Raw genomic sequence first — 53,899 nt, forward strand, 5'->3', positions numbered from 1 at the left:
CGCCCTGCGCCGCCTCCCCGTCGACGCCCTCAAGCTGGACCGCGGGCTGGTGGAGGGCGTCGTGGAGTCCGCGCGGCTGCACAAGATCACCAGTGCCCCGGTGCGGCGCGGGCCGGCCACCGCGCTGGCTGCCGAGCGGGCGCGGCAGGCGCGGATGGCGGTGGTGGGGCCGGTGACCGAGCGGTGGGCGCCCGAGCAGGCGGGGCCCGTGCACGAGAACTGGCAGCTGGCCGCGCCCATCGGGCCCGCCACCGACCTGTGGGCACTCGGCGCGCTGCTGTTCCGGGCCGTACAGGGGCACGCGCCCTATCCGGAGGAGTCGACGGCCGAGCTGGTGCAGCTGGTGTGCGCCGAGCCGCCCGCGTTCGCCGAGGAGTGCGGGCCGCTGCGGCCGGTCGTGGAGTCGCTGCTGCGTCAGGACCCCACCGAGCGGCTCGACTTCGAGGAGCTGAGCGGCTGGCTGCGCTCACTGGTCCGGTCGGCGCCGGAGCCCGAGGCGGGCGCGAACGTCGTGGCGGCGCCACCGGTCGACGCGAGCCGGCTGCCCATCGTGCGCCGCCGGGGCGAGCTGGTGCGCAGGCGGCGCGCCAAGCTGCCCGCGACCAGTGCGCACGGCCGGCACAAGCGGGCCCGGGAAGAGGCGCGTTCACCGCGCAGCCTGGGCCGCACCCTGATTCTGCTGATCCTGCTCGCGCTGGCCGCGGCGGTCGCGTACGCCATGTTCTTCATGCCGAAGGCCGGTTCGAGGGACACCGACGGCGCGGACCGGACGGGAGCCACCACGGGCGCCGGGCAGGCGCCCGGGCAGTCCCCCGAGGCGAGCAGTGAGCCCCGGCCGGACCAGACCTCGCCGCACCCGTCGGGCAGTCCCTCGAAGTCGGCGGGTTCCGCTGAGACGCAGACCACCGGCCCCGAGGTCGCCGACGGGTTCACGCTGCGCAACGACCCGGCGGGCTTCCGGGTGGCCGTGGCCGACGGCTGGAACCGCGTCCCGGGCAACGGGCACGGTCAGGTGCTGTACACACACGGCGACTTCGAGCTCATCCTCGTACCGGGCCGTGACTCGGCGGCGGCGAACGGCAGCGACCCGATGGTGTACCAGCGGGAGAAGGAGCGCGAACTCCAGCCGTACCGCGACTCCAGCTGGGCCACCGCCACCGGCCTGAAGACGATTCAGGTGGGCGGACGGACGATGGCCGAGGGACAGTTCACCTGGACCGGCGGCGACGGGCGGGAGCTGTTCGTGCGCAACCTGGCGCTGCTGGTCGGCGGGAAGTACCACGTGGTGCAGGTGCGCGGCCCGGAGGCCGAACGGGACGAGGTGACACGGCTGTACGAGCAGGCGTCGGCGACATATCAGGCCACCGGCTGACGATTCACCCCCGCGGCAGGTGACGTACGCGAAGGAGGGCCGGACGGTTTACTCCAGCCCCCGGAAGCGACAACCGTCACAGTGCGGTCTCCTTGGCGCGCCCCAGGTTCCCTCGGCGCGGGCCGCTCCTTAATCTGACTCAGTCAAGAGCATTGCGGGGCAACGTGAATCAGATGCAGGGCCTGCTCCTCGCGGGGCGCTATCGGCTCGCCGACGCGATCGGCAGCGGCGGCATGGGCCGGGTGTGGCGTGCGCACGATGAGGTGCTGCACCGGGCCGTCGCCATCAAGGAGTTGACGGCCGCGCTGTACGTGTCGGAGTCCGACCGGCCGCGGCTGCTGGCCCGTACCCGTGCGGAGGCCCGCGCGGCGGCCCGGATCAACCACTCCGCCGTGGTCACCGTGCACGACGTGCTGGAGCACGACGGCCGGCCGTGGATCGTGATGGAACTGGTCGAGGGCCACTCGCTGGCCGACGCGGTCAAGGAGCAGGGGCGCCTGGACCCGGCGGAGGCCGCGCGGATCGGCCTGTGGGTGCTGCGCGCGCTGCGCGCCGCCCACGCGGCCGGTGTGCTGCACCGCGACGTGAAGCCCGGCAACGTGCTCATAGGCCACGACGGACGCGTGCTCCTCACCGACTTCGGTATCGCGCAGATCGAGGGCGACTCCACGATCACCCGCACGGGAGAGGTCGTCGGTTCGGTCGACTACCTCGCCCCCGAGCGGGTCCGCGGCCACGACCCGGGCCCGTCCTCGGACCTGTGGGCGCTCGGCGCGACGCTGTACACGGCGGTGGAGGGCAGGTCACCGTTCCGCCGCACCTCGCCGCTGTCGACCATGCAGGCGGTGGTCGAGGAAGAGGCGCAGGATCCGTCGTACGCCGGTCCGCTCGCGCCCGTCATCGCGGCGCTGCTGCACAAGGACCCCGCCGAACGGCCGGACGTCTCCGCGGCCGAGCACCTCCTCGCCCAGGCCGCGGAGGGACGCCGACCGGACGAGGCACAGGCGTACGTACCGACGCAGTACGGCGGTCCCCCGCACGAACGCGACTCCCGCACCGGGCTGACCGGCCCGCCCACGGGGCCGGCCGCGGCCACGCCCTACCCCTCCGCGACGTCGACGCCGTACCCGTCGGCGGCCTCCGCTTCGTACCCGGCGGGGGGACCCACGTCGTACACCCCGGTCGCCGGCGGGCCCTACGGGCCGCTCACCGGGCCGACGAGCGTCGGTCACCCGCCCCCGCCCGGACGCCGGCGGTGGCGCACCCGCGCCCTCGTGGTCGTTCTCGCCGCGCTCGTCGGCGGGGCCACCGTGGTCGGACTGCAGGCGTGGGACGCGGAGCGCGGGAAGGACACCGCCGGCGGGCCGACACCGGGCCAGAGCCAGAGCACCATCCCGAGTCCCAGCCGCAGCGGCGGCGCCAGCCCGGACGCGACGGGCGGAAACACGGCGAGCCCCGACGGCACCGTGCCCGTGGACTGGGTCAAGGTGGACGACCCCGACGGCTTCAGCCTCTATCTGCCCGCGGGCTGGACCCGAACGGTCGCCAGTACCGCAGGCGGCATCAACCAGATCGACTACTCGCCCGACGGCGGGAAGCACTTCGTCCGCATCGCCGTCGACCCCTCACCCGACTTCGCCGACGGCTACTCGCACCAACTGGACCTGGAGGAACAGGTGCAGCGGCTGCTCGACTACCGGCGGGTGACGCTGGAGAAGAACCTCTACCGGGACCGCGACGGCTCCCGGTGGGAGTACACGTGGACCGCGCTGGCCAAGGACACTCCCTTCCCGGGGCCGCGCCGGGCGGTCGAGGAGACGTACGTGGCACGGGACGGCGTCGAGTACGCGATCTACATGTCCTCACCCGCGGCGGACTGGGAGACCACGAGCCGGCGGTTCACGGCGGTGCTCCAGGGCTGGCAGCCGCGCAGCTCCTGACGGCGGACCCCGGTCCGTCCTCGCACTTGGCCGGTCGCCGACCCGGAAGGGGTTCGTCCGGTGCGGCATGATGAGGCGCATGGGGACCGAGGGGGACAGCGCCCGCGTCATCGCCGGGCGTTACCGGCTGGAGAAGCGGCTCGGGCGCGGCGGCATGGGCGTGGTGTGGCGGGCCACCGACCAACTGCTGGGCAGGCAGGTGGCGGTGAAGGAGATCCCCCTCGACGACACGCTGTCCGAGGAGGAGGCCCGGCGGCAGCGGGACCGCACCCTCCGTGAGGCGAGGGCGGTCGCCCAGTTGCGCCACCCGCACATCATCGTGGTCCACGACGTCGTCGAGCACGACGAACGCCCGTACATCGTGATGGATCTGATCGGGGGCGGCTCGCTCGCCGACCGTATCTCCGCGCGCGGCCCGGTCGGCGTCGCCGAGGCCGCCCGTATCGGTATCGGCCTGCTGAGCGCGCTGCGCACGGCGCACGCGGCGGGTGTCCTGCACCGGGACATCAAGCCCGCGAACGTGCTGCTGGAGGCAGACACCGACCGGGTCGTGCTCACCGACTTCGGTATCGCCCAGGTCGCGGGGGCCACCACGCTCACCGAGACCGGGTCGTTCGTCGGCTCGCCGGAGTACACCGCGCCCGAGCGGATGTCCGGTGCGAGGACGGGACCGGAGTCCGACCTGTGGTCGCTGGGCGCGCTGCTGTGCACGGTGCTGAGCGGTGAATCGCCGTTCCGGCGCGACTCGTTGGGCGGCATCCTGCACGCGGTGGTCTTCGACGAGATCCGTCCGCCCGTGCAGGCCGGCCCGCTGCTGCCCGTCGTGCGGGGGCTGCTGGAGCGCGATCCCGAACGGCGGCTGGACGCGGCTCAGGCGGAGCGGATGCTGCGGGACTTCCGGGACACGGGCCGGACGCCGGTGCCGCCGCCCGGGTACACGCCGACGCGGCCGGACCTGCCCCGGCAGGAACCGGCACCGGCCGCCGCCGAGCCGGCGCCGCCCCGTCGGACGTACTCCACCCGGGGTGTGCTGGTGAGCGCACTGCTGGTCGCCGCGATGGCGGGCGCGGGGGTGTCCGCGGCGGCGCTGCTGGTGAACCGGGGCGGGGACGGTGGGGGCGGTACGCCGGTGAGTTCGGGGCCGGGGTCGTCGGTGACGTCGGCGAGCCCGTCGGCGAGCCCGTCGACGAGCCGGTCGGCGCGGCCGTCCGGGTCGGCGTCCCGGCCGTCCCCCGGGGCCTCGCCCGCGACGGATTCCAGCGGGTCGGCCGGTGCCGGGGCGCCCGCCGGCTCGCCCGCGCCCTCGGGCTACCGCACCGCCGAGGACCCGGCCGGCTTCACTCTCGCCGTGCCCGACGGCTTCACCCGCGAGCCGCAGGGGCAGCGCGTGTTCTACCTGTCGCCGGGGGAGACCTTCCGCCTCGGCATCAAGGTCGCCGCCCCCGGACCGGGCGGCCCGGCCGGGGTGATGCGGCGCGCTGCGGCCGACGGCCCCTCGTCCAACCCCGGTTACCACGACGGCCGGGTCACCAGGACCACGCACCGCGCCCACCCGGCCGCCCTCTGGGAGTTCACCTGGAACGGCTTCAGCGCGGCGGAGGGCCCCCGGCACACCTACGACCTGTGCTGGGAGGAGGGCGGCCGGCTCTACGACGTGTGGGTGTCGGCCCCGGTCGGCAAGGTGCGGGAGGCGAAGGAGTACTTCGACGTGGCCGTGGACACCTTCACCCGCGGACGATGACCGCGACAGGACCCGAAGCAGGCGCGCCGGACCGCGTCACCGCCCCCGGTCCGCGGCCAGCTCCCGGTACCTCCCCGGCGTCATCCCGAACTCGCGGCTGAACGCGTGCGAGAGGGCGTACGGGCTGCCGTACCCCGTCTCCCGGGCCACCGTCGCCAGCGGGGCGTCCGAGTCGCGCAGCCGGGTGGCCGACAGGGTCAGGCGCCACCAGGTCAGATAGGCCATGGGCGGGCGGCCGACCAGGGAGGTGAAGCGCCGGGCGAGCGTCGCACGGGAGACCCCCGCCTCGGCGGCCAGCCGGTCGACGGTCCAGGGCGCCGCCGGCTCGGTGTGCAGGGCCCGCAGCGCGGCCGTCGTCACCGGGTCGCTGAGCACCGCGGGCCAGGCGCCCGTCCGCGCCCGCGCCAGCCACGCGCGGACCATGTAGACGAGCAGCAGGTCGAGCAGGCTCGGCAGGGCCAGACACGAGCCGGGCCGCCGCTGGTCCAGCTCACGCGCCAACAGGTCCACGGCGGAGCGGAGTTCGGGGTGTGCGCCGATCCGGTTGGGCAGGTGGACGACCTGCGGCAGCTCCGCCATCAGGGGGTGCACGCGGCTGCGGTCGAGCCGGTACTTGCCGCAGAGCAGTTCCACCTCCGGGCCCTCCCCGTCCGGGAGCGCGCCGGGGTCGGTCAGCGCCTCGAACGGCACGGCCCGGCCGGCCCGCGCCGCGTCCACGGGCCGGTCGGCGAGGACGTGCCCCGCTCCGTGCGGCAGCAGGACGACGTCCCCCGCGCCGAGCGCGACCGGCTCGCCGCCGCCGTCCGGCAGCAGGGAGCAGCCGCCGGACAGCACGACGTGGAAACCGGCGCCCTCGTACGGTGCGAGCCTGGTGCACCAGCTCCCGCGGACCGTCAGCCGGTTCGAGGAGGGGCGCCCGGTGCGTACGGCGGAGATCGCGTCACTGACCACGTCCATGGCACCAGCGTAAACGCACTGCGGATCCAGGATGAGACGCTCGCGTATTCGGAAGAGTCGATCAGTCATCGAAACGCTCGTCCGGGGCTCCTAGGCTCGTGGTCATGGCTGATGAGACCGTACAGAGCTTCGTGATCGGGGACGTCGAGGTCGTCCGGGTCGTCGAATGGCAGGTGCCGTTCCTGCCCGCGCGTGACGTCGTCCCCGGCTGCGGCCCCGAAGTGTGGACGGACCACCGGGACCGGCTCGCCCCCGACCACTGGGAGCCCGAGAGCGACCGGGCCGTGGTGGCGCTCCAGACCTGGGTGCTGCGCAGCGCCGGCCGAACCGTCCTGGTCGACACCGGCGTGGGCGACGGGCGGGAACGGCCCGGCAACCCCCTGTTCCACCGGCAGCGGGGCGACCTCCCCGGCCGCCTCGCCCGGGCCGGGGTGCGCCCACAGGACGTCGACGTCGTCGTCAACACCCACATCCACGGCGACCACGTCGGCTGGAACACCCATGACGTCGACGGAGCCTGGCTGCCCCTCTTCCCGAACGCCCGCTACCTGCTCCCGGCCGCCGACGACGCCCACTTCGGCCCCGAGGGCGGATACGGCGGTGGCGTGCGCCTCGACGACCGGCTGATCTACGAGGACAGCATCGCCCCCGTGCACCGCGCCGGACAGGCCGACCGCTGGGGCGGGGAGCACCGGATCGACGAGCACCTGACCCTGGAGTCCGCCCCCGGGCACACCCCCGGCTCCTCGCTGCTGCGCGTCGCCTCGCGCGGTGAACGGGCCGCGTTCGTCGGGGATCTGCTGCACAGCCCGGTGCAGATCCTGCGCCCCGACTGCAGCAGCTGCTTCTGCCTCGACCCGGGGCAGGCCGCCGCCACCCGCCGGCGGGTCCTGGAACGCGCCGCCGACCAGGGGGAGCTGGTGGTCCCGGCGCACTTCGGGGGCACGGGCGTGATGGAGGTCCGGCGCGAGGACGGCGCGTTCGCGCCGGTGCCGTGGCGGGGCTGACCCCCGCCGGCCGCCCCGCCCGCAAAGGAACCGCGAGACGCGGATCGCGGACCTCGCGCTGCCGCACAACCCGCTGATCAGCGAGTTCGTTGCCAGTGACCACTGGCGCCATGTGTGCGGCCGGTGAATCACCATTACCGACGGGTACCCAAAGTCTCCGCCCCGGCATACCCTGCGGCTCATGACGGACGCGCAGGCCCCGGCCAAGACCGGCACCAATCCTCTCGCCCCCGCTCCGGAGGGCGCCCGCACCGCCGCCGACGTGGTGACGCCCGAGCTGGTCGCCCAGCTGACCAAGGGGGTCGTCGGTTCGGGCCGGACCGCCAACCACACGCCGTTCACCGGCGAGAAGCTGGCCGACCTGCCCGAGTCCACGCCCGAGGACGTGCGGAAGGCCTACGCGTCGGCCCGCGCGGCCCAGCAGGTGTGGGAGCGGACCCCGGTACGGCAGCGCGCCGCCGTCCTCCTGCGCTTTCACGACCTGGTGCTCGAACGGCAGGCCGAGGTGCTCGACCTGATCCAGCTGGAGACCGGCAAGGCGCGGCTGCACGCCCACGAGGAGGTCCAGGCCGTCGCCGTCGCGGCCCGCCACTACGGCCGCCGGGCCCCCGCCTACCTCCGGCCGAAGCGGCACGCCGGCGCCGTACCGACCCTGACCAAGGTCACCGAGCTGCGCCACCCGCGCGGGGTGGTCGGCCAGATCGCGCCCTGGAACTACCCCCTGGAGCTGTCGGTCGGCGACGCGCTCCCGGCGTTCGTGGCGGGCAACGCGGTCGTCATGAAGCCGGACACCGAGACCTGCCTGACCGCCCTGTGGGCGCGTGACCTGCTGATCGAGGCGGGACTGCCCGCAGACGTCTTCCAGGTCGTCCTCGGTGAGGGCCCCGTGGTCGGCCCCGAGGTCGTCCGGCACGCCGACTACGTCTCGTTCACCGGCTCCACCCGCACCGGCCGCGAAGTCGCCCAGGGCGCCGCCGCCCGCCTGATCGGGGTCTCCCTCGAGCTGGGCGGCAAGAACGCCATGGTGGTGCTGGAGGACGCCGACATCGAGAAGGCGGCCGCGGGCGCGGTCCGTGCCTGCTTCTCCTCCGCCGGCCAACTGTGCATATCCATCGAGCGGTTGTACGTCCACGAGTCGATCGCGGACGCCTTCCTGGAGCGCTTCGCCGCCCGCACGAAGGCCATGCGGCTGGGCACCTCCCTCGCCTACGGCGCCGACATGGGCTCGCTGGTGGGCGAACGCCAGCTGGAGACGGTCACCCGGCACGTCGACGAGGCCGTCGCCAAGGGCGCCAGGCTCGTCGCCGGCGGGGTCGCCCGCCCGGACATCGGCCCCTACTTCTTCGAACCGACCATCCTCGACGGTGTCGAGGCCCCCATGTCGGTCTGCTCCGAGGAGACCTTCGGCCCGGTCGTGTCGGTCTACCGCTTCGCGACCGAGGACGAGGCCGTCGAGCTCGCCAACTCCACGCCGTACGGCCTGAACTCGTCGGTCTGGACGAAGGACGGCCGGCGCGGCCGCGCGGTCGCCTCCCGGCTGCGCACGGGCACGGTGAACGTCAACGAGGGCTACGCGCCCGCGTACGGCAGCGTCCAGTCGCCGATGGGCGGTATGAAGGACTCCGGTCTCGGCCGCCGGCACGGCTCCGAGGGCATCCTCAAGTACACCGAGGCCCAGACGGTCGCCCAGCAGCGGCTGCTGCCGATGGCCCCCTCCCTCGGCATGGACGACGAGAAGTACGCCGAGTTCATGAGCCGGAGCCTGCGGCTCATGAAGGCGTTCCGGTTCCGCTAGGCGTTTCCCCCAGGGCGCGGGGAACCGCGCGACCGACCACGACCACCCGCACGGACACTCAACGAGGAGCCCACGTGCCCCAGGACGCCTACGACTACGACGTCATCGTCGTCGGATCCGGCTTCGGCGGCTCGGTGACCGCCCTGCGCCTCACGGAGAAGGGTTACACCGTCGGCGTCCTGGAGGCCGGCCGCCGCTTCACCCGCGAGTCCCTGCCGAAGAACTCCTGGGACCTCAAGAACTACCTGTGGGCCCCGCGCCTCCACATGTACGGCCTCCAGCGCATCCACCTGCTGGGCAACGTCATGGTCCTGGCCGGCGCGGGTGTTGGCGGCGGTTCCCTCAACTACGCCAACACCCTCTACGTGCCGCCGAAACCGTTCTTCGAGGACCCGCAGTGGCGGGACATCACCGACTGGCAGGCGGAGCTGGAGCCGTACTACGACCAGGCGCGGCGCATGCTCGGCGTGCGGCTGAACCCGACGATGACCCCGTCCGACGTGCACCTCAAGGCGGCCGCCCAGCGGATGGGTGTCGGCGACACCTTCCACATGGCGCCGGTCGGGGTGTTCTTCGGCGACGGCGAGGACGCCGACGACAAGGTCCGGGCGGCGCCCGGCGAGCAGGTCGCGGACCCCTACTTCGGCGGCGCGGGCCCCGGCCGCAGGGCCTGCATCGAGTGCGGCGAGTGCATGACCGGCTGCCGGCACGGCGCGAAGAACACCCTCAACGAGAACTACCTGTACCTCGCCGAGCAGGCCGGCGCGGTCGTGCACCCGCTGACCACCGCCGTGTCCGTGACCGACGACTCGCAGGGCGGCTACGCCGTCGCCACCCTCCCCACCGACAACCGCCGCAAGGGTCAGGGCCGGACCTTCAGGGCCCGCCGGGTCGTCCTCGCCGCCGGCACCTACGGCACCCAGACCCTGCTGCACCGCATGAAGGCGGGCGGACAGCTGCCCCACCTCTCGGACCGGCTCGGCGAGCTGACCCGCACCAACTCCGAGGCGCTGGTGGGCGCGCAGACCAGCGACCGGCGCTACCGCAGGGCCACCGGCGAACCGCGGGCCGACTTCACCCGCGGGGTCGCCATCACCTCCTCGATCCACCCCGACGCCAACACCCACATCGAGCCGGTCCGTTACGGCAAGGGCTTCAACTCGATGGGCGGCCTGTCGATCCTCCAGGTCCCGTACGCGGAGGGCGCCTCGAGGGCCGCGGCCTGGCTGCGCAACGCGGCCCGGCACCCGGTCCTCGTGCTGCGTTCCCTCTCCAACCGCCGCTGGTCCGAGCGGACCATCATCGGCCTGGTGATGCAGTCCCTGGACAACTCGCTGACCACGCACCTCAAGGCGGACGGCGTGGGCAAGGGCCTGCTGACGGCCAGGCAGGGCCACGGCTCACCGAACCCCAAGCAGATCAGGGCGGCCTCGGAGGGAGCGGCCGCCCTCGCCGCCGAGATCAACGGCTTCGCCGGCTCGAACGTGGGGGAGCTGATGGGCACCCCGCTCACCGCCCACTTCCTCGGCGGCTGCCCGATCGGCTCCTCCCGCGAGACCGGGGTGATCGACCCGTACCACCGTCTGTACGGCCACCCCGGCATCTCGGTCGTCGACGGCGCCGCGGTCTCGGCCAACCTGGGAGTCAACCCGTCCCTGACGATCACCGCGCAGGCCGAGCGGGCGATGTCGTACTGGCCGAACAAGGGCGAGAGCGACCCGCGGCCGGCGCAGTCGGCGGCCTACGAGCGTCTCCAGCCGGTCGAGCCGAAGGCGCCGGCCGTCCCCGCGGAGGCGTTCGGCGCGCTGCGGCTGCCGTTCCTCGGCATGCCGGCGCTACCGCCGAAGAAGTAGCGCCGGGCAGGACGAAGGACCTGCACCCCCCTCCGAGCGCAGGTCCTTCTCCGAGGGGCGTGGCCCTTGGTTCACAGGGTTTGATCCGTGACGGGTGTGAATGGTTGCGTTCGCACCCAGGAAAAGTTCTGGACGTCTCGCGGCGCGCGGGCACCGGGCGGGAGACGGGCATGCGAAAGGCCCCGCGGGGCGGAGCCGCGGGGCCTTTCGCTCATCAGCACCGACGTCAGGGCGGCGCCGGTGCCTGGCGGGCGGCGCGGGGGGGTGCGCCGCTCCCGGGACGCGGGTGGCCGGCCGGGCCTCCCGCGGGTCTGTGTGGTGTCCGCCGGGCGGCCCCGGGCGTCCCCGGAGCCGACCGTTCACTTGGGTGACCGGGCTGCTGTCCCCTGCCGTCCGGTCACTTGTCCGGGACGAGGTCCCACGACGTCCGGCACGACCCGTACGTCTCATCGCCCCGGTGAGCCACGCGTGGTTCTTTCGGGCCCGCCCCTGGCTGGCACGGACACCGGGACCAACGAGGGGTTCCGGGCCGCGGTCACGCGCCGTACGGGTGAGAGCGGGCCCGAACTCAGACGCGACCCCGGCACAGCTCCAGGAGCGTCATGGCGAGGGACGTGCCGGGCCGGCCCAGCGCCTCCCGGTAGTGGCCGAGGACCTCCATCTCCCGGGAGAGGTTCACGCGCCGGCCGCCGGAGGCGATGCGGGCGTCCTGGATGACGGCGGACACGGCCATCCGTTCCTGGACGAGGCCGATGATCCGGTCGTCGAGGGCGTCGATGCGCGCCCGGGCGTCACCGATCACCTCGGCGGCCTCGGTGGTACGGGCGCCGGTCACGTCGGTCGCGGTCATGGGGGCTCCTTGGAGAGGGCGGTCGGCCGCCCCGGAACGGCAGGACCCGGGAAAACGACAGGCGCCCCGGGCCTTGTCGGCCCGGGGCGCCTGGGAAGTCGCTTGTCAGTGGCTCAAGCAGCACGACCATGGCATCCGGCGGGCCGGTTGCCATAGCTAAAGAGGAAGGTCGGGTGCGTGAGCATGGGGCCCAGTATGCACGGGAGGCAGTCCCTGTCCAACCCGGTCGGGCACGGTGGTCGGCCCGTCCGGCGCTCGAGGACGAGGCCGACAGGCGAAGCGGGGCCCGGGGGCGCAGCCCCCGAGGACGGGACGGGAAGGGGCGGCGGGGGCGAAACCAGGCAGGCGGGCACCCCCACCCCGACCCCCGTTAGAATCGACCACAGACACCGTTGCTCACCGCCGGAAGGCAAACCGTGCCAGAAGCGTCCCCCGCCGCCCCCGACACCGTCCTGGTCGTCGACTTCGGCGCGCAGTACGCCCAGCTCATCGCCCGTCGTGTCCGCGAGGCCCGGGTCTACAGCGAGATCGTGCCGAGCACCACGCCGGTCCAGGAGATGCTCGCCAGGAACCCGGCGGCGATCATCCTGTCGGGCGGCCCCTCGTCGGTCTACGCGGAGGGCGCCCCCCGCCTCGACCGCGAGCTCTTCGAGTCCGGCGTCCCCGTCTTCGGCATGTGCTACGGCTTCCAGCTGATGGCCACGGCCCTCGGCGGCACGGTCGACAACACCGGCGCCCGCGAGTACGGCCGGACCCCGCTGCACGTCTCGAAGTCCGGCTCGACGCTGTTCGAGGGCACCCCGGACGAGCAGTCGGTGTGGATGTCCCACGGCGACGCCTGCTCCGCCGCCCCGGAGGGCTTCTCCGTCACGGCGTCCACGGACGTCGTCCCGGTCGCCGCCTTCGAGAACGACGAGAAGCGCCTCTACGGCGTCCAGTACCACCCCGAGGTCATGCACTCCACGCACGGCCAGCAGGTGCTGGAGCACTTCCTGTACCGCGGCGCGGGCCTCACCCCCGACTGGACCACCGGCAACGTCATCGACGAGCAGGTGGCGCACATCCGCGAGCAGGTCGGTGACAGGCGCGCCATCTGCGGCCTGTCCGGCGGAGTGGACTCCGCGGTCGCCGCCGCGCTGGTGCAGAAGGCCATCGGCTCGCAGCTGACCTGCGTGTACGTCGACCACGGCCTGATGCGCAAGGGCGAGACCGAGCAGGTCGAGAAGGACTTCGTCGCCGCGACCGGCGTCCAGCTCAAGGTCGTCGACGCCGAGGAGCGCTTCCTCACCGCGCTCAAGGGCGTCTCCGACCCCGAGCAGAAGCGCAAGATCATCGGCCGGGAGTTCATCCGGGTCTTCGAGCAGGCGCAGGCGGAGATCATCGCGGACGAGGGTCCCGAGGTCGCCTTCCTCGTCCAGGGCACCCTCTACCCGGACGTCGTGGAGTCCGGCGGCGGCAGCGGCACCGCCAACATCAAGTCCCACCACAACGTGGGCGGCCTCCCCGAGGACCTCGAGTTCCAGCTGATCGAGCCGCTGCGCAAGCTGTTCAAGGACGAGGTCCGGATGGTCGGCCAGGAGCTCGGCCTGCCGGACGAGATCGTCCAGCGCCAGCCGTTCCCCGGCCCCGGTCTCGGCATCCGGATCGTCGGCGAGGTCACCAAGGAGCGGCTCGACCTGCTCCGCGAGGCCGACGCCATCGCCCGCGAGGAGCTGACGGCGGCCGGCCTCGACCGTGACATCTGGCAGTGCCCGGTGGTCCTCCTCGCGGACGTCCGCAGCGTCGGCGTCCAGGGCGACGGCCGCACCTACGGCCACCCGATCGTGCTGCGCCCGGTCTCCTCGGAGGACGCCATGACGGCCGACTGGTCGCGTCTGCCGTACGAGGTCCTCGCCAAGATCTCGACCCGCATCACCAACGAGGTCGCCGACGTCAACCGGGTCGTCCTCGACGTGACCTCGAAGCCGCCGGGCACCATCGAGTGGGAGTAGCCCTCCCGGTGGTGCCGGTCAGGTCCGCCTGAGGGTCCGTAGGGGCTCGCCCGGCTTCCAGATCTGGACGACGAGGTACGCGTCGTCCTCGACGCGGGTCCGCACGACCTCCGTCAGCTCGGCGCGGAAGAGGTGGAACGGCTCCGGCGGTTCCACCTCTTCGACGTATCCGGCCTTCGCCGCCGGGTCCGTCACCTCGACCGCCCGGCCGCCGACCCGCACATCCCCGCCGCCCATGCCGGTGCCGTCCCCGGGGTTGGCCTGCAGCGCGAAGCGCGGGTCGCGGCGCAGGTCCAGCGCCTTGAGCGAACCGGGCATCATGCCGAGCCACAGCTCACCGCGCAGGAAACGCACCTCCAGGCCGGTGGTGCGGGGCGAACCGTCCCGGCGGAGGGTCGCGAGGGTGTGGTGGGTGAAGGCGCCGAAGCGCTCCTCGACGGTTCCGGCGAGTTCGGGCGCCGCGGCCACGAAGGCCGCCCAGTTCGTACGGCTCATACGGCTCATACGGCCAGTCTGGCGCCGATACCCGACATCTTCTGTCCGGTATCGCCTCGGGGGTCCCGGGCGGCGCAGCGCATTTCCGTTGCGAACGTCATGTTTGCATAACATCCCTGTTCTCCTGCGCTGACCGACGGTAACTTCCGCCCCGTACACCCACCCAGTGCTGGAGGACCTATGCCCGGGCCCACTCCACCCCCGCCGCTGCCCACGGACCGGCTCCGGTTCGCGATGCCGCCGATGCACGACTCGGTCGACGACGAGCGCCGGCACCGCAAGGAGCGGCTCGCGGGCGCCCTGCGGATCTTCGGGGCGCGCGGCTTCGAGGACGGGGTGTCGGGGCACATCACCGCGCGCGACCCGGAGTTCAGCGACTGTTTCTGGGTCAACCCGTTCGGTATGCCGTTCAAGCACGTCACTGTGAGCGACCTGGTCCTCGCCAACACCGACGGGCAGGTGATAGAGGGCCGCTACCACGTCAACCAGGCCGCGTTCACCGTCCACGCCCAGGTGCACGCCGCCCGCCCCGACGTCGTCGCGGTCGCCCACTGCCACTCGGTGTACGGCCGCGCCCTCGCCGCGCTCGGCGACCTGCTCGACCCCCTCACCCAGGAGAGCTGCGCGTTCTACGAGGACCACGCCCTGTACGACGCCTACACCGGGGTCGCCGTCGACGCCGTGGAGGGCAGACGGATCGCGAGCGCGCTCGGCTCGCACAAGGCGCTCGTGCTGCGCAACCACGGACTGCTGACGGTCGGCGACTCGGTGGACGCGGCGGCCTGGTGGTTCCTGTCGATGGAACGCTCCGCCCAGGTGCAGCTGACCGCGAAGGCGGCCGGCCGTCCCGTGGTCATCGACCACAAGGCGGCTGTCTCGACCCGGGAACAGCTCGGCGGGGACCTCGTCGCCTGGATCAACTACCAGCCGCTGTGGCAGGACATCAGCCGCTCCGAACCCGACCTGCTGAGCTGAGGGCGCGCACTCCGGCGCCCGGACCGGGGTGCGTGCCGGGTCAGAACCCCCGTAGCACCGCGGCCTTCGTCACCGCGAACTCCTCGTCCGTCAGCACCCCGTCCCGGTGCAGTTCACCCAGCTCCCGCAGGCGCCGCAGCAGTACGTCGTGGTGGTCGGCCGCGGGCGGCACGGACACCGCCGGCCGCGGCCCGTCCCCGGGCTGGTCCACGGCCTGGGTCGAGGGGTGCGGCAGGCGGGCGGTGACGGCGGTCGCCACCAGCGCCGTGAGCAGGTCGCGGCGGGTACTGCCCCACAGGTCGAGGGCGTACGGGTCCTTCTCCGGCGGCAGCTTGGAGAACGCGGTCTCGCGGGTCGCGAAGCGCAGGAAGCCGTCCTCGTAACCGGAGTTGGGCAGCCACTCGACGCACACCACGTCGGCCAGCGCGATGATCCGCGGCCCGGTCGCGCGCTTGACCCGGTCGGAGGTGTCCGCCCAGTCGATGCGTACCTGCGTGCCGTCGAAGGAGACCGTGCCGTCGGACGAGCGGACCGACACCGGGACGGGCGGCCCCGGCAGCAGATAGCTCCCGGTGGGCTCCTTGGGGATCTGGTCCAGGAGCAGGGCGTGCCGGATCTCCTCGGCGACGTACTCCGCGACCCCGGCCCGGTCGACGTCCACGGCCAGCCGGTAGGGGTCCGCCGGGTCGGGCAGCCGGCCCCCGGTCGCCTGGAGGAGCGGGTCCGCGCCCTCCCGCAGCCGCATCCGCAGCCGGCCCCGCCGGCGTTCCGGCTCGAAGGCGACCCCCGAGATCGCCTCCAGCGGCACGGCGACCTCTCCGTACGTCTGCCGGAACAGCGGTACGGAGCGGTGGAGTCCCGGCGTGATCCGGACCGTGCTGCCGTCGAAGGCCCAGGTCCCGTCACGCTGGATGATCTCGGCCATGGGGAAATTCTCGCAGCCAGGTCAACACGGCGGCGGCCACTTCACCCCGCGCCGACCGGACCTGCCGGGCACGGACGGTGTGTCGTAGGGCACAATTCGCTGTCATCGCGGGGGAGTTGTCCAGCGGGCGGCGGCCGGATCTCTCAGGGGCCGCCGATCATGCAGGTAGCGGGGAAGGCGGGCATCGGGCGTGGCGGTGCAGGAGGCGAGACAGAGCGCGGACGCGGCTGCCCACGGGGGCGGCTGCACCTGCGGGGACTGCCCCCACGGGGCGCGGGCGGGGCATCGGCGGGCCGTCGCCGAATTCCTGGTGCTGCGGGACGGGTTCGCGGCCGGAGAGGGGCTGCCGGCAGCAGTGGCCCACTCGGCGTCGGCCTCCCGCCAGTGGGTCTCCGAGGAGTTGACGCAGTCCGCGGAACACGTCGCCGAGCGCGGCCGGGCCGAGGGCGAGGCGTGGCTGGCGCGGCTGTGGCGCCGAACCGCGTTCACCGTGTGGTCGGCCGTCGTCGTGCTGCTCCTGGTGCAGGCGCTCACGGCGATCGGCGCCGGCTGGTCGACGGCGCGCACCGCCGGACTCGTCGCGGCCCTGCTCGTGGCCGGAGCGCTGACGGTGGCCTCGTGGCTGCACCGGGCGCGCGGCGGGGCGCTGGCACCGGTGATCGGTGAGGACAACCGGCTGTCGACCTCGCGCGCGGTGGCGGCGGCCTGGGTGCTGTTCGTCGTGTACGCCGTGCTCGTGCTGGTGGGGCGGCTCGCGGCGGCCTCCGGCCACGCGCAGCGCGACGCGCTGATCGACGGGCTCGAACTGGCCCGTGGCGCGGGCGTGGTGACCGTGCTCGCCGTGGTCTGCGGGATCGCGGTGCTGGTCCGGCGGGTGGTCGGACTGCGGGTGCTGGGACAGCGGCTGCAGAAGGTGCGCGCGCACCGGCCGCGCGCCGCCGACCTGCTCACCGACGACGCGGGCCGCGGCACCTTCGCCGACATCCAGTACGTCGTGATCAGTGCCGTCGCCCTGCTGTTCGCGGCCGTCCGGCTGGCCCGGCGGCCCGACCAGCTGCCTGACCTGCCCTGGGGGCTGGCGGTGCTGGTGCTGGTGTCGGCGGCGACCTACGTGGCCGGGAAGTACGCCGAGGGCGGCCGGCCGGTGATCCTCTCCGTGGTGCGCTCGCGGGAGGCCGGCGACCTGGACGGGCCGATCCGCACCGGCGACGACATCGAGATCCGCGGGGCGGCCTTCGTACCGCCGGGCGCGCAGACCGCGGAGCGGCTGTCGCGCATGGTCGTACGCATCGGCGCCGTGCATGTCCATGTCCCGCTGGTGCCGGTGGCCGGCGGTTTCAGCAACCCCACGGACGCGGTCCTCACCGTGCCGGTGCCCGCCGACGTGGAACCGGGGCGGGTGGAGGTCCAGGTGGTGACGGCCGCGGGCGTCGAGACCAACCGCTACGCGATCGACGTGACGGACTGACCGACCGCCTGCCCCCCGCCGTGGGGAGGCCGGCGTCGAAGCGGGCCAAGTCGGAAAAACTGGCCGGAGGGGAATGAGTGGAGCCTCCCTCCCGTACGTATCGTTTTTCGAGGAGTCACGGCACGGCGGGCGAGAGGCGGCTGAGAACGATGACTCACGGCATACGGACGGACACCCACACCCCCTACGCGGGAGGCGGCGGCGACTGGCGGGACACCGCCACCCGGTACGCGCTGCTCCCGCTACGGATCTTCCTCGGCGTCACCTTCATCTACGCCGGCCTGGACAAACTCACCGACAGCGCCTTCCTGAAGGACTCCGGCGCCGGCTCCATCGGCGACATGATGCGCGGGGTCCGCGACAGCTCGGCCATCCCGGCCCTGGTCGACCTGTCCCTGAAGAGCCCGGTGGGCTTCGGGTACGCGATCGCCTTCGGTGAGCTGGCGGTCGGCATCGGCACCCTGATCGGGCTGCTCGCCCGCCTCGCCGCGCTCGGCGGGGCACTGATCTCCCTGAGCCTGTGGCTGACCGTGAGCTGGTCCTCCGACCCGTACTACTACGGCAACGATCTTCCCTACCTGATGGCGTGGATCCCGCTGATCCTCGCGGGCGCCTCGGTCTTCTCCGTGGACGCCGCCTTGCGCGGCCGACGGCGGCGACGCGGCGGAAGCTTCCGGTAGCGCGCGGAACCCGTCGGCGGCTCCTGTCCGCAGGGGCCGCCGACGGCTGTTTCACGCCGGTCGGCACCCCGGGGCAGGCCCCTGTCACCGAGGGCCGTCAGCCTGCCGTCTCCTGCTCCTGCTCCTGCCGCACGCGGGCGGCGCCGGCCGCACGGTCCGGGCCACGGCGTCTGCGCACGGCCCGGGTCAGCAGGCCGACCACGCCGGCGAGGCACAGGCCGCCGAGGACCACCGGGATGACCGCGAACCACGGGGTCTCCCAGAGTCCGCCCGCGTCACCCGCGTACAGCACGCCCGCGAGGGTGAGGAACGCTCCGGCCACCAGCTTCCCGGGCTGGAACTCATGACGCAGCACGGGTCACCTCCGCCTGTCCCACGCCCACCTGCACGTCGAGGTCGAGGACGCCCCCCGTGCCCTTGGCGCCCGTGGCGGGCGCCAGGGTCACCTCCTTGTTCCTGCCCGGCTGCACGTCCACGTCCTTCTTGTCGTCACCCGGCAACTGGATGTCGCCCACCCCCACGTCCAGATGCAGCCTCACCGTCAGGTCCGGCGGCACGATCACCCGCACCCGGCCCACGCCCACCTCGACCTCCGACCCCACGGTCCTCCCCCCGGCCACGTCCAGCCGTCTCAGGTCCAGGGTGCCGACACCGGTACCGAGGTCGTACTTCCGCTGCAGCTCCGCCACCGAGGCGGGCCGCCAGGTGGTGCGGACCCAGTCGGTGCCGATGTTCCCGGGCAGGGCGGCCGCGCCGGCGAGCAGGGCCGCCGTGACGATCGCCAGGAACACCGAACCCGCGCCCGTGCGCCCCAGGAACGCGCTGACCGCTATGCCCAGGCCGAGGACGATCAGCGCGCAGGCCAGCCCGGTCTGCAGGCTGGTGCCGAGCGCGTGGTCGTCCCAGGTGGCGCCCACACCGGCGCCCCCCGCGAGCAGGGCGAGCAGGAACACCCGGCCGCCGATCCAGCGTGGGCCGGGCGGCTTGGGCTGCGCGGCGCGCGCGGGGTTCACGGCCGGGCGACCGCCCCCGTACCCGCGCAGACCGATGCTGACGGCCGCCGCGACGTCACGGTCGAGCCGGTCCCTCGGACCCCACAGATAGCCGGTTCCGCCCTCGTGCGTGCCGTCCTTGACGATGGGATCGCGCCACCAGGACGGATATCCGGCGGGCACGGGCGGCGCCTGTGCCTCCGGCGGGGCGTCCGCGACGGCCTGGGCGGCCAGCGGGTCCGGGTCGGGGGTGCCCCGGTGCCGGGACCAGTACCCCGCGCCCGCGAGGAGCAGGGACAGCACCACGGCGAAGGCCAGCACCCCGCCGTTCTTGAGCATCGTCAGGAACACACCGCAGCCGACCAGCGCGAACAGCACGGCTGCCAGGGCCTGGCCGTCGACCCGGCCGGTCAGCAGCTTGCGCACCTCGTTCTCGTCCTCGTCGTCGTACGGGACGAACAGCCAGGCGAACCCGTAGAAGATGAGGCCGATGCCGCCGGTCGCGGCGAGCACGGCGAGCGTGATGCGGAAGATGACCGGGTCCATCTCGCACTGCCGCCCGAGCCCGGCGCACACCCCCGCGATCGTCTTCGACCGCCGGTCACGCCGGAACGCGTGGGGCGGGCCGGCCGACGTCGTGCCCTCGCCGGTGGCCGGCTCCTCGCCCGGGGCGGCCGCGGCGGGCGCGGCATCCCGCGGCCCGGCGCCCGGCGAGGGGCGTGGGCCGGAGCCGGATCCCGGACCCGTCGCGGCGTGCTCGTGCTCTGTCATGCGTCCATGGTGACGGGCGCGGCGCCCCGGCGGCAGTCCGCACGACCCTGGCCGGACCCTGATATCGCCCCTGAGCCGGCGCCGGGGAGGTGTTCGACCGGCCGCCGCCGCGACCGCGGTGAAGATCAGGGCAGTCTCGGGGGCCGACCCTGATGCTCCGGCCCCGGCGCCGTGTGACCATCGTTGGCATGCCGGAAGCCGCAGCAGCGCCCCTCGCCGAACCGCGGCCGCCGCGCAAGCTCTACCGCAGCAGTGACGGACGCTGGCTGGGTGGCGTGGCGCGGGGGCTCGCCGGGCACCTCGGGCTGCCCGTGATCTGGGTGCGGCTCGTCTTCGTCGGCCTGTTCATGGCGGACGGCCTCGGAGCCCTGCTGTACGCCGCGTTCTGGTTCTTCGTGCCGCTCGGCGTCGGCGGTGTGGGCGACCAGCGCAGCCCGGGCCTGGTCAGCGCCGAGACCGCGCCCGACGGCCGCCGCAGACTCGTGGCCCGCAAGCCGGACAAGGGCCAGATCGTGGCCCTGCTCCTCATGGTCGTCGTGGCCATGGTCTTCGTCAGCAGCGTCAACCTGGGCAGCGGCGCCAAGGCGTACCTCCTGCCGGCCGTCCTGGTCGGCGCCGGTGTCGCCCTGGTCTGGCGCCAGGCGGACAACGCGCGCCGGGCCCGCTGGGCCGAGGTCGGCCGCCGCCGCCGCACGCTGACCCTCCTGCGCTCCGGAGGCGGGGTCCTGCTGGTGACGGCGGGCGTCTCCGGCATCTTCGTGCTCCAGGGGTCCGCCGCCCACCTCGGCTCGGTCCTCCAGGCCGCCCTCGCCGTCCTCGTCGGCATCACCCTGCTCGCGGGCCCCTACCTGGTGCGCATGACGCAGGACCTCTCCGAGGAGCGCCTGATGCGCATCCGCGCCCAGGAGCGCGCCGAGGTCGCCGCCCACGTCCACGACTCGGTGCTGCACACCCTGACCCTGATCCAGCGCAACGCGGAGAGCCCGGCGGAGGTCCGCCGTCTAGCCCGCGCCCAGGAACGCGACCTGCGCACCTGGCTGTACAGACCGGAGGGCACCGGCAAGGACGAGGCGGACGAGCCGACCAGCGTCGCCGACGCCGTGCGGCGCAACGCGGCCGAGGTCGAGGACAAGCACGGTGTCCCCATCGAGGTCGTCGTCGTCGGGGACTGCCCGCTCGACGACAGGATCGGCGCACAGATGCAGGCCGGACGTGAGGCGATGGTGAACGCCGCCAAGTACGGTGGCGAGGGCGGCGCCGTACAGGTCTTCGCCGAAGTCGAGGGGAGGACGGTCTTCGTGTCCGTCCGTGACCGGGGTCCCGGCTTCGACCTCGACTCGATACCCGCCGACCGGATGGGCGTCAGAGAATCGATCATCGGCCGCATGGAGCGCCACGGCGGTACTGCGCGGCTGCGCGCGGTGCCGGACGGCGGCACGGAGGTCGAACTGGAGATGGAGAGGGCGGAGAAGACGTCATGAGCGACCCGACCGAGGCGAACGGCAGCACGGGAGCGGCGGAGGCGGCCGAGACCGGCGGGTCCGCGGGAGGCGGAGCGGGCGGGCGCCAGGTGCGCGTCGTCCTCGTCGACGACCACCGCATGTTCCGTACGGGCGTCCAGGCCGAGATCGGCCGGACCGAGGAGACCGGGGTGGAGGTCGTCGGCGAGGCCGCCGACGTCGACCAGGCGGTCACGGTGATCACCGCGACCCGGCCCGAGGTGGTGCTCCTCGACGTCCACCTGCCGGGCGGCGGCGGCGTCGAAGTGCTGCGCCGCTGCGCCCCGTTGATGGCCGACGCCGAGCGGCCCGTCCGCTTCCTCGCGCTGTCCGTCTCGGACGCCGCGGAGGACGTGATCGGGGTGATCCGCGGCGGCGCGCGCGGCTATGTGACGAAGACGATCACGGGCGCGGACCTGGTGGACTCCGTCTTCCGCGTGCAGGACGGCGACGCGGTGTTCTCCCCGCGGCTGGCCGGCTTCGTCCTCGACGCGTTCGCCTCCACCGACGCCCCGCCGGTCGACGAGGACCTCGACCGCCTCACCCAGCGCGAGCGCGAGGTGCTGCGGCTCATCGCGCGCGGCTACGCCTACAAGGAGATCGCCAAGCAGCTGTTCATCTCGGTGAAGACGGTCGAGTCCCACGTCTCGGCGGTCCTGCGCAAGCTCCAGCTGTCGAACCGGCACGAGCTGACGCGATGGGCGACGGCCCGGCGACTGGTCTGAGCCGGGGAGGGGCGGCCGGGGTCCGCTGAGGGCATCCGCGTCGCTCTACGCCACCCGCGTCGCCCCCGCGAACGGCATCTCGTCGATCGGGGCCAGGCGTACCGGAGCCGACGGGTTCGGCGCGTGGATCATCTGGCCGTTGCCCACGTAGAGGCCGACGTGGCTGATGCCGGAGTAGAAGAACACCAGGTCGCCCGGGAGCAGTTCGGAACGGGAGACGCGGCGGCCGGTGTCGATCTGCGCGTAGGTCGTGCGGGGCAGGGACAGCCCGGCGGAGCGGTAGGCGGCCAGCACCAGGCCCGAGCAGTCGAAGGCGTCGGGGCCCGTCGCGCCCCACACGTAGGGGCTGCCGAGCTTCTGGTAGGCGTAGGCGACGGCCGCCGCCGCGCGGGAGTCGGGCGCCCCGGCCGTGGCGGACGCGGGGGCCTGGAGGCTGTCGCGCGCCCCCGGGGTGAACCGCGAGGCACGGCCGGACCCCGAGTCGTCGGTGACCCGGGCGCGCTCGGTGGAGGACAGCCGGGACAGCAACTGCCGTGCCGCGCCGAGCTTCGCGGTGATCGTCTCCTTCTGCCGTCGCAGCTCCTTCCGGCGTGAGGTGAGCGAGTCCAGCTCCAGGCGGGCGGCCCCCCGCAGCTGCTCGATCTCCCGCAGTTGCGTGCGGACCTGACGGACGGCGGCGGCCTGCCGGTTGTTCGCGCGCTCGGCGAACGCGGCGCCGTCGAGGTACCGGTCCGGGTCGTCGGACAGGGCCAGCCGCAGCGAGGGGTCGAGGCCGCCCTCGCGGTACTGCGCCGCCGCCATCGAACCCAGCGCGTCCCGGGCGGAGTTGAGCTTGTCCTCCTTGCGGGCCGCCTCGTCCCTCAGCGTTCTCAGCCGCGTCTCGGCCGCGCCCGCCTTCTCCTTCGCGCCGTTGTACTTCTCGGTGGCGCCCTCGGCCTCCCGGTACAGCTTGTCCACCTTCGCCTTGACCTGCGACGGCGTCAGGTTCGGGTCCGCGTGTCCGATCCCGTCGAACCCCGTCGCGGTCGCCGCGCCCGCCAGGGCGATGGTCGCGGCGGCACGGACGGCGTTGCCGCCCGCCGTGCGCTGACGGGGCTTGCGATGCGCTGCCACGTGGACTGCACGTCCTTTCGTACGACCGCCGGTCCGTACGTCCACCGGGCCGGCGGACGTTCCGGCCGCCCGCGGGGTTCACCGGCCGTACGAGCGCCGGGGCAGCGGACGTACGGCCGCCCGGGGGCGGTTCACGCGTCCGGCGGCGGACCGCACAGGGGAAGCGGACCGCCGCCGGACCTTTCTCGGCGGTGGTGGCCGACTGCCGCCCCTGGCCCGGGCGGCGGTGGGGAGCCGGTCACCTGGTGGAGGACGCTAAACCTGATGGTGTCGGTGGGGTAACGCCTTGTACGGAACTGCCGGGTGCCGACCATCCTGTGACCGTAAGTGACCATCGGGCGCGACCTTGCCCGTCGACTTCACGCAGGGCGATGACCGATGTGGTGATTCCGGGACGGGCGGTGACCACGGAGTGCTATGAGGCGCATATATGCACCGGTCCGCGGGACGTCGTCCGTCGGCGAGCGGGTGGGGCGGTGCGGGGGGCGTCCGGGGCGCTGGTTAGGCTCCGGCCCCATGGACGTACTCATCCATCTCTTCGTCGGCCTGCACATCATCGGCATCGCCGCGCTCCTCGGCGGCTTCCTCACCCAGATGAAGGCCATGGGCCGGGGCACCGCCCGCTTCGTGCCGGGGATGCTGCACGGCGCCCTGACGATGCTGGTCACCGGCGTCGCCCTGGTCGGCCTCAACCAGGCCGACGACCAGTCCGTGAACAACATCAAGATCGGCGTGAAGCTGGCCCTGCTGATCGTGATCCTCGGCCTCGTCTACGTGAAGCGCGACGACGAGCAGGTCGACAAGCGCCTGTTCGGCCTGGTGGGCCTGCTCACCACGGCGAACATCTTCATCGCGGTCCTGTGGACCTGAGCCGCCGCCGGGCCTGAGCCGGCCGGACCCGAGCCGTCATCGGCCTGCGTTGTGGCCGGATCCGAGTGGGCCGAACCCGAGCCGTCCGTCCCCGGGCCTCAGCTGTCACCGGGTCTGAGCCGGCCGGACCGAGCCGCCCTCGGAATCGAGCCGTCGCCGGACCCGAGCCGGCCGGACCCCAGCTGTCCCCGGACCCGAGCCGGCCGGGCCCGAGCCACCGCCGGCCAGAGCCGGCCGGGTCTGAGTCGGCCAAACCCGAGCCGTCCGTCCCGGGCCTCAGCTGTCGCCGGGTCTTAGCCGGCCGGACCGAGCCGCCCTCGGGATCGAGCCGTCGCCGGACCCGAGCTGGCCGGGCCCGAGCCACCGCCGGCCAGAGCCGACCGGATCCGACTCGGCCAAACCCGAGCCGTCCGTCCCCGGGCCTCAGCTGTCACCGGGTCTGAGCCGGCCGGACCGAGCCGCCCTCGGAATCGAGCCGCCGGGCCAGACCCGACCGGACCCGAGCCGTCGCCGGACCAGCCGTCGCCGGGCCAGGCCTCTCCGGGCCAGGCCTCTCCGGGCCAGGCCTCTCCGGGCCAGGCCTCTCCGGGCCAGGCCTCTCCGGGCCAGCCCTCTCCGGGCCAGCCCTCTCCGGGCCAGCCCTCTCCGGACCAGGCCCCTCCGGGCCTGAGCCCTCTCCGTACCTGCCCTCGGGACTCCAGCCGTCGCCGGCCCCGGTTCACCGTCGTTCCGCCGCCCCGCCCTGCCCGTACGCCCCGCTTGCCGCCCCCGCGGCGACGGCCAGCCAGGCCGCCACCGCGATCCACAGGAGCACCTCTCCCGGCGTCCTCAGCCAGGGCACGTCCAGCGCGTCGGCGACGGACAGGGTCGCCACCGCCGTCATGCCCAGCGGGAAGACGGTCGCCCACCGTCGTACGTCGTAACGCGGCCGCGGCCGGGACAGTTCGGCCACCAGCAGGACGGCGTACCAGCCGAGGTCGAGCACCAGCAGCGCGACGGTCACCGCGCGCAGCACGTGACTGTCGTCGCCGCTCCACAGATACGGACCCGAACCGCCAGCCAGGACCAGCTTCGACCCGGCGAGCGCCGAGATGCCGAGCGCGCCGCCGGCCACCCAGTGGTCACCGGCCCCGCAGGTCACCTCCCGCAGGTCGAAGCGGGTCAGCGCCAGCGTGTAGAGCACGAGCCCGAGCCAGAACAGGACCATCGAGGTGTGCCCGAGCCAGGCCGTCGCCTCGGCCGCGGCGAGTGTCGCGCCGAGGACGACCAGCCCCTGCGTGGCGACACAGGCCAGGAACACCGTCCCCGGCATCCGCAGGCGCCAGTGCCGCAGGACGAGGACGAGCAGCCCCGGCCACAGCAGCGCGGCCAGCGCCAGCAGCGCCCAGGCCAGGGGCTGCCACCCCAGCGCGGAGAAACGGATGCCGAGCACGGTGGTCGCGGCCACCGCCGTCAGCGCGCCCGGTGTCCCCGCCTCCGCCACCCACCGCAGCCGGTCCCACAGCAGTCGTACGACGAAATCGGCCGCCAGGCCCAGCCAGGCGGCGCAGGCCGCCACCAGGGCGACGGCCGACAGGACCGCGTACCCCGTCGTGTCGAGGCCGACCGACAGGATGCCGGTCGCCAGCACGGCGGCCCCGGCGGCCGGGGGACGCCGGGCCCACCGAGCGCCGAGGAGGGAGCGGGGGGACGGGCCGGTGCCGGGCATGGGGCGATGGTAAGGAGCGGCGCGCGCCGTACGAGCGGGGCACGCGCGCGGGTGCCCCGAATACGCGCGGGCGCGGGAGGCGGCGGACGGCGCGTGGGGGTGCGGTTCGGCGCGGCACGACGGCGGGGCGCGGGAACGTCCGCCCCGCCGTCGCGCCGCCGGTTCAGGCCGGGCGCACCACGCTGTGGATCGCCGACTCGCCGCCGTAGTAGATCGACTCCTCGCGGACGTACGCGCCCGGCTTGGGGGCGTGGATCATCATGCCGTTGCCGATGTAGACGCCGACGTGGCTGATGTCGCCGTAGAAGAAGACCAGGTCACCGGGCTGGGCATCGGCCAGGGGGACCGTGGTGCCGGCGTCGACCTGGTCGTAGGTGGTGCGCGGGAGGGTGACGCCGGCGGCCTTCCAGACGGCCTGGGTGAGGCCCGAGCAGTCGTAGGACCCGGGGCCGGTGGCGCCCCAGACGTACGGCTTGCCGATCTGGGCGCGGGCGAAGGCGAGCGCCGTGCGTGCCTTGCCCGCGTAGGAGGAGTCAGCGGGCGCGGAGGACGGGGTGGAGGGCGAGCCGGTGGAGCCGCCGTCCTGCTGCCCCGCCGTCTCCTGGGACGCCGGCCGGCCGGCCTGCTGCCGCGCGAGTTCCGCGGCCTTGTGCGCTGCCTCCCGGCGCCGCTTCTCCTCGGCCGCGGCGAGCCGGGCCTTCTCCTCGGCCGTCAGCTTCGACAGCAGCTCCCGCGCGTCCGACAGTTTCTTCTGCACGGTGGCCTTGGCCGTCCGGAGAGCGCCCTGCGTCGCGTCGAGCGTCTCCAGGCTCCGGCCGGCCTCCTGGCGCTTCCGGGCCGTCGAGGACTGCTCGGTGACGTAGTCGTCGACCGCGCTCTTCTGCCGGCTGGTCAGCCGGCCCATGAGCTGGCTCTGGTCGAAGTAGTCCTGCGGGGAGTCGGCGAGCAGGAAGGTCGCGGTGTCGGGGGCGGTGGCGCCGGTGCGGTACTGGGCCGCCGCGAAGGAACCCAGCTCCTCCCGCGCCTCGTTCAGCTTCTGGGTGCGCCGGGCGACGTCTTCGAGCAGGGTGTCGACGTTCCTGCGCTGCTTCGCGGTCTTCTCCTTCGCCGCGTTGTACTTCTCGGTCGCCGACTCCGCCTGGCGGTACAGGTCGTCGACCTTCTTCTCGACTTCCTCGATGCTCGGGTCCCCGTCGGTCCGGGGAGCGGCCTGCGCCGTCTGGGACAGCAGGGCCACGGAGGTGAGGGCGGCCGTGGCGAGGACGGGGGTCCGTATGCCTGCCGCGCGCGTCCCCGTGGGACGCGACTTGCGGTGCGACGCCAAGACTGGCGACTCCTTCCAGGTTCCGCCTGGTGGGGCAGCGGTCGGGGTACCCGGCGGGCCGTCGGTGCGCCGGGGAGGCGGCGGGCGGGTGGTCCGGAAGGGTTGCACCGCGGCCCGCCGGGAACGGTAGCCAACGGGTGCGGCCTCTGTGAAGGTTGATGTGCGATATGCCCGATACGTTTTCGTGACCTTCCGCCGGGCGTCGCTCGCCGTGGTCGTTCCGGTGCGATCCGCACAGGCCGTGGCCCCGTGCGGGGATGTTTTCCGGGGCGGCAGTGGGTTGTCGGTGGCGCACCCTAGACTCGGAGAGCGATGAGCAGCCTCTTTGACGACAGCTTCCTGGCGGACCTCAAGGCCCCACGGGCCCGCGAGGAAGAACACCCGCCGCCGCCCGAGGACGATCATGTGCCGGAGCCCGTTCCGGACGATCTGTTCGGCGGGAAGTTCGACGCGCCGCCGGATCGTGACGCCTACTACCGCGACGGCGCCCCCCGCCCCCCGGTGGACCCGGCCGCGCTCCTGGAGGGGCTCAACGAGAACCAGCGCGCGGCGGTCGTCCACTCCGGCGCGCCCCTGCTCATCGTGGCCGGCGCGGGCTCCGGCAAGACCCGTGTGCTCACCCACCGCATCGCGCACCTCCTCGGCGAGCGGCACGTGCATCCGGGCCAGATCCTCGCGATCACCTTCACCAACAAGGCCGCGGGTGAGATGAAGGAGCGCGTCGAGCAGCTCGTCGGCCCGCGCGCGAACGCGATGTGGGTGATGACCTTCCACAGCGCGTGCGTGCGCATCCTGCGCCGCGAGAGCAAGAAACTCGGCTTCACGTCCTCCTTCTCGATCTACGACGCCGCCGACTCCAAGCGTCTGATGGCCCTGGTCTGCCGCGACCTGGACCTCGACCCCAAGCGCTACCCGCCGAAGTCGTTCAGCGCCAAGATCTCGAACCTGAAGAACGAGCTGGTCGACGAGGAGGACTTCGCCGCTCGGGCCAACGACGGCTTTGAGAAGACCCTCGCGCAGGCCTACGTCATGTACCAGTCACGGCTGCGCGAGGCGAACGCCCTCGACTTCGACGACCTGATCATGACGACGGTCAACCTGCTGCGCGCCTTCCCGGACGTCGCCGAGCACTACCGCCGCCGCTTCCGCCACGTCCTGGTCGACGAGTACCAGGACACCAACCACGCGCAGTACGCGCTGGTGCGGGAACTCGTCGGCACCGCCGAACACCCGGTGGACGTGCCGCCGGCCGAGCACGACCTGCCGCCCGCCGAACTGTGCGTCGTGGGCGACGCCGACCAGTCGATCTACGCGTTCCGCGGCGCGACCATCCGCAACATCCTCCAGTTCGAGGAGGACTACCCGAACGCGACGACGATCCTGCTGGAGCAGAACTACCGCTCCACGCAGACGATCCTGAGCGCGGCGAACGCCGTCATCGAGCGCAACGAGTCCCGCCGACCCAAGAACCTGTGGACCAACGCGGGCGCGGGCGCCGGCATCACCGGGTACGTCGCCGACACCGAGCACGACGAGGCGCAGTTCGTCGCCGACGAGATAGACCGCCTCACCGACGCGGGCGACGCGAAGGCGGGCGACGTCGCCGTCTTCTACCGCACCAACGCCCAGTCCCGTGTCTTCGAAGAGGTCTTCATCCGCGTCGGCCTGCCCTACAAGGTCGTCGGCGGCGTCCGCTTCTACGAGCGCAAGGAGGTCCGGGACGTCCTGGCCTACCTGCGCGTCCTGGCCAACCCGGAGGACTCGGTGCCCCTGCGCCGCATCCTCAACGTGCCCAAGCGGGGCATCGGCGACCGCGCCGAGGCGATGATCGACGCCCTCTCCCAGCGCGAGAAGATCAGCTTCCCGCAGGCCCTGCGCCGCGTCGACGAGGCGTACGGCATGGCCGCGCGCTCCACCAACGCCGTCAGGCGGTTCAACACGCTGATGGAGGACCTCCGTACGATCGTCGAGTCGGGCGCCGGACCGGCCACCGTCCTGGAGGCCATCCTCGAACGCACCGGCTACCTCGCCGAGTTGCAGGCGTCCACCGACCCGCAGGACGAGACCCGCATCGAGAACCTCCAGGAACTCGCCGCCGTGGCCCTGGAGTTCGAGCAGGAGGCCGGTGAGGGCGAGGCCGCGGGCGGGCTCTCCGCCTTCCTGGAGCGGGTGGCCCTGGTCGCCGACTCCGACCAGATCCCCGACGAGGACGAGGACGGTTCCGGAGTCATCACCCTGATGACCCTGCACACCGCCAAGGGCCTGGAGTTCCCGGTCGTGTTCCTGACCGGCATGGAGGACGGCGTCTTCCCGCACATGCGTGCCCTCGGTGAGCCCAAGGAGCTGGAGGAGGAGCGGCGCCTGGCGTACGTCGGCATCACGCGCGCCCGTGAGCGGCTGTATCTGACGCGGTCCTCGCTGCGCAGCGCGTGGGGACAGCCGTCGTACAACCCGCCCTCGCGGTTCCTGGAGGAGATCCCGCCGCACCACGTCGACTGGAAGCGGACCGGAGCCACGGTGCCGATGCCCTCCGGTCCGGCGTCCGGGATCGCGGCCTCCCTGTCGTCGTCCCGCTCCCGCTCCTCGGCCTCGGGCGCGTCCGGCTTCGCCACCCGGCGGACCGCGGAGAAGCCGGTGGTCTCCCTGGCGGTCGGGGACCGGGTGACGCACGACCAGTTCGGGCTCGGGACGGTCGTCGGCGTGAAGGGCACGGGCGCTGCCGCCGAGGCCACGGTCGACTTCGGCGACGTCAAGCCGAAGCGGCTGCTGCTGCGGTACGCGCCGGTGGAGAAGCTGTAGCCGCACGAGAAGAGCCCCCGCCGGACGGCGGGGGCTCAACGGCACCAGGTTCTACGTCGGGTTGATGCCGTGGCTGCGCAGCCACGGGAGCGGGTCGATCGCGGAGCCGCCCGCCGGCCGAACCTCGAAGTGCAGGTGCGGGCCGGTCGAGTTGCCGGAGTTCCCGGAGTACGCGATCGGGTCGCCCGCCTTGACCGTCGTGCCGGAGGCGACGCGGTAGGTGGAGAGGTGGCAGTACCACGTCTCCGTGCCGTCCTTGTCGGTCAGGATCAGCATGTTGCCGTAGGCGCTGTTCCACTGGGTGCGGACGGTGCCGTCGGTCGCGGCCATCACCGTGGTGCCGTAGGCGACCGGGAAGTCGATGCCGGTGTGCACGGACATCCAGTTGACGCCTGCCTGGCCGAAGTAGGCGCTGAGGCCGTGCTGCGTGACCGGAAGCGCGTACTTGGGACGCAGCCGCTCCTTGCGGGCCGCCTCCGCCGCCGCCTTCTTCTTCTCGGCCTCCTGCTGGGCCCTGAGGTCGATACGTTCCTGCGTACGGCTGGCCCGGTCGGCGAAGTCGTCGGCGCCCGCGGACAGGCTCTTCAGCTGGACGTCCAGCTTGTTGTTCGCGGCGGACGGGTGGACGGCGGTCGCGTCGGACGCGGTGGCGGTGGTGTCGCTGCTGTCGTCGGTCAGGGGGCCGACGGAGGCGGCGGCGATTCCCGCGACGCCCATCACGCACGCCGAGGGGACGGCCACCGTCAGGAACGCCGACCGCTTGGGCGGCGGACGGCGGCGCGAGCGGGACGCCGCGCGGGCGGCCGGGGCCGGGGCGGTCTCCTCCTGGTCGTCGAGCAGCGGTGCCACGGAGGCCGACTCGCCGGTGGCGCCCGACTCGTCGTCCTCGACGGGGTGTTCGTCGTAGGAGAACTGCTCGAAGGTGGCCGTGGGCTGCTGGTCGAACGGGGTCGGGTGCTCCTCGAAGGACTCGGCCTGCGGGCCGTGGTCCTCCGTCGGCGTCGCCGTGTCGCCGGTGCCGCCGTCGGCGTTCCACTGGGTGGCGTCGTAGGCCCCGGTGTCGAAGGTCTGCGTGCCCCAGTTCCACTGCTGCGTCGGGTCGGCCGGCTCGCCGGCCGCCTGGTCGGGCTGCAGCCAGGCGCTCGCGTCCCACTGCCCGCTGGTGTCGGGGGCCGTGGCCTGCGACGGGATCACGGGGAGCTGCTCGTGCCCGGCGGCCCACGCGGCGTTGTCGTACCCGCCGGTGTCGTAGCCGTGCTGCTGGGCCGCGTACACGTCGTGGTTCAGGTGGCCGCCGTCGGTCCACGCCGACGTGTCGTAGCCACCGGTCGCGGGTCCGTCCCCCGGGAGGTTTCCGAACAGCGGGTCGGCCTCGAAGGTCGCGGTACGGCTGCCCGCGTCGAACCCGTGGGTGTCGAATGCGTGGGGGTGGGAACCAGTGTGGTCGACGGTGTTCACGGCGCCGTACGTGGCGAAGTCACCGTACTGGCCTTCCTGACCGCCGTAGGACGCATAGTGCGCGGAGGCGGCGTCGGAAGCCGGAGCCGGGGTGGTCATGGTCCCCGACGGGTGACGATCGTTCACCAACTTCTCTTTCGCCTCGACAACAGGGGCTGCCAGAGCAGTGCGGCGACTGTACCCGGCGGTACGCGGGCGCGACAATCTTCGGCAGGTTTCGTCCTTGCGGGAAACGGGCATTCGGCCGTGTTTCGGGGGACTGCGGACGCGGGTTTGGCCCTGTGTTCGAAGAGTGTTCGATGCGCGTGGGCTGTCGGGGGCCTGTTTTTCCGCTGTGGCGGCGGTTGTCGGCGTGACGGCGACGCGGTGCGCGGGGGTGCATGCGCGCTCCGGGAGCCGTGGCGACGCGACCTCGGGCACGGTGGTCGGGCGCCGTGGTGGCGGCAGCCCCTGTGATGGTGGTCGTAGTGGGGGTGGCGACGGGCGTGACGCAGGTGCGTCAGGCCACCGTCAGGCCGGTCGCCCGGGGGACGGCCTCGGCCGCGGTCCGCGCGGTGTCGAGGACCTGCCGTATCCCGGTGGCGACGGCGGGGTGCACGGGCAGCGCGAGATGCCCGACCCCGCTCACCCGCACGTTCTCCGCCGACAGGTCGGGATGCTCGATGCAGGCGGTCTCCAGCGGGTCCATCAGGTGGTCGAGATCGCTCCAGAAACTCACGAAGTGCGTACGGCAGCCGGGCGCGGGCCGGGTCAGCTCGGTGAGGAGCTCGGAGCCGGGGCGCATCTGGCGCACGATCGGGTGGGCGTTCGCCAGCGGCGCCACCCGTGTGCCGGCGTGGGGCGTGCCGAGCGTCACCAGCGTCCGCACGCGGAGGTCGCCACCGAGGCGCTGCACGTAGTAGCGCGCTATCAGGCCGCCGAGGCTGTGCCCGACGATGTCGACCCGGTCACTGCCCGTGCGCGCGCAGATCTCCTCGATGTGCCGCCCGAGCAGCTCGGCCGCCGTGCGGATGTCGCAGGTCAGCGGCGAGTAGTTCAGCGACTCGATCCGCTGCCTGCCGTGCTGGGCGAGGCTGCGGCGCAGCAGGAGGAACACCGAGCGGTTGTCGATGAAGCCGTGCAGCAGCACGACCGGCGGCTTCGCCTCCGTGGGCAGCTGGGCCGTGCCCTGCGGTACGGGCAGAGGCGAGAGCGGGCCCCGTCGCTCCTGGACGATGCCCGACGGATAGAGAAGGAGGTGACCCGCGAGGATCGCGATCTCCAGCGCGGTCGCCTTCAGGAGGGCCACGGACAGACCCGCCAGCCGGGTGGGCAGAAGACGCTGGCAGAGCGGAAGAAAGGGCAGCGCTGCCCCGGTGACCTTCATGGCCGACCTCCTGTCGGCACACAGGGGGACTGCTCTGTCCCCCATGTGCCCTCGGGGGAGATCGCGACGCGGGTGGTCGGCGAGGATGCCCGAACGGCCCGAGGGGGGAGGGTGCGGCGTACGGCGCGGTGCGTTTCCCGTGGCGGCCGTGCCGGTGGAGGCGGCAGTGCCGGTGGGGCCGGTGGTGCTGACTTTCCTGACGGTGCCGGTGGTGCCGATGGTGCGCCGATGACGTGCCGGGGGTCCCTGCCGGTGTGGCGACGAGTCTCCCCGCTGTCGTGCCGTACCTGCCCTGCGTGCCTTTCGTGCAGTCGCCGAAGCACCGCACTGTCACGACGCGCGGCCTGCGGCGCGGCGATGCGGCGACCTCGTTGCGGCTCCCGTTGCGCGTGGTCCCGCTGTGGCATGTGGGGAGCGGGTGCCCGTGGACCTTGTGCCACAGGGGCCCGCGCCGCGCGTGTCGCAGAGACTCGGAACGGTGCGCTGCTGATGTGTCCCATCGTGTGATTTCCCCCTCGGTGCGCACCGCGAAACTGCCGGTTGCGGGATGCTGGCGATAACGTTCGTTCACTTCCCCGGCCGGTGTGGGTACCGAGGTACCTGTCGGTAGGGATGAATGCATTCGCTTCATGGAGGCAGTGATGGGTGTGGCAGCCGGTCCGATCCGCGTGGTGGTGGCCAAGCCGGGGCTCGACGGCCACGATCGCGGGGCCAAGGTGATCGCGCGGGCGCTGCGCGACGCCGGTATGGAGGTCATCTACACGGGGCTCCACCAGACCCCCGAGCAGATCGTCCACACCGCGATCCAGGAGGACGCCGACGCGATCGGCCTCTCGATCCTCTCCGGAGCGCACAACACGCTCTTCGCGGCGGTCATCGAGCTGCTGCGCGAGCGGGACGCGGAGGACATCAAGGTCTTCGGCGGCGGCATCATCCCGGAGGCGGACATCGCGCCGCTGAAGGAGAAGGGCGTCGCGGAGATCTTCACGCCCGGCGCGACGACCGCGTCGATCGTCGACTGGGTGCGGGCGAACGTACGCCAGCCCACCGGGGCGTAGGGCTTCCGGCGGCCGGGCCGTCGGCTCCGGGTGCCGGCCGACCGCGGGCCCGGTGTCCGGCCGGCGCACCGGCAGGGCACGCGCCCGCCCGCGACGCCGGGCGGGCCGCGCTCCGGGGCGCCGCCCCCGGCCGGAGCGGTCCCCGGGACTGCTCAGCCAAACCGTGGCGAGTCCCCGGCGGCCGACGCGGCCGGCCTCCCGGCCGGCGCCCGGAGTTCCTCCGCCATCGTCCCGCGCAGGCGCAGGGTGGTGACCAGGCGCTGGAAGGCCTCCGCCCAGTACTCCCCGGCGCCCGGCGACGCGTCCTCCCGTTCGTCCGGCACCGCGAGCAGCCCGTCGAGACGCTTCGCCTCGGCCGGGTCCAGGCAGCGTTCGGCCAGGCCCATCACTCCACTGAAGCTCCATGGATAGCTCCCTGCGTCCCGCGCGATCTCGAGCGCGTCCACGACCGCACGCCCGAGCGGTTCGGCCCACGGCACAGCGCACACCCCGAGCAGCTGAAACGCCTCGGAAAGCCCATGGGTGGCGATGAACCCGGCCACCCATGCGGCCCGCTCGGCGGCGTCCAGCCGGGCCAGCAGCTTCGCGCGCTCCGCCAGGGACACCGCTCCCGGGCCACCGGCCTCCGGCGCCGACGGCAACCCGAGCAGGGCCCGGGCCCAGGCCGGGTCACGCTGCCGAACGGCCGCCCGGCACCAGGCCGCGTGCAGTTCGCCCCGCCAGTCGTCGTTCACCGGCAGCGCCACGATCTCCTCCGGCGTACGGCCCCCCAGCCGGGCGGACCACGTCCCCAGCGGGGCCGCCTCCACCAGCTGGCCCAGCCACCAGGAGCGTTCGCCCCGGCCCGCGGGGGCCTTGGCCACGACGCCGTCCCGCTCCATGCCCGCGTCGCACTCGTGCGGCGCCTCGACGGTCAGGGCCGGCGTGCCTTGCGTGCGGTCGAGGGCCACGCACGCCCCGGCCCGTACCGCCATCCGCCCGGCGAGCGCGGACTCCGGCAGCGCCGACAGCAGCTCCGCGGCCGTCGCCCGGACGTTGCGGCTCCGGTCGGCCAGCGCCTGCTCCAGGAACGGCTCGTCCGCCGGGCCCAGACCGGTGCGCAGCGAGTCGAGGAACATCAGCCGGTCCTCGGCGCGCTCGGTCGCCCAGGTCGTGGCGAGCAGGTCGCGCGCGGCGGCGGGGTCACGGTCCCGCAGCGCGCCGAGCAGGGCGACCCGCTCGGCGAACAGTCCCTCCTGCCACAGCTCCCGCACCCGGTCCGGGTCGTCGGCGGGCGGCAGCGCCGCGCCCTGGCCGGATGTCGCGCGCAGCGCGAACCGCCAGTCCGGGTTCAGCCGCGCCAGCCACACCGCGCGCGGTCCGGCGAAGGCGAGCGCCGCCGGCCGTAGGTCCGTACGCCCCCGGGCGGCGTCGAGCAGTGCGGGCACGGCTTCCGCGGGCGCCGCGTAACCGCGGGCGTTCGCGGTGGCGAGCCACTGCGGCAGCAGCTCCATCAGGTCGGGTGCCGCGCCTCTGCGGCCACCGCCGCCGGTGCCGGGCCGGTCGGCCAGCAGCATCGTGAGCCTGCGGGCCGCCGGGGCGGGCAGCGGTGGACGCGGATCCTCCGGCGCGGGACGCGGACGCTCCGCCGCCGGTGCCGCACGCAGCCCGGCCCGCCGCCGTACGGTCTCCACGGCGGCCGCGTCGAGCAGCGCGACCGGTGCCTCCCGGCCCGGACCGGCCCCTGGCGGCGTGCGCCGGTCCGTGCCGAGCAGGGCGACGGTGACGAGTTCCTCCCAGGCACCCTGAACGGGCGAACCCACCGAAGCCGGCGCGGGGGTCCTGTTCATGAGCTTCCTTCCATCTGGTGCCGATATGTGGTGGAAGTCCCGTCCGTGCCGGGTGTCCCGTGGGAAGGCACCCATGCACGGTCCGGGAGACGGACCGGGTCGGTGTGTGCCGGGTGGCTCAGCACAGGGGGACCGCCTCGCCCGGGCCCGCCGGCCAGGCCGTCAGGGGGGTGAACCCCCGGTGACCGCACTCGCCGAACACGGTGACGGGGGCGCCTCCCGACAGGGCGACCAGCCGCCACAGGCCGGGGCGGGAGACGGCCGAGGGGGTGAGCGGCAGTGCCGTGTCCCCGCCGGCGTCCGCGAGCTGCCAGGAGGCGCCGTCCGGAGTGGGTACGACCCCGTCCAGCGTCACCGGGACCGAGTCGAGCCACGGGTCGGCACGCAGCGCCTCGCCGTAACGGGCCGCCGCTTCGGCGGGTGTCACCCCCGGCGGCCGTATCGCCGCCGGTGCGGGCGGTGCGAACTGCTCGCCCAAAGCCGCCCGCGGCTGCCCCGCCCCCGGATACGCGCACACCTCGGCCTCCAGCGCCAGGCCCACCGGCAGGGCGAGCTCCGGCGCGCGGCCGGCCGCCCCGTAGGACAGGAGCAGCGCCGTACGGTGCGACGCGGCGCCGTACAGCCAGATCCGGCGGGTCGTCAGGCGGGCGTCCGCCGTGTCGTACTGCGCGAGGACCAGCCAGCGGTCCCGCACCGGCGGGCCGTCCGCCGAACCGGGCAGGCCGACACGGGAGCGGACCGTCGCCGCCAGATCCTCCGGGAGCCGCTCGCGGCGCAGCCAGCCCTGGTCGAGGAGGTGCAGCAGCGCGCACTCCTCCAGCAGCCGCACCGGCCAGCCGGGCCCGGACGCCGGGACGGCGCCCAACTCCCGCACCCGCGCTGCCAGTCCGGGGGCCTGCGCGTCGACCATGCGGGCCGCTGTCTCCTCCCACAGTCCGTAGCCCGCCTGCTCGGCGCCGGCCAGGCCGCCCCGCAGCAGGTCCGCCAGACGCTGCTCCAGCTCCGCCGCGCCCGCCGTGATCCGCTCGGCGCGACGCCGGGCCCGGCGCCGGGCGGCCTCCGGGTCAGCGGACCCGGCGGGGGAACCGGACGCCTCCGCCGTCCGTTTCTCCTCCGTACGTCTGCGTCTGCCACCGAGCCACTCCGCCGCCCAGCCCGGTGGCCGCGCCGACGGCACCGCGCCGTCCCCGCCCGCCCAGAGCAGCAGCAGCCCGAGCGCGTGCTTGCACGGGAACTTGCGGCTCGGACAACTGCACTTGTACGCGGGACCGGCCGCGTCCGCGAGGTCGATGACCGTCTGATACGGCTTGCTGCCGCTGCCCTTGCACAGCCCCCACACCGTCCCCTCCTCGCCACTGCCCGCCTCGGACCACGGTCCGGCCGCGCCGAGTTTGCTTCCCGCTTTGCGTGAGGCGGCGTCAGGTGCCAGTGCCAGCACCTGATCCGCAGTCCAGCGCACCCCCTGCTGAGTCATGCTGCCGAAGGTAGGTCCCGGCACTGACAATCGGTCCCCGCGCCCGATCCGACAGCCCCCTGCCGACGGTGTTTCCGCAGGTCGGATCGCATTGTCAGTGGCGTGGTGCACGGTGGACACCAGATCGAGAACCGGCCGAGCTGGAGGGGGTCCTCAGCCATGTCTGTGTCCGTGGAACCGCAGTCCGTCGAAGTGAGCGAGAACGAGCCGGGCGAGGCGTTGCGTCCGCACGCCGAGGACGCCTTCGCCGCCGAACTCGCAGCGCTGGCCGCGCACGACGACCGTCCGCGCCCGACCCGCTGGAAGCTGTCGCCGTGGGCGGTCGCCACCTACCTGCTCGGCGGCACGCTGCCCGACGGCACGGTGATCACCCCGAAGTACGTGGGGCCGCGCCGGCTCGTGGAGGTCGCCGTCACCACCCTAGCCACCGACCGTGCCCTGCTCCTGCTCGGGGTGCCCGGCACGGCGAAGACCTGGGTGTCGGAGCACCTGGCCGCGGCGGTCAGCGGGGACTCGACCCTGCTCGTGCAGGGCACGGCGGGCACCCCGGAGGAGGCCATCCGCTACGGCTGGAACTACGCGCAGCTCCTCGCCCACGGCCCGAGCCGCGACGCCCTCGTGCCCAGCCCGGTCATGCGGGCCATGGCGGAGGGCATGACGGCCCGGGTAGAGGAGCTGACCCGCATCCCGGCCGACGTGCAGGACACGCTCATCACGATCCTGTCGGAGAAGACCCTGCCGATACCTGAACTGGGCCAGGAGGTGCAGGCGGTCCGCGGCTTCAACCTGATCGCCACGGCCAACGACCGCGACCGCGGTGTCAACGACCTCTCCAGCGCCCTGCGCCGCCGCTTCAACACGGTGGTGCTGCCGCTGCCGGAGAGCGTCGAGGCCGAGGTCGACATCGTCTCCCGGCGGGTCGACCAGCTCGGCGCCTCCCTCGGCCTGCCGGCCGCGCCCGACGGCATGGACGAGATCCGCCGTGTGGTGACCGTCTTCCGCGAGCTGCGCGACGGCGTCACCTCCGACGGCCGTACGAAGGTGAAGTCGCCCAGCGGCACCCTGTCGACCGCCGAGGCGATCTCCGTCGTCACCAACGGCCTCGCCCTGGCCGCCCACTTCGGGGACGGCGTGCTGCGGGCCGGGGACGTCGCCGCGGGCATCCTGGGCGCCGTCGTGCGGGACCCGGCCGCCGACCGCGTCGTGTGGCGGGAGTACCTGGAGGCGGTCGTCCGCGAACGCGACGGCTGGAAGGACTTCTACCGCGCGTGCCGTGAGGTGAGCGCGTGAGCGACAGCCCGCGGGGGAGGTGCCGCGGACCGGTGGCGGCCCACGGTCGCCGCAGCGGTGAGCACGGCCGGTGCGGCGAGGCCGGGAAGGTGCTCGGGGACGACTCGAGCCGGTCCAGGAGAGGAGGGAGGCGGGCGTGACAGGCGAACACGAGTCCGGCGGCCGGTGGCCCGGCGGGGCGGGGCAGCCGCTGCTGCTCGGCGTGCGGCACCACGGCCCCGGTTCGGCGCGGGCCGTACGGGCGGCGCTGGCGGCGGCCCGGCCAAAAACCGTGCTGATCGAGGGCCCGCCCGAGGCCGACGCCCTCATCCCGCTGGCCGCCGACGAGGACATGCGCCCGCCGGTCGCCCTGCTCGCCCACGCCGTGGACGAGCCCGGCCGTTCGGCCTTCTGGCCGATGGCCGAGTTCTCCCCGGAGTGGGTCGCGATCCGCTGGGCCCTGGAGCACGGTGTCCCGGCCCGTTTCATCGACCTCCCGGCCACGCACACCCTGGCGTGGGGACGGGACCCGGAGAGCGAGTCCGGCGGACCCGCGGGCCCGGCCGGCGAGGAGATCCCGCAGCCCGCGGAGGACGGGGCGTGCGGCACCGGCGGCGAGGGTGACGGTGGGACGGCGACCCGCCCCGACGTCCGGATCGACCCCCTCGCCGCACTCGCCGGGGCCGCCGGCTACGACGACCCCGAGCGCTGGTGGGAGGACGTCGTCGAGCACCGCGGCCCGGGCGAGGGGGACCCGTTCGCGCCGTTCGACGTGCTCGAGGAGGCCATGGGGGCGCTGCGGGAGACGTACGGCAGCGGGGGCCACGACCGGGATCTCGTCCGTGAGGCGTACATGCGGCTCCAGGTGCGGGCCGCGCAGCGCGAGTTCGGGGAACGCGTCGCCGTGGTCTGCGGGGCCTGGCACGTGCCCGCACTGCGGGAGAGGACCACCGTCGCCGCCGACCGGGCACGGCTGAAGGGACTGCCCAAGGTCAAGGCGGACATGACCTGGGTGCCGTGGACGCACCGCAGGCTCTCCCGCGTCAGCGGCTACGGCGCCGGCATCGACTCGCCCGGCTGGTACGGCCATCTGTTCGCCGCCTCCGACCGGCCCGTCGAGCGGTGGCTGACCAAGGTGGCGGGACTCCTGCGCGCCGAGGACCGGCTCGTCTCCTCGGCGCACGTCATCGAGGCGGTGCGGCTCGCCCGGACGCTCGCCGCGATGCGCGGCCGCCCCCTGCCGGGCCTGACCGAGACCACCGACGCGGTGCGGGCGGTGATGTGCGAGGGCTCGGACGTGCCGCTGGCCCTGGTGCACGACCGGCTGGTCGTCGGAGACGTGCTGGGCGAGGTGCCGCGCACGGCGCCCGCGGTGCCGCTGCAGCGCGACCTCGACCGGCTCCAGCGCAGCCTGCGCCTCAAACCGGAGGCACTGGAGCGGGAGTTGGAACTCGACCTGCGCAAGGACACCGACGCCGGGCGCAGCAGGATGCTGCACCGGCTGCGGCTGCTGGGCGTCGCCTGGGGCGAACCGGCCGCCTCGCGGGGCAGCACGGGCACCTTCCGCGAGACCTGGCGGCTGCGGTGGGAGCCGGAGCTGTCCGTGCGGGTCGCCGAGGCCGGCGTGTGGGGGACGACCGTCCTCGCGGCCGCGACCGCCAAGGCGGAGGCCGACGCCGTGAGCGCGCAGGGCCTCGCCGAGGTCACCGCGCTCGCCGAGCGCTGCCTGCTGGCCGAACTGCCGGACGCGCTGCCGGTGGTGATGCGGGTCCTCACCGACCGGGCGGCGCTCGACACCGACGTCGGCCACCTCGCCCAGGCCCTGCCCGCGCTGGTCCGCTCCCTGCGCTACGGCGACGTGCGCGGCACGGACACCCGGGCGCTCGCGGAGGTCGCCGCCGGCCTCGCCGAGCGGGTCTTCGTCGGCCTGCCCCCGGCCTGCGCCGCCCTCGACGCCGACGCGGCCGAGGACATGCGGCGCCATGTGGACGCCGTGCACGGGGCGGTGGGGCTGCTGGCGGACGCACGCGAGCAGCAGGTGGACCCGGAGCGCCGGGACCCCGCGTCCGGCGGCGGGCGCGACCTGCGCGGACGCTGGCACGCGGTGCTGCGGGTCCTGACCGGACGGGACACCGTGCCCGGGGTCGTCCGCGGGCGCGCCGTACGACTTCTGCTCGACGACGGTAAGTTGGCGCAGGACGACGCGGCACGGCTGATGGGGCTCGTGCTGTCGCCGGGGACCCCGCCGCAGGACGCGGCCGCGTGGATCGAGGGCTTCGTCGGCGGCGGCTCCGGCGGCGGAATGCTGCTCGTGCACGACGAGCGGCTGCTGGCGCTGGTCGACGACTGGCTCACCGGCGTCCCGGCCGAGGCGTTCACCGACGTCCTGCCCCTGCTGCGGCGCACCTTCTCCGCGTACGAACCCGGAGTGCGCCGGACGCTGGGAGAACAGGTCCGCCGGGCGCCGGAGGAGCGGAGCGGCGGCGCGAAGAGCGGGCACTTCGGCATACCCGGCTTCGCGGCCGACCTCGACCCCGGGCGCGCGGACGCCGTGCTGCCGGTGGTGCGCCTGCTGCTGGGCCTGGACGACGACAACCTCGTGGGAGTGGACGGATGACGACGAGCGAGCCGGCGGACCCGGCACGGGAGCGGCTGCGCCGCTGGCGGCTGGTCCTCGGGGGCGACGCGGCCGACGGCACCGGATGCGCGCTGTCCGGACAGGACGCCGCGATGGACGGGGCGCTCACCGCGCTCTACGGCAACGGGGACAGGCCACGGAAGGGGCGGGACCGCTCGGCGGGGCTCGGTGCCTCGGCGCCGTCCGTGGCGCGCTGGCTCGGGGACATCCGCACCTACTTCCCCTCCTCCGTCGTCCAGGTCATGCAGCGGGACGCCATCGACCGCCTCGGGCTGTCCACGCTGCTCCTGGAACCGGAGATGCTGGAGGCGGTGGAGGCCGACGTGCATCTCGTCGGCACGCTCCTCTCCCTCAACAAGGCGATGCCCGAGACGACGAAGGAGACGGCACGTGCCGTCGTGCGCAAGGTCGTCGAGGACCTGGAGAAGCGGCTCGCCACCCGTACCCGGGCCACCCTCACCGGCGCCCTGGACCGCAGCGCCCGGATCAACCGGCCGCGCCACCACGACATCGACTGGAACCGCACGATCGGAGCCAACCTCAAGCACTACCTGCCGGAGTACCGCACGATCGTCCCGGAGCGGCTCATCGGCTACGGGCGGGCCTCCCGGTCGGTGAAGAAGGAGGTCGTCCTGTGCATCGATCAGTCGGGGTCGATGGCGGCGTCCGTCGTCTACGCGTCCGTGTTCGGGGCGGTGCTGGCCTCCATGCGGTCGATCGACACGCGGCTCGTCGTCTTCGACACGGCGGTGGTGGACCTCACCGACCAGCTCGACGACCCGGTCGACGTCCTCTTCGGCACGCAGCTGGGCGGCGGTACGGACATCAACCGGGCCCTCGCGTACTGCCAGTCGCAGATCACCCGCCCCTCGGAGACCGTGGTCGTGCTGATCAGCGACCTCTACGAAGGGGGCATACGGGCCGAGATGCTGAAGCGGGTCGCGGCGATGAAGGCGTCCGGGGTGCAGTTCGTGGCGCTGCTCGCGCTGTCCGACGAAGGGGCGCCCGCCTACGACCGGGAGCACGCCGCCGCGCTCGCCGCCCTGGGCGCGCCGGCCTTCGCCTGCACACCGGACCTGTTCCCGGAGGTGATGGCGGCGGCGATCGAGAAGCGACCGATTCCGGTACCGGACACGGCCTGACGCCCGAAACGGACATGACGGCCCATCGGTGACGGGGGGCTTGCGCGGCCTCGGGAGTCTCGTGCGAGGATCGGCGGCGCGTGACGGTGCCTCCGCGCTCCGTCGGCCCCTCACCCTCCGTACCGCCGCACGGGAGGAACCGCCCCCTCTTGGCCTGGCCGACCGCTCTCCTTGCAGTCCCGCCCGGTGCCGCCCTGCGCCCGACGCGCACGGCGGCCGGGCGGCGCGCGCTGCAAGTGGCGCTGCTGGTGGGCGGGTTGTTCGTCCTCGCTCTGCTCTGCGGGGAGCGGGCCCACGCGGCGGACGACATCCGGCCGGTGACCACCAAGAGCACCAGGACCTCCGTGCCTTCCGTGCCTTCCGTGCCTTCCGTGGCCTCCGTGCCTCCCGTGACGTCGGTGACGTCGGTGACTGCCTCGACGTCCGTGGCTCCGGTTGCCCTCCCCGGCCGGGCTCACGTGCACACCGTCCGTCAGGTGCTGGAGGACGAGGTCGTACAACCGGTCGGGGATCTGGTCACGTCGGTGACCGGAGAACTGGCCGAGGCACCGGCGAAGCCGCCCTCGCTTCCGACGCTCCCCGCCCTCCCCGCACCGCCCACCCTGCCGAACCTGCCGGACCTTCCTGATCTGCCGACCCTTCCTGGCCTCCCGGCTCTCCCGGACCTGCCAGGCGTCCCCGACCTGCCGACGCCGCCCACTCCCACCAACCCCACCACTCCCGCTCCCACCGTTCCCACCATCCCCGTGACTCCCACCGCGCCCACGCTGCCGCCGCCGGTCGCCGCGTCGCAGGCGCCGTCGGTGCACTCGGTGGCCGTGGCGACGAGCGGGCGGGCGGGTGAGACCGCCGTGGGGGAGCGACTCATCGCCGGCCCCCGTGTCCCCGCCGTCACCGCGAACCCCGCCGGGGATCACGTCGACCCGAGTCACGTCGGCCGGCAGCGGACCGCGTCCGGCGTCCAGGTGCCCGGGCGTCGGGCGCCCGCCGGTGAGCCGGGTGGTGCGCTCAGCGGTAAGTCCGGGGTGGACGGCGGAACGTCACGGCACGGCGACGCCCAGGCGGTGACCCCCGGCCACCGGGCGCCGCTCCGGCTCGTCCCCGGTACCGCCGCCGGAGGTGCGGCGGCCCTTCTGCGGGACCGACACGTGGACGTCCCCGTCTCCCCGGCCTAGCGCGGCCTTCCCCGCACCGGCCTCCCCGCCCAGGGCGGAACAGGCACCCCGCCCGTCCAGGCGCACCCCGGAGCCCACGCACCCCGGGCCCGGAGTCTCCGGATCCGGCGCTCCCGGAGTTCGGAGCCTGCGCCCCCGGACCCGCGTGGAGCCCACGGGAGTCCGGGCGGGCCACCGAGTACCGAGCGTCAAGAGCGTGTACCGCGAGTACCGCGTGTACCGCTCCGCCCCGCTCGTCCCGACTCCGTGGGACAAGGGACCCGAATGGCCGAAATCCATCGGTTGTCCGGATGATCCGGCATCTCACGGATGGGCTGGCTGGATCCCAGGGGTGGGATCCAGCCGCCCTCTGCCCCGAGGGGCTGTTCAAGGGGCCCCGCCGGGCCGACCCCAGCCCGGCGGGGCTCCGCCCCGTTCGACCACCTGTTCCCCTGCTTTCGACACCCCGTGCCAGGGTTTCCGGCATCATGTGACAGGTATCACCGCTCAGGTGTGACCTGCGATTTAGGGACCCACGGCAAGCGGCGATAGCCTGCGAGACGGACATGCCGCGCGCTCGGACACCGTGTGCGCCTCCCTTGTGACAGGCCGGCGGACGTCACGTTGCCCCTCGCGGCACGCCCACGCATCAGACGAACCGCGAGATCACTGATAGGGACGGAAGCGCGTGGACCTGTTCGAGTACCAGGCGAGGGACCTCTTCGCCAAGCACGATGTACCGGTGCTGGCCGGTGAAGTCATCGACACGCCTGAGGCGGCCCGCGCAGCCACTGAGCGTCTCGGTGGCAAGTCCGTCGTCAAGGCTCAGGTGAAGGTCGGCGGCCGTGGCAAGGCCGGTGGCGTGAAGCTCGCCGCCACCCCGGACGAGGCCGTCGCCCGCGCGACGGACATCCTCGGCATGGACATCAAGGGCCACACGGTCCACAAGGTGATGATCGCCGAGACCGCGCCCGAGATCGTCGAGGAGTACTACGTCTCGTACCTCCTCGACCGCACCAACCGCACCTTCCTCGCCATGGCGTCCGTCCAGGGCGGCGTGGAGATCGAGGTCGTCGCGGAGGAGAACCCCGAGGCCCTCGCGAAGGTCCCGGTCGACGCCAACGAGGGCGTCTCGATCGAGAAGGCCCGCGAGATCGTCGCGCAGGCGAAGTTCCCGGCCGAGGTCGCTGAGCAGGTCGCCGAGATTCTCGTGACCCTGTGGGACACCTTCATCAAGGAGGACGCCCTCCTCGTCGAGGTCAACCCCCTCGCCAAGGTCGCCTCCGGCAAGGTCATCGCCCTCGACGGCAAGGTCTCCCTCGACGAGAACGCCGAGTTCCGTCAGCCGGAGCACGAGGCGCTCGAGGACAAGGACGCGGCCAACCCGCTGGAGGCCGCCGCGAAGGCCAAGAACCTCAACTACGTCAAGCTCGACGGTGAGGTCGGCATCATCGGCAACGGCGCGGGTCTCGTCATGAGCACCCTCGACGTCGTCGCGTACGCCGGTGAGGCGCACGGCGGCGTGAAGCCGGCCAACTTCCTCGACATCGGCGGCGGCGCCTCCGCCGCGGTCATGGCGAACGGCCTGGAGATCATCCTCGGCGACCCGGACGTCAAGTCCGTGTTCGTCAACGTCTTCGGTGGCATCACCGCCTGCGACGAGGTCGCCAACGGCATCGTCCAGGCGCTGCAGCTGCTCGCGGACAAGGGTGAGGAAGTCACCAAGCCGCTGGTCGTGCGCCTCGACGGCAACAACGCGGAGCTGGGTCGCAAGATCCTGTCGGACGCCAACCACCCGCTGGTCCAGCGTGTGGACACCATGGACGGCGCGGCCGACAAGGCCGCCGAGCTCGCGGCCGCGAAGTAAGGGATAGAGGGACTCAGACCACCATGGCTATCTTCCTCAACAAGGACAGCAAGGTCATCGTCCAGGGCATGACCGGTGCCACGGGCATGAAGCACACCAAGCTCATGCTGGCCGACGGCACGAACATCGTCGGTGGCGTGAACCCGCGCAAGGCGGGCACGTCCGTCGACATCGACGGCACGGAGATCCCGGTCTTCGGCACGGTCGCCGAGGCGATCGAGAAGACGGGCGCCAACGTGTCCGTCCTCTTCGTGCCGCCGGCCTTCGCCAAGGCCGCCGTCGTCGAGGCGATCGACGCGGAGATCCCCCTCGCGGTCGTCATCACCGAGGGCATCGCCGTCCACGACTCCGCCGCCTTCTGGGCGTACGCGAAGTCGAAGGGCAACAAGACCCGGATCATCGGCCCGAACTGCCCCGGTCTCATCACCCCGGGCCAGTCGAACGCCGGCATCATCCCGGGCGACATCACCAAGCCGGGCCGCATCGGCCTGGTCTCGAAGTCCGGCACGCTGACGTACCAGATGATGTACGAGCTGCGTGACATCGGCTTCTCCTCCGCCGTCGGCATCGGTGGCGACCCGGTCATCGGTACGACGCACATCGACGCGCTCGCCGCGTTCGAGGCCGACCCCGACACCGACCTGATCGTCATGATCGGTGAGATCGGCGGCGACGCCGAGGAGCGCGCGGCGGACTTCATCGCGAAGAACGTGACGAAGCCGGTCGTCGGCTACGTCGCGGGCTTCACCGCGCCCGAGGGCAAGACCATGGGCCACGCCGGCGCCATCGTCTCCGGCTCCTCCGGCACGGCCGCCGCGAAGAAGGAGGCCCTCGAGGCCGCCGGCGTCAAGGTCGGCAAGACGCCGACCGAGACGGCGAAGCTGGCCCGCGAGATCCTGGCCGGCTGACCTCTCAGCCGTACGCCGATGGGCCCGCCCCCTGTCCCGGGGGCGGGCCCATCGGCGTACGGCGCGCACCCGCCCGTGCTCAGTCCGGCTGCGGCACGAGTCTGGGCGGACCGCTGACGGTCTCCTCCCGCAGCTTGGCCCGCAGCTCCAGCTCCCCGTCCGACAGCGGGCCCGGCGCGACCCGCGGCGGCACGCCGTGCACCTGCGCGCCCGGCGGGACCGGCGGCTCGTAGTGCGTCGGCGCGGTCTCCAGGGTGAGTGCCGTGGCCCCGATCAGGGCGACCGTGAAGGCGATGGCGGCCCGCGTCCAGAACCGTGCCCGGCGCTCACCGCCGATCCGCACGACCGGCGGCCTGCCCGCCCGCAGCCGTCCCGTGGAGGCCAGCCCGATCAGCCGTTCGTGCAGGACGGAGGGGTCCGCCAGCTCGGGCAGCCGGGTGGCGAGCGCCGTGCGCGCGTGCAGCAGCCGTTTCGCCGTCGCCGGGGTGCTCGCCTCCGTCTCCGCCGCGGTCTCCGGCAGACCGAGGCCGACACCGTCGTAGAGCAGCAGTGTGCGGCGGTACGGCGGCGGGAGGTGCAGGAGGGCGCCGAGCAGGGCGCGGTCGCGGGCGTCGACGGGCGGCGGTTCGGGGTGGCGGTGGCTCGGGCGGAAGCGGTGCCAGGGGGAGAGCGCGTACTCGTACGCCGCCGCCCGCACCCAGCTCGCCGGGTCGCGGTCCGCGGCCACCTCGGGCCAGCGCTGCCAGGCGAGTTGGAAGGACCGCTCGACCGATTCCCGCGCCAGTTCGCGCCGCCCGGTCAGCAGGTAGGTCTGCCGTACGAGGGCGGGTGCGCAGAAGGCGTAGAGCGCGTCGAACGCCTGAGCGGGAGTCAGTTCCGTCGGTGAGGTCACCGGTTCGGGGGAAGGTGCCGGCTCCGGGACGGCCGCGGGACCGGACGGGGGCACCGGTTCCGGTCGGAGTGCCGGCTGCTGGAGGACAGCCACGGGCTCCTCCTGGGGTGCCGTCCGGTTCGGCTGATGTTCCGTCACACCCGGCGCCCCCATGGACACCGGTTCCGCGACGCGCTCCGGCGCCTTCGCCCGCACCCGTACCCGCATCGGCGCCGGGGCCGAATCCGGCCCGGACTCACGGGGCTTGGGGTCCGCCGGGTCCGTCAGCGAGGTCAGCAGTTTCGCGTACGCCTCTCCCTTCCTGCCGCGCGGAGTCGTCCGTCCGGCCTCCCAGCCGCGGACGGTCTCGCGGGTGACGCCGAGCCGCGCCCCCACCTGAGCCTGCGTCAACGACGCGGCCTCACGCAGGCGTCGGCGTTCCCTGGGCGGGGGAAGCGGGGTCGCGGGGCTCTGCGTCACAGGAAGCCCCTTCGTACGAAAAAGTACATAAACGTATATTGAGCGACACATCGGAGGTTCGCCTGTTACGACGGAAAAGCGCGTGTCGTTGGGAGCATGACGACGTGATCCAGATGACCGTTCGCCGACCGCTGTTGTCGTTCCTGCTCACCCGGATGCGCGATCGCTCGCCCGGCCTGGGCGCCGGCCTGCTGGGCGGCGCCGTCGCGGCGGGGCTCGGGCTCGGACTGTTCGCCGTCCTCGTCATGATGCTGTGGATCAGCTCGCCGTATCCCGACAGCGGGCCGAGCGGGGCGCTGCACGCCGCCGCCGCCCTGTGGCTGCTCGCGCACGGCACCGAGCTGGTGCGCACCGAGACGCTCTCCGGCGTTCCCGCGCCCATGGGCGTCACCCCGCTGCTGCTGCTCGCGCTGCCCGTCTGGCTGCTGCACCGGGCGGCCCGCGACGCGACCGACGCGACCGATGCGACCGGGGCCGGCGGGGAGGCCGTCCGGGGCGACGCTCCGCCACCGGTCCCCGCCCGCACGGCGTGGACGGGCGTCGTCGTCGGCTACCTCACCATCGGCACGGCCGTCGCGCTCTACGCCTCCGGCGGCGCGTTGCGGCCCGCCTGGAACTGGACGGCGCTGTGCCTGCCGCTGCTCGCCGCCGTGGCCGCCGGATCGGGCGTCTGGACGGCGCACGGCCGTCCCGGCGCCGTGCTGGACAGGGCTCTGATCGCCCTGCCGAACGAGGTACGGCGTCTTCTCGTCGGGCCGGACGCCCGGACCCGCCTCGGCATCTGCGCGCGGGCCGCGTCCGCGGGGGTGGCCGTGCTCGCCGGTGGTGGTGCGCTGCTGGTGGCCGCGTCACTGGTGTGGCACGGCGGGGCGGCGCGGGGGTCGTTCCTCCAGCTCACGGAGGGGTGGTCGGGCCGGTTCGCCGTCCTGCTGGTGTGCCTGGCGCTGGTGCCGAACGCGGCGGTGTGGGGGGCGGCCTACGCCCTCGGACCCGGCTTCACGCTCGGCGTCGGCCACGTCGTGGGACCGCTGTCCTCGGCGCCGCCGTCCCTGCTGCCCCCGTTCCCCCTGCTGGCCGCCGTCCCGGACGCGGGCGCCGGGACCCTCCTGAACTGGGTGGCGGCGGCCGTGCCGGTGGTGGCCGGAGCCACCCTGGGCTGGTTCACGGGCACGGCCGCGGCGGCCGGCGGCCGGGACAGCCGGGGGAGCCGAGCGAGTTCGGAGGACCGGGAGGGCCAGAGGACCGGGGTGAGCCGGAGAGAGCGGGGGGCTCAGGTGGGCCATGGGGCCCAGGGGAGCCGGGACGGCCGGGGAGGCGTGGCCGGCCGGGTGGGCCGGGAGGACAAGGGGAGCCGGGGGAGTCGGGAGAACGAGGGAAGTCGCGAGAACGACGGGAGCCGGGGGAGCCGGGAGGACAGGGGAAGCCGGATTGGCCGGGAGGGCAGGACCGGTCGAGAGGCCCTGGGGAGCCGAGGTGGCGGGGACATTCCGGCGGTGGCGTGGTCGCCCGGCCGGACCGTTGAGGTCACCGGGCTCGCCTGCGCGCTCGGCGCCGTAGGTGTCGCCGTCCTCGCCGGACTGGCCGGCGGCCCGCTGGGCGTCCTCGCCCTCGCGAGCTTCGGACCCGTGTGGTGGCAGACCGGCGGTGCGGCACTGCTGTGGCTCGCGGCGGTCGCGGTTCCCGTCGCGCTGGGCGTGCGGTGCTGGCGCTGCTGGCCGCGCCGCGAGCGGTCCGGTGCGCCGGCCGGTGAGCGGACGACGACGATCGGCAGGCCACGGGTGCAGACGCGGGACCGGCACGTCACGGTCCCCAAGGCGTCCAGGCAGGACAGGCCGGCCCAGAACCCGCCCACCCGGCAACCGCTCACACCCGAGCCGCCGAAGTCGCCGAAGTCGTCGGAGCCCAGGAAGCCGACGAAGCCGACGAAGTCGTCGGTGACGCCGAATCCGTCCGGGCCCTCGCAACTGGCCGAGGCGGCCAAGGCGGCCCAGGCGGCCAAGGCGGCCCAGGCGTCCGAGGCGTCCGAGGCGTCCGACTCGCCGGAACCACCGGAGTCACCCGAGCTGCCCGAGTCGGCGAAGCCGTCGGAGCCGCGGAGGTCGTCCGAGCCGTCGGAACTGCGGAGGTCGTCGGAGTCGTCGGAGCCGCCGGAGTCGCCAGAAACGGTCGCGCGGCCGGAGTCACTGGGTTCCTCCGACCTGCCCGGGCCGTTCACGCTCTCCGAGCCGCAGTCCCTGGTGTCACCGGGCTCCGCCGGGTCGCCGGAGCCACCGCAGTCCCTGGTGTCACCGGGCTCCGCCGGGTCGCCGGAGCCACCGCAGCTCCCGGGGACGACCGGTTCCTCCCACCTACCCGAGCGGCCGAAGCAACCCAAGTCGCCGAAGCCCCCGACATCCCCCGAGCCCTCCACCCCGTCGAAGTCACCGACCCGGCAGAAGTCAGCTGGGCCGTCACCCGTCCCCCGGACCTCGCAGAAGCCGGCTGAGCCGTCACCCGTATCGAAGTCACCCACCCCGTGGGACCCCCGGACCTCGCAGAAGCCGGCTGAGCCGTCACTCGTATCGAAGCCACCCACCCCCTGGGACCCCCAGACCCCGCAGGAGTCGATCACCCCGTCGAAGCCACCGATCTCGCCCACCCCGTCGAAGTCACCGGCCCCACCAACCCCGCCGACCCGGCAGAAGTCCCCCGAACCGCCACCCGCCTCGAAGCCCTCCACCCCACCGCCACTCGCCCCAACGCCCCCCACCCCGCCGCCACCCGCCTCGAAGCCCCCCATCCCGCCCGAGCCGTCGACCCCGTTTCAGCCACCCGCCCTCTTCTCGGGTCGGCGGCGTCTTCGGTTGCCGCTGCGGCCCGCCGGTGGTTGGTTGCCACGGCGGAAGGGGTCGGGCTCGGCGGCGTCCGCCGCGACACCCGGCACCGCCGTGTCCGGCCCGGCGGCGACATCCGGCGCCGCCTCCGACCAGGACGTGCTGTCCGCGCTCGCCGCGCTGAGCGATCAGGACGTCATGGCCGGGCTGCGGGACCAGCAGCTCACCTACGACGACGCCTACGACTTCCTGCCCATCGAGCCCCCGGCCCCGCGCCCGACGTCGGCGACGACACCCGGGCCCTGGAGCACCCCGCCCGGCGCACCCCGGTCACCGGACGCGCCGAAATGACAGCCCTCCCCGGCTCCCCGCTACCCGGTAGCGGTCAGTCGCTGACGCCCAGCAGGGTGCGCAGTTCCTTCGGCAGGAGGCGGTTGCAGGACTGCTTCGCCTCGTTGGTGAGGGCGTCGTTCGTGCAGGTGTAGTAGTCGCTGTAGACCAGTTGCGCGGTGAAGCCGGCGGCGACCAGGGCGAGCGCCAGGGACCCGGCGACCAGGCCGCTGACGGCGGCGGAGGTCTGCGGGCGGGCGTTCGGGTCGGGCGCGGGGGCGTTCGGGTCGGGGGTGCGGGGCTTGGCGCGCAGCGCGCTGATGCCCCAGTACAGGGACAGCGCGCCGAGCAGCAGAGCGACGTACGGCCAGCTGAAGAGGGCGAAGAAGAAGGCCCACATGCCGCTGAGAAGGGAGTAGCGGGCACGGCGCTGCGAGGGGTCGGTGGCGTCCCAGCGGGGGCCGGAGCCGGGGCCGCCGCCACCGGGGCCCTGCTGGTTGTTGCCGGGGCCGCCCGGGCGCTGGCCGAAGCCGCCGGGGGAGCGGCCGGGCTGCTGGTCGCTCCAGTGGCTGCCCCACGGGGAGCGCCCGTCCTGAGGGCGCGGGGGGTTCGGGGAGCCGTCCTGCGGGGCGTCGGACCCCTCGTCGCCGCCGCCGGTGGGGCGGCGCGGCTGCCAGGGACGGTCGGGCGTGCCCTCGGGCGGCGGGGCGAAGGGGTTGTCGTCCGCGGCCGGACCGTCGTGCTCGTCGCCGTCGCCGCGGCCCGAGGGGGCGTCCGGCGGTGAGGCGGGGCGCTCACGCAGGAGCATGCCGCCGCGCTCCCCTCCCTGCACCGACTGCTGGGGGAGCGTGAGGAGTCGCAGGCTGCGGTCCGGCATCAAGTGAGCGTCTTCCCCTTGGTGAGTACCTGGTCTGGCGTGGGCTGTCACTTCGTGAACGCACCGCACAACGACCGCGTTCCCGAGCCCACTCGTTCCAGACGCTACCTTCCGGCCACGCCCCCGTCCCACGGGGGCCGTCAGGAGTGCCGGTATCGTTGCTGACGGTCGGCCGCTTCGTAGACTTCCCCGTATCCCGGGGCGCGAAGCATTCGTACGACCGTACAAACGCTCCCCCGAGAAAGGGCCCCATCGTGGCCGCCAAGCCCGTGGCCAAACGCCTTGTCGTGCTGGTCTCCGGTTCCGGTACGAACCTCCAGGCGCTCCTGGACGCCATCGAGAGCGCCGGCGACGAGGCGTACGGAGCGCGGATCGTGGCCGTAGGGGCCGACCGCGCGGGCATCGAGGGGCTGGCGCGTGCCGAGCGTGCCGGGATCCCCACCTTCGTCTGCCGGGTGAAGGACCACGCGAGCCGCGAGGAGTGGGACGCGGCGCTGGCCGGGGCGGTCGCCGCGTACGAGCCCGACCTCGTGGTGTCCGCCGGGTTCATGAAGATCGTGGGCAAGGAGTTCCTGGCCCGTTTCGGCGGGCGGTTCGTCAACACGCACCCGGCCCTGCTGCCCAGTTTTCCCGGAGCCCACGGTGTGCGGGACGCGCTCGCGTACGGCGCCAGGGTCACCGGCTGCACCGTCCACTTCGTCGACGACGGCGTCGACACCGGACCGATCATCGCCCAGGGCGTGGTGGAGATCCGGGACGAGGACGACGAGAGCGCTCTGCACGAGCGCATCAAGGAAGTCGAGCGAAGGCTGCTCGTCGACGTCGTGGGCCGGCTCGCCCGCAACGGCTATCGCATTGAGGGACGAAAGGTAGTTATCCAGTGACCGCCGAGAGCAACAAGCGGCCCCTTCGCCGGGCGCTCGTCAGCGTCTACGACAAGACCGGGCTCGAGGAGCTCGCCCGCGGGCTCCACGAGGCGGGCGTGGAACTCGTCTCCACCGGCTCCACCGCCGGGCGTATCGCCGGCGCCGGCGTCCCCGTGACCCGGGTGGAGGAGCTCACCGGCTTCCCCGAGTGCCTGGACGGCCGGGTCAAGACCCTGCACCCCAAGGTCCACGCGGGCATCCTCGCCGACCTGCGCCTCGACAGCCACCGCGAGCAGCTCGCCGAGCTGGGCGTGGAGCCGTTCGACCTCGTCGTGGTGAACCTCTACCCGTTCCGCGAGACCGTCGCCTCCGGTGCCACCCCCGACGAGTGCGTGGAGCAGATCGACATCGGCGGTCCGTCGATGGTGCGCGCCGCCGCCAAGAACCACCCGTCGGTGGCCGTCGTCACCAGCCCCGAGCGGTACGCCGACGTCCTCGCCGCGGTGCAGAACGGCGGCTTCGACCTCACCAGCCGCAAGCGTCTGGCCGCCGAGGCGTTCCAGCACACGGCCGCCTACGACGTCGCGGTCGCCAGCTGGTTCGCGAGTTCCTACGCGCCCGTCGACGAGTCGCGCTTCCCCGACTTCCTCGGCGCCACCTGGGAGCGCGGCAGCACCCTGCGCTACGGCGAGAACCCGCACCAGCCGGCCGCCCTCTACCTGGACGGCGCCGGCGGCGGTCTCGCCGAGGCCGAGCAGCTGCACGGCAAGGAGATGTCGTACAACAACTACACGGACACGGACGCCGCCCGCCGTGCCGCGTACGACCACGCCGAGCCCTGTGTCGCGATCATCAAGCACGCCAACCCGTGCGGCATCGCGGTCGGCGCGGACGTCGCCGAGGCGCACCGCAAGGCGCACGCCTGCGACCCGCTGTCGGCGTTCGGCGGGGTGATCGCGGTCAACCGCCCGGTGTCCAGGGAGATGGCGGAGCAGGTCGCCGAGATCTTCACCGAGGTCATCGTCGCGCCCGACTACGAGGAGGGCGCGCTGGAGGCACTGGCCAGGAAGAAGAACATCCGGGTGCTGAAGGCCCCGGACGGCCCGTCCAACCCGGTCGAGGTCAAGCCGATCGACGGCGGCGCGCTGCTCCAGGTGACCGACCGGCTCCAGGCCGAGGGCGACGACCCGGCGAACTGGACCCTGGCGACGGGCCAGGCGCTGTCCGCCGACGAGCTGGCCGACCTCGCCTTCGCCTGGCGGGCCTGCCGGGCCGTCAAGTCCAACGCCATCCTGCTCGCCAAGGGCGGTGCCTCGGTCGGCGTCGGCATGGGGCAGGTCAACCGGGTGGACTCGGCGAAGCTGGCCGTGGAGCGGGCCGGTGCCGAGCGCGCCCAGGGCTCGTTCGCCGCGTCCGACGCGTTCTTCCCGTTCCCGGACGGGCTGGAGATCCTCGTCGGGGCCGGTGTCAGGGCCGTGGTCCAGCCCGGCGGTTCGGTCCGTGACGAGCTGGTCGTGGAGGCCGCCGAGAAGGCGGGCGTGACGATGTACTTCACGGGCACGCGCCACTTCTTCCACTGACCGCGACGCAGCGCCCGCGGCCGCTGCCGCGGGCGTCGACTGCCGCCGCCCGTCCGCCCGCGGGCGGAC

At 73.5% G+C, this 53,899-nt stretch carries 37 protein-coding genes and 2 pseudogenes; 24 read left to right on the forward strand and 15 right to left on the reverse strand.

Going from position 1 to position 53,899, the window contains the following annotated elements; genetic code table 11:
* The 3 genes and pseudogenes from ABZT03_RS28920 to ABZT03_RS28930 all read left to right on the forward strand — a co-directional run.
* Window positions 1-1,372 (forward strand): annotated as a pseudogene (locus ABZT03_RS28920) (serine/threonine protein kinase); the annotation flags it as partial.
* 173 nt (window positions 1,373-1,545) lie between these two features.
* Window positions 1,546-3,312, forward strand: coding sequence for a protein kinase (locus tag ABZT03_RS28925; protein ID WP_356044567.1), 1,767 nt, complete (start codon window positions 1,546-1,548; stop codon window positions 3,310-3,312).
* A 79-nt stretch (window positions 3,313-3,391) separates the two neighbouring features.
* Window positions 3,392-5,053, forward strand: a complete 1,662-nt coding sequence (locus ABZT03_RS28930) for a serine/threonine-protein kinase (RefSeq protein ID WP_356044569.1) — start codon at window positions 3,392-3,394, stop codon at window positions 5,051-5,053.
* 36 nt (window positions 5,054-5,089) lie between these two features.
* On the opposite strand, the gene ABZT03_RS28935 is transcribed toward ABZT03_RS28930, so the two are convergent.
* Window positions 5,090-6,010 carry an AraC family transcriptional regulator gene (locus tag ABZT03_RS28935; RefSeq protein WP_356044571.1) on the reverse strand — a complete coding sequence of 307 codons (921 nt, stop codon included), beginning with the start codon at window positions 6,008-6,010 and terminating at the stop codon, window positions 5,090-5,092.
* A gap of 104 nt (window positions 6,011-6,114) precedes the next feature.
* On the opposite strand from ABZT03_RS28935, the gene ABZT03_RS28940 reads away from it, so the two are divergent.
* The 3 genes from ABZT03_RS28940 to ABZT03_RS28950 all read left to right on the forward strand — a co-directional run bounded on the left by ABZT03_RS28940 (window position 6,115) and on the right by ABZT03_RS28950 (window position 10,665).
* A complete protein-coding gene (locus ABZT03_RS28940; RefSeq protein WP_356044573.1) occupies window positions 6,115-7,017 on the forward strand; it encodes an MBL fold metallo-hydrolase in 903 nt (300 codons plus the stop codon).
* Between the two features lie 181 nt (window positions 7,018-7,198).
* Window positions 7,199-8,812 (forward strand): succinic semialdehyde dehydrogenase, encoded by a 1,614-nt coding sequence (locus ABZT03_RS28945; RefSeq protein WP_356044576.1) that lies wholly within the window; start codon window positions 7,199-7,201, stop codon window positions 8,810-8,812.
* A gap of 74 nt (window positions 8,813-8,886) precedes the next feature.
* A complete protein-coding gene (locus ABZT03_RS28950) occupies window positions 8,887-10,665 on the forward strand; it encodes a GMC family oxidoreductase (protein ID WP_356044579.1) in 1,779 nt (592 codons plus the stop codon).
* Between the two features lie 568 nt (window positions 10,666-11,233).
* Here the strand turns inward: ABZT03_RS28950 and ABZT03_RS28955 are convergent.
* Window positions 11,234-11,515: a chorismate mutase gene (locus ABZT03_RS28955; protein WP_356044582.1), complete on the reverse strand. Its 282-nt coding sequence runs from the start codon at window positions 11,513-11,515 to the stop codon at window positions 11,234-11,236.
* Window positions 11,516-11,931: 416 nt separating this feature from the next.
* Between ABZT03_RS28955 and guaA the strand changes: the two genes are divergently transcribed.
* A complete protein-coding gene (guaA, locus tag ABZT03_RS28960) occupies window positions 11,932-13,506 on the forward strand; it encodes a glutamine-hydrolyzing GMP synthase (protein WP_356044585.1) in 1,575 nt (524 codons plus the stop codon).
* An 18-nt stretch (window positions 13,507-13,524) separates the two neighbouring features.
* Here guaA and ABZT03_RS28965 read toward each other — a convergent pair whose 3' ends face one another.
* Window positions 13,525-14,001, reverse strand: a complete 477-nt coding sequence (locus ABZT03_RS28965) for a pyridoxamine 5'-phosphate oxidase family protein (RefSeq protein ID WP_356044653.1) — start codon at window positions 13,999-14,001, stop codon at window positions 13,525-13,527.
* A gap of 180 nt (window positions 14,002-14,181) precedes the next feature.
* Between ABZT03_RS28965 and ABZT03_RS28970 the strand changes: the two genes are divergently transcribed.
* Window positions 14,182-14,976 carry a class II aldolase/adducin family protein gene (locus ABZT03_RS28970; RefSeq protein ID WP_356044587.1) on the forward strand — a complete coding sequence of 265 codons (795 nt, stop codon included), beginning with the start codon at window positions 14,182-14,184 and terminating at the stop codon, window positions 14,974-14,976.
* A gap of 40 nt (window positions 14,977-15,016) precedes the next feature.
* Here ABZT03_RS28970 and ABZT03_RS28975 read toward each other — a convergent pair whose 3' ends face one another.
* The gene (locus ABZT03_RS28975) at window positions 15,017-15,901 is read right to left on the reverse strand and encodes a DUF4429 domain-containing protein (protein WP_356044590.1); all 885 of its coding nucleotides are present in this window, start codon (window positions 15,899-15,901) and stop codon (window positions 15,017-15,019) included.
* Window positions 15,902-16,091: 190 nt separating this feature from the next.
* Between ABZT03_RS28975 and ABZT03_RS28980 the strand changes: the two genes are divergently transcribed.
* Both ABZT03_RS28980 and ABZT03_RS28985 read left to right on the forward strand, forming a co-directional pair.
* The gene (locus ABZT03_RS28980; RefSeq protein ID WP_356044592.1) at window positions 16,092-17,369 is read left to right on the forward strand and encodes a hypothetical protein; all 1,278 of its coding nucleotides are present in this window, start codon (window positions 16,092-16,094) and stop codon (window positions 17,367-17,369) included.
* A gap of 149 nt (window positions 17,370-17,518) precedes the next feature.
* Entirely contained in the window at window positions 17,519-18,049 is a 531-nt protein-coding gene (locus ABZT03_RS28985; protein WP_356044595.1) for a DoxX family protein, read from the forward strand.
* 97 nt (window positions 18,050-18,146) lie between these two features.
* Here the strand turns inward: ABZT03_RS28985 and ABZT03_RS28990 are convergent, their stop codons facing one another.
* Together ABZT03_RS28990 and ABZT03_RS28995 are read right to left on the reverse strand one after the other, a co-directional pair.
* Window positions 18,147-18,404: a hypothetical protein gene (locus tag ABZT03_RS28990; RefSeq protein ID WP_356044598.1), complete on the reverse strand. Its 258-nt coding sequence runs from the start codon at window positions 18,402-18,404 to the stop codon at window positions 18,147-18,149.
* Window positions 18,391-19,812: a PspC domain-containing protein gene (locus ABZT03_RS28995; protein ID WP_356044601.1), complete on the reverse strand. Its 1,422-nt coding sequence runs from the start codon at window positions 19,810-19,812 to the stop codon at window positions 18,391-18,393. The genes ABZT03_RS28990 and ABZT03_RS28995 overlap by 14 nt, the downstream gene beginning before the upstream one ends.
* Before the next feature lie 188 nt (window positions 19,813-20,000).
* On the opposite strand from ABZT03_RS28995, the gene ABZT03_RS29000 reads away from it, so the two are divergent.
* Both ABZT03_RS29000 and ABZT03_RS29005 read left to right on the forward strand, forming a co-directional pair.
* Entirely contained in the window at window positions 20,001-21,293 is a 1,293-nt protein-coding gene (locus tag ABZT03_RS29000; RefSeq protein ID WP_356044604.1) for a PspC domain-containing protein, read from the forward strand.
* Window positions 21,290-22,036 carry a response regulator transcription factor gene (locus tag ABZT03_RS29005; protein WP_356044606.1) on the forward strand — a complete coding sequence of 249 codons (747 nt, stop codon included), beginning with the start codon at window positions 21,290-21,292 and terminating at the stop codon, window positions 22,034-22,036. Before ABZT03_RS29000 ends, ABZT03_RS29005 begins: the two co-directional genes overlap by 4 nt.
* A gap of 45 nt (window positions 22,037-22,081) precedes the next feature.
* Here the strand turns inward: ABZT03_RS29005 and ABZT03_RS29010 are convergent, their stop codons facing one another.
* On the reverse strand, window positions 22,082-23,149 hold the full coding sequence (locus ABZT03_RS29010; RefSeq protein ID WP_356044608.1) for an NlpC/P60 family protein: 1,068 nt from the start codon (window positions 23,147-23,149) through the stop codon (window positions 22,082-22,084).
* A gap of 516 nt (window positions 23,150-23,665) precedes the next feature.
* Here ABZT03_RS29010 and ABZT03_RS29015 point away from each other — a divergent pair.
* Window positions 23,666-24,019, forward strand: coding sequence for a hypothetical protein (locus ABZT03_RS29015; RefSeq protein WP_356044610.1), 354 nt, complete (start codon window positions 23,666-23,668; stop codon window positions 24,017-24,019).
* 718 nt (window positions 24,020-24,737) lie between these two features.
* Here the strand turns inward: ABZT03_RS29015 and ABZT03_RS29020 are convergent.
* Both ABZT03_RS29020 and ABZT03_RS29025 read right to left on the reverse strand, forming a co-directional pair.
* Entirely contained in the window at window positions 24,738-25,727 is a 990-nt protein-coding gene (locus tag ABZT03_RS29020; RefSeq protein WP_356044612.1) for a tellurite resistance/C4-dicarboxylate transporter family protein, read from the reverse strand.
* Between the two features lie 163 nt (window positions 25,728-25,890).
* Window positions 25,891-27,051 carry an NlpC/P60 family protein gene (locus tag ABZT03_RS29025; RefSeq protein WP_356044614.1) on the reverse strand — a complete coding sequence of 387 codons (1,161 nt, stop codon included), beginning with the start codon at window positions 27,049-27,051 and terminating at the stop codon, window positions 25,891-25,893.
* A gap of 312 nt (window positions 27,052-27,363) precedes the next feature.
* Between ABZT03_RS29025 and pcrA the strand changes: the two genes are divergently transcribed.
* Window positions 27,364-29,850 (forward strand): DNA helicase PcrA, encoded by a 2,487-nt coding sequence (gene pcrA, locus ABZT03_RS29030; protein ID WP_356044616.1) that lies wholly within the window; start codon window positions 27,364-27,366, stop codon window positions 29,848-29,850.
* A gap of 51 nt (window positions 29,851-29,901) precedes the next feature.
* On the opposite strand, the gene ABZT03_RS29035 is transcribed toward pcrA, so the two are convergent.
* Together ABZT03_RS29035 and ABZT03_RS29040 are read right to left on the reverse strand one after the other, a co-directional pair.
* Complete coding sequence (locus tag ABZT03_RS29035) at window positions 29,902-31,434, reverse strand: M23 family metallopeptidase (protein WP_356044618.1); 1,533 nt, start codon at window positions 31,432-31,434, stop codon at window positions 29,902-29,904.
* Between the two features lie 373 nt (window positions 31,435-31,807).
* Complete coding sequence (locus tag ABZT03_RS29040) at window positions 31,808-32,674, reverse strand: alpha/beta fold hydrolase (protein ID WP_356044620.1); 867 nt, start codon at window positions 32,672-32,674, stop codon at window positions 31,808-31,810.
* 641 nt (window positions 32,675-33,315) lie between these two features.
* Here ABZT03_RS29040 and ABZT03_RS29045 point away from each other — a divergent pair.
* Window positions 33,316-33,732 (forward strand): cobalamin B12-binding domain-containing protein, encoded by a 417-nt coding sequence (locus tag ABZT03_RS29045; protein WP_356044622.1) that lies wholly within the window; start codon window positions 33,316-33,318, stop codon window positions 33,730-33,732.
* Window positions 33,733-33,884: 152 nt separating this feature from the next.
* Here the strand turns inward: ABZT03_RS29045 and ABZT03_RS29050 are convergent, their stop codons facing one another.
* Window positions 33,885-35,561, reverse strand: a complete 1,677-nt coding sequence (locus ABZT03_RS29050) for a DUF5691 domain-containing protein (RefSeq protein ID WP_356044624.1) — start codon at window positions 35,559-35,561, stop codon at window positions 33,885-33,887.
* 118 nt (window positions 35,562-35,679) lie between these two features.
* Window positions 35,680-37,035 (reverse strand): SWIM zinc finger family protein, encoded by a 1,356-nt coding sequence (locus tag ABZT03_RS29055; protein WP_356044627.1) that lies wholly within the window; start codon window positions 37,033-37,035, stop codon window positions 35,680-35,682.
* Between the two features lie 159 nt (window positions 37,036-37,194).
* Here ABZT03_RS29055 and ABZT03_RS29060 point away from each other — a divergent pair, with 159 nt between their 5' ends.
* The 6 genes from ABZT03_RS29060 (at window position 37,195) to sucD (ending at window position 46,013) form a co-directional block, all read left to right on the forward strand.
* Window positions 37,195-38,325, forward strand: coding sequence for an AAA family ATPase (locus ABZT03_RS29060; RefSeq protein ID WP_356044630.1), 1,131 nt, complete (start codon window positions 37,195-37,197; stop codon window positions 38,323-38,325).
* A 136-nt stretch (window positions 38,326-38,461) separates the two neighbouring features.
* Complete coding sequence (locus tag ABZT03_RS29065) at window positions 38,462-40,921, forward strand: DUF5682 family protein (RefSeq protein WP_356044632.1); 2,460 nt, start codon at window positions 38,462-38,464, stop codon at window positions 40,919-40,921.
* Window positions 40,918-42,084: a VWA domain-containing protein gene (locus ABZT03_RS29070; protein WP_356044633.1), complete on the forward strand. Its 1,167-nt coding sequence runs from the start codon at window positions 40,918-40,920 to the stop codon at window positions 42,082-42,084. Before ABZT03_RS29065 ends, ABZT03_RS29070 begins: the two co-directional genes overlap by 4 nt.
* A 149-nt stretch (window positions 42,085-42,233) precedes the next feature.
* Window positions 42,234-43,259 carry a hypothetical protein gene (locus ABZT03_RS29075; protein ID WP_356044634.1) on the forward strand — a complete coding sequence of 342 codons (1,026 nt, stop codon included), beginning with the start codon at window positions 42,234-42,236 and terminating at the stop codon, window positions 43,257-43,259.
* A gap of 667 nt (window positions 43,260-43,926) precedes the next feature.
* Window positions 43,927-45,105, forward strand: coding sequence for an ADP-forming succinate--CoA ligase subunit beta (gene sucC, locus ABZT03_RS29080; RefSeq protein WP_356044637.1), 1,179 nt, complete (start codon window positions 43,927-43,929; stop codon window positions 45,103-45,105).
* Window positions 45,106-45,128: 23 nt separating this feature from the next.
* On the forward strand, window positions 45,129-46,013 hold the full coding sequence (gene sucD, locus ABZT03_RS29085; RefSeq protein WP_356044640.1) for a succinate--CoA ligase subunit alpha: 885 nt from the start codon (window positions 45,129-45,131) through the stop codon (window positions 46,011-46,013).
* 79 nt (window positions 46,014-46,092) lie between these two features.
* Here the strand turns inward: sucD and ABZT03_RS29090 are convergent, their stop codons facing one another.
* Window positions 46,093-47,364: a helix-turn-helix domain-containing protein gene (locus ABZT03_RS29090; protein WP_356044643.1), complete on the reverse strand. Its 1,272-nt coding sequence runs from the start codon at window positions 47,362-47,364 to the stop codon at window positions 46,093-46,095.
* A gap of 104 nt (window positions 47,365-47,468) precedes the next feature.
* Here ABZT03_RS29090 and ABZT03_RS29095 point away from each other — a divergent pair.
* Window positions 47,469-48,542: pseudogene (locus tag ABZT03_RS29095) on the forward strand (DUF6350 family protein); the annotation flags it as partial.
* Window positions 48,543-50,562: 2,020 nt separating this feature from the next.
* Here the strand turns inward: ABZT03_RS29095 and ABZT03_RS29100 are convergent.
* Window positions 50,563-51,384 carry a hypothetical protein gene (locus ABZT03_RS29100; protein ID WP_356044645.1) on the reverse strand — a complete coding sequence of 274 codons (822 nt, stop codon included), beginning with the start codon at window positions 51,382-51,384 and terminating at the stop codon, window positions 50,563-50,565.
* Between the two features lie 254 nt (window positions 51,385-51,638).
* On the opposite strand from ABZT03_RS29100, the gene purN reads away from it, so the two are divergent.
* Window positions 51,639-52,268 carry a phosphoribosylglycinamide formyltransferase gene (gene purN, locus ABZT03_RS29105; RefSeq protein WP_356044648.1) on the forward strand — a complete coding sequence of 210 codons (630 nt, stop codon included), beginning with the start codon at window positions 51,639-51,641 and terminating at the stop codon, window positions 52,266-52,268.
* Window positions 52,265-53,830, forward strand: a complete 1,566-nt coding sequence (gene purH / locus ABZT03_RS29110; RefSeq protein ID WP_356044651.1) for a bifunctional phosphoribosylaminoimidazolecarboxamide formyltransferase/IMP cyclohydrolase — start codon at window positions 52,265-52,267, stop codon at window positions 53,828-53,830. The genes purN and purH overlap by 4 nt, the downstream gene beginning before the upstream one ends.
* Window positions 53,831-53,899: the final 69 nt, after the last annotated feature.

The sequence above is a fragment of the Streptomyces sp. NPDC005574 genome, assembly GCF_040605435.1.
Lineage (GTDB): Bacteria > Actinomycetota > Actinomycetes > Streptomycetales > Streptomycetaceae > Streptomyces.

Bases quoted from the DNA above. Each gene is read 5' to 3' on its own strand.
- ABZT03_RS28955 (WP_356044582.1), bottom strand. From the start codon at position 11,515: ATGACCGCGACCGACGTGACCGGCGCCCGTACCACCGAGGCCGCCGAG.
- ABZT03_RS28930 (WP_356044569.1), top strand. From the start codon at position 3,392: ATGGGGACCGAGGGGGACAGCGCCCGCGTCATCGCCGGGCGTTACCGG.
- ABZT03_RS28975 (WP_356044590.1), bottom strand. From the start codon at position 15,901: ATGGCCGAGATCATCCAGCGTGACGGGACCTGGGCCTTCGACGGCAGC.
- sucD (WP_356044640.1), top strand. From the start codon at position 45,129: ATGGCTATCTTCCTCAACAAGGACAGCAAGGTCATCGTCCAGGGCATG.
- ABZT03_RS28995 (WP_356044601.1), bottom strand. From the start codon at position 19,812: ATGACAGAGCACGAGCACGCCGCGACGGGTCCGGGATCCGGCTCCGGC.
- ABZT03_RS29050 (WP_356044624.1), bottom strand. From the start codon at position 35,561: ATGAACAGGACCCCCGCGCCGGCTTCGGTGGGTTCGCCCGTTCAGGGT.
- ABZT03_RS29005 (WP_356044606.1), top strand. From the start codon at position 21,290: ATGAGCGACCCGACCGAGGCGAACGGCAGCACGGGAGCGGCGGAGGCG.
- ABZT03_RS28985 (WP_356044595.1), top strand. From the start codon at position 17,519: ATGACTCACGGCATACGGACGGACACCCACACCCCCTACGCGGGAGGC.
- ABZT03_RS29055 (WP_356044627.1), bottom strand. From the start codon at position 37,035: ATGACTCAGCAGGGGGTGCGCTGGACTGCGGATCAGGTGCTGGCACTG.
- ABZT03_RS29100 (WP_356044645.1), bottom strand. From the start codon at position 51,384: ATGCCGGACCGCAGCCTGCGACTCCTCACGCTCCCCCAGCAGTCGGTG.
- ABZT03_RS29070 (WP_356044633.1), top strand. From the start codon at position 40,918: ATGACGACGAGCGAGCCGGCGGACCCGGCACGGGAGCGGCTGCGCCGC.
- ABZT03_RS29060 (WP_356044630.1), top strand. From the start codon at position 37,195: ATGTCTGTGTCCGTGGAACCGCAGTCCGTCGAAGTGAGCGAGAACGAG.
- ABZT03_RS28965 (WP_356044653.1), bottom strand. From the start codon at position 14,001: ATGAGCCGTACGAACTGGGCGGCCTTCGTGGCCGCGGCGCCCGAACTC.
- ABZT03_RS29020 (WP_356044612.1), bottom strand. From the start codon at position 25,727: ATGCCCGGCACCGGCCCGTCCCCCCGCTCCCTCCTCGGCGCTCGGTGG.
- ABZT03_RS29000 (WP_356044604.1), top strand. From the start codon at position 20,001: ATGCCGGAAGCCGCAGCAGCGCCCCTCGCCGAACCGCGGCCGCCGCGC.
- ABZT03_RS28940 (WP_356044573.1), top strand. From the start codon at position 6,115: ATGGCTGATGAGACCGTACAGAGCTTCGTGATCGGGGACGTCGAGGTC.
- ABZT03_RS28970 (WP_356044587.1), top strand. From the start codon at position 14,182: ATGCCCGGGCCCACTCCACCCCCGCCGCTGCCCACGGACCGGCTCCGG.
- ABZT03_RS28925 (WP_356044567.1), top strand. From the start codon at position 1,546: ATGCAGGGCCTGCTCCTCGCGGGGCGCTATCGGCTCGCCGACGCGATC.
- ABZT03_RS28945 (WP_356044576.1), top strand. From the start codon at position 7,199: ATGACGGACGCGCAGGCCCCGGCCAAGACCGGCACCAATCCTCTCGCC.
- ABZT03_RS29015 (WP_356044610.1), top strand. From the start codon at position 23,666: ATGGACGTACTCATCCATCTCTTCGTCGGCCTGCACATCATCGGCATC.
- ABZT03_RS29040 (WP_356044620.1), bottom strand. From the start codon at position 32,674: ATGAAGGTCACCGGGGCAGCGCTGCCCTTTCTTCCGCTCTGCCAGCGT.
- ABZT03_RS29045 (WP_356044622.1), top strand. From the start codon at position 33,316: ATGGGTGTGGCAGCCGGTCCGATCCGCGTGGTGGTGGCCAAGCCGGGG.
- ABZT03_RS28935 (WP_356044571.1), bottom strand. From the start codon at position 6,010: ATGGACGTGGTCAGTGACGCGATCTCCGCCGTACGCACCGGGCGCCCC.
- pcrA (WP_356044616.1), top strand. From the start codon at position 27,364: ATGAGCAGCCTCTTTGACGACAGCTTCCTGGCGGACCTCAAGGCCCCA.